The 56,653-nt window shown below is 63.8% G+C and carries 56 protein-coding genes and 1 pseudogene (2 of these 57 cut by a window edge); 36 read left to right on the top strand and 21 right to left on the bottom strand.

Annotated elements, in window-relative coordinates; genetic code table 11:
• The 4 genes from MB84_RS13035 to MB84_RS13020 form a co-directional block, all read right to left on the bottom strand.
• Positions 1–383 carry the start of a TonB-dependent receptor gene (locus tag MB84_RS13035; protein WP_052653640.1) on the bottom strand. It extends 2,053 nt beyond the left edge of the window, so the window shows 383 of its 2,436 coding nt (coding positions 1–383); its start codon is at positions 381–383; its stop codon lies beyond the left edge, outside the window.
• A 253-nt stretch (positions 384–636) separates the two neighbouring features.
• Complete coding sequence (locus MB84_RS13030) at positions 637–1,641, bottom strand: FecR domain-containing protein (RefSeq protein ID WP_046292084.1); 1,005 nt, start codon at positions 1,639–1,641, stop codon at positions 637–639.
• Positions 1,638–2,147 (bottom strand): sigma-70 family RNA polymerase sigma factor, encoded by a 510-nt coding sequence (locus MB84_RS13025; RefSeq protein WP_046292083.1) that lies wholly within the window; start codon positions 2,145–2,147, stop codon positions 1,638–1,640. Before MB84_RS13025 ends, MB84_RS13030 begins: the two co-directional genes overlap by 4 nt.
• A 154-nt stretch (positions 2,148–2,301) precedes the next feature.
• Entirely contained in the window at positions 2,302–3,219 is a 918-nt protein-coding gene (locus MB84_RS13020; protein WP_084009766.1) for a helix-turn-helix transcriptional regulator, read from the bottom strand.
• A 217-nt stretch (positions 3,220–3,436) separates the two neighbouring features.
• Here MB84_RS13020 and MB84_RS13015 point away from each other — a divergent pair, with 217 nt between their 5' ends.
• From MB84_RS13015 to MB84_RS12995, 5 genes are all read left to right on the top strand, one after another.
• Complete coding sequence (locus MB84_RS13015; protein ID WP_046293763.1) at positions 3,437–4,201, top strand: crotonase/enoyl-CoA hydratase family protein; 765 nt, start codon at positions 3,437–3,439, stop codon at positions 4,199–4,201.
• 28 nt (positions 4,202–4,229) lie between these two features.
• A complete protein-coding gene (locus tag MB84_RS13010) occupies positions 4,230–5,156 on the top strand; it encodes a 3-hydroxyacyl-CoA dehydrogenase NAD-binding domain-containing protein (RefSeq protein ID WP_084009765.1) in 927 nt (308 codons plus the stop codon).
• 54 nt (positions 5,157–5,210) lie between these two features.
• Complete coding sequence (locus tag MB84_RS13005) at positions 5,211–6,131, top strand: beta-keto acid cleavage family enzyme (protein WP_046292081.1); 921 nt, start codon at positions 5,211–5,213, stop codon at positions 6,129–6,131.
• Between the two features lie 64 nt (positions 6,132–6,195).
• Positions 6,196–7,377: an ABC transporter substrate-binding protein gene (locus MB84_RS13000; RefSeq protein ID WP_052653286.1), complete on the top strand. Its 1,182-nt coding sequence runs from the start codon at positions 6,196–6,198 to the stop codon at positions 7,375–7,377.
• Positions 7,362–9,251, top strand: coding sequence for a feruloyl-CoA synthase (locus MB84_RS12995; RefSeq protein ID WP_046292080.1), 1,890 nt, complete (start codon positions 7,362–7,364; stop codon positions 9,249–9,251). The genes MB84_RS13000 and MB84_RS12995 overlap by 16 nt, the downstream gene beginning before the upstream one ends.
• A gap of 110 nt (positions 9,252–9,361) precedes the next feature.
• Here the strand turns inward: MB84_RS12995 and MB84_RS12990 are convergent, their stop codons facing one another.
• A complete protein-coding gene (locus MB84_RS12990) occupies positions 9,362–10,624 on the bottom strand; it encodes an MFS transporter (protein WP_046292079.1) in 1,263 nt (420 codons plus the stop codon).
• Between the two features lie 210 nt (positions 10,625–10,834).
• Here MB84_RS12990 and MB84_RS12985 point away from each other — a divergent pair, with 210 nt between their 5' ends.
• Both MB84_RS12985 and MB84_RS12980 read left to right on the top strand, forming a co-directional pair.
• Entirely contained in the window at positions 10,835–11,512 is a 678-nt protein-coding gene (locus tag MB84_RS12985) for a cupin domain-containing protein (protein ID WP_157122715.1), read from the top strand.
• Between the two features lie 33 nt (positions 11,513–11,545).
• Positions 11,546–12,403: an IclR family transcriptional regulator gene (locus MB84_RS12980; protein WP_046292077.1), complete on the top strand. Its 858-nt coding sequence runs from the start codon at positions 11,546–11,548 to the stop codon at positions 12,401–12,403.
• A gap of 73 nt (positions 12,404–12,476) precedes the next feature.
• Here MB84_RS12980 and MB84_RS12975 read toward each other — a convergent pair whose 3' ends face one another.
• Positions 12,477–13,490 (bottom strand): NAD-dependent epimerase/dehydratase family protein, encoded by a 1,014-nt coding sequence (locus tag MB84_RS12975; RefSeq protein ID WP_046292076.1) that lies wholly within the window; start codon positions 13,488–13,490, stop codon positions 12,477–12,479.
• A 96-nt stretch (positions 13,491–13,586) separates the two neighbouring features.
• On the opposite strand from MB84_RS12975, the gene MB84_RS12970 reads away from it, so the two are divergent.
• From MB84_RS12970 to MB84_RS12930, 9 genes are all read left to right on the top strand, one after another.
• The gene (locus tag MB84_RS12970) at positions 13,587–14,477 is read left to right on the top strand and encodes a LysR family transcriptional regulator (RefSeq protein WP_046292075.1); all 891 of its coding nucleotides are present in this window, start codon (positions 13,587–13,589) and stop codon (positions 14,475–14,477) included.
• 104 nt (positions 14,478–14,581) lie between these two features.
• Entirely contained in the window at positions 14,582–15,325 is a 744-nt protein-coding gene (locus tag MB84_RS12965; RefSeq protein ID WP_245725359.1) for an alpha/beta hydrolase, read from the top strand.
• Between the two features lie 29 nt (positions 15,326–15,354).
• Positions 15,355–16,980: an AAA family ATPase gene (locus tag MB84_RS12960; RefSeq protein ID WP_046292074.1), complete on the top strand. Its 1,626-nt coding sequence runs from the start codon at positions 15,355–15,357 to the stop codon at positions 16,978–16,980.
• A gap of 139 nt (positions 16,981–17,119) precedes the next feature.
• Positions 17,120–18,277: a PAS domain-containing sensor histidine kinase gene (locus MB84_RS12955; protein WP_046292073.1), complete on the top strand. Its 1,158-nt coding sequence runs from the start codon at positions 17,120–17,122 to the stop codon at positions 18,275–18,277.
• Positions 18,268–18,912, top strand: a complete 645-nt coding sequence (locus MB84_RS12950; protein ID WP_046292072.1) for a response regulator — start codon at positions 18,268–18,270, stop codon at positions 18,910–18,912. The genes MB84_RS12955 and MB84_RS12950 overlap by 10 nt, the downstream gene beginning before the upstream one ends.
• A 262-nt stretch (positions 18,913–19,174) precedes the next feature.
• Positions 19,175–20,446, top strand: coding sequence for an amidohydrolase family protein (locus tag MB84_RS12945; protein ID WP_052653284.1), 1,272 nt, complete (start codon positions 19,175–19,177; stop codon positions 20,444–20,446).
• Between the two features lie 28 nt (positions 20,447–20,474).
• A complete protein-coding gene (locus MB84_RS12940) occupies positions 20,475–21,011 on the top strand; it encodes a DUF1097 domain-containing protein (RefSeq protein ID WP_046292071.1) in 537 nt (178 codons plus the stop codon).
• 364 nt (positions 21,012–21,375) lie between these two features.
• Positions 21,376–22,926, top strand: a complete 1,551-nt coding sequence (locus MB84_RS12935; RefSeq protein ID WP_425415912.1) for a gamma-glutamyltransferase family protein — start codon at positions 21,376–21,378, stop codon at positions 22,924–22,926.
• 129 nt (positions 22,927–23,055) lie between these two features.
• A complete protein-coding gene (locus MB84_RS12930) occupies positions 23,056–23,946 on the top strand; it encodes a LysR substrate-binding domain-containing protein (RefSeq protein ID WP_046292070.1) in 891 nt (296 codons plus the stop codon).
• A 48-nt stretch (positions 23,947–23,994) separates the two neighbouring features.
• Here MB84_RS12930 and MB84_RS12925 read toward each other — a convergent pair whose 3' ends face one another.
• The 5 genes from MB84_RS12925 to MB84_RS12905 form a co-directional block, all read right to left on the bottom strand.
• A complete protein-coding gene (locus MB84_RS12925; protein WP_046292069.1) occupies positions 23,995–24,834 on the bottom strand; it encodes a bifunctional allantoicase/(S)-ureidoglycine aminohydrolase in 840 nt (279 codons plus the stop codon).
• A 187-nt stretch (positions 24,835–25,021) separates the two neighbouring features.
• Positions 25,022–26,257, bottom strand: a complete 1,236-nt coding sequence (locus tag MB84_RS12920) for an amidohydrolase family protein (protein WP_046292068.1) — start codon at positions 26,255–26,257, stop codon at positions 25,022–25,024.
• Positions 26,258–26,499: 242 nt separating this feature from the next.
• Entirely contained in the window at positions 26,500–27,033 is a 534-nt protein-coding gene (locus MB84_RS12915) for an AidA/PixA family protein (RefSeq protein WP_052653282.1), read from the bottom strand.
• A 101-nt stretch (positions 27,034–27,134) separates the two neighbouring features.
• Positions 27,135–27,638: an inclusion body family protein gene (locus MB84_RS12910; RefSeq protein ID WP_046292067.1), complete on the bottom strand. Its 504-nt coding sequence runs from the start codon at positions 27,636–27,638 to the stop codon at positions 27,135–27,137.
• Between the two features lie 301 nt (positions 27,639–27,939).
• The gene (locus tag MB84_RS12905; RefSeq protein ID WP_046292066.1) at positions 27,940–28,593 is read right to left on the bottom strand and encodes a GntR family transcriptional regulator; all 654 of its coding nucleotides are present in this window, start codon (positions 28,591–28,593) and stop codon (positions 27,940–27,942) included.
• 262 nt (positions 28,594–28,855) lie between these two features.
• On the opposite strand from MB84_RS12905, the gene MB84_RS12900 reads away from it, so the two are divergent.
• The 3 genes from MB84_RS12900 to MB84_RS12890 all read left to right on the top strand — a co-directional run bounded on the left by MB84_RS12900 (position 28,856) and on the right by MB84_RS12890 (position 32,575).
• Positions 28,856–29,323, top strand: coding sequence for a VOC family protein (locus MB84_RS12900; RefSeq protein WP_224786775.1), 468 nt, complete (start codon positions 28,856–28,858; stop codon positions 29,321–29,323).
• A gap of 291 nt (positions 29,324–29,614) precedes the next feature.
• Positions 29,615–30,664 carry a porin gene (locus MB84_RS12895; RefSeq protein WP_046292065.1) on the top strand — a complete coding sequence of 350 codons (1,050 nt, stop codon included), beginning with the start codon at positions 29,615–29,617 and terminating at the stop codon, positions 30,662–30,664.
• A 105-nt stretch (positions 30,665–30,769) separates the two neighbouring features.
• Positions 30,770–32,575, top strand: coding sequence for an LVIVD repeat-containing protein (locus MB84_RS12890; RefSeq protein ID WP_084009762.1), 1,806 nt, complete (start codon positions 30,770–30,772; stop codon positions 32,573–32,575).
• Between the two features lie 148 nt (positions 32,576–32,723).
• On the opposite strand, the gene MB84_RS12885 is transcribed toward MB84_RS12890, so the two are convergent.
• Entirely contained in the window at positions 32,724–33,692 is a 969-nt protein-coding gene (locus MB84_RS12885; RefSeq protein ID WP_046292064.1) for a 2-hydroxyacid dehydrogenase, read from the bottom strand.
• A 135-nt stretch (positions 33,693–33,827) separates the two neighbouring features.
• Here MB84_RS12885 and MB84_RS12880 point away from each other — a divergent pair, with 135 nt between their 5' ends.
• The 9 genes from MB84_RS12880 (at position 33,828) to MB84_RS12840 (ending at position 42,886) form a co-directional block, all read left to right on the top strand.
• Positions 33,828–34,805 carry a fumarylacetoacetate hydrolase family protein gene (locus MB84_RS12880; protein ID WP_245725358.1) on the top strand — a complete coding sequence of 326 codons (978 nt, stop codon included), beginning with the start codon at positions 33,828–33,830 and terminating at the stop codon, positions 34,803–34,805.
• A 37-nt stretch (positions 34,806–34,842) separates the two neighbouring features.
• Positions 34,843–35,877, top strand: a complete 1,035-nt coding sequence (locus MB84_RS12875) for an ABC transporter substrate-binding protein (RefSeq protein WP_046292063.1) — start codon at positions 34,843–34,845, stop codon at positions 35,875–35,877.
• 62 nt (positions 35,878–35,939) lie between these two features.
• On the top strand, positions 35,940–36,497 hold the full coding sequence (locus MB84_RS12870; RefSeq protein WP_046293755.1) for a VOC family protein: 558 nt from the start codon (positions 35,940–35,942) through the stop codon (positions 36,495–36,497).
• Between the two features lie 29 nt (positions 36,498–36,526).
• On the top strand, positions 36,527–37,270 hold the full coding sequence (locus tag MB84_RS12865; protein WP_052653280.1) for an ABC transporter permease: 744 nt from the start codon (positions 36,527–36,529) through the stop codon (positions 37,268–37,270).
• Positions 37,267–38,127: an ABC transporter ATP-binding protein gene (locus MB84_RS12860; protein WP_046292062.1), complete on the top strand. Its 861-nt coding sequence runs from the start codon at positions 37,267–37,269 to the stop codon at positions 38,125–38,127. The genes MB84_RS12865 and MB84_RS12860 overlap by 4 nt, the downstream gene beginning before the upstream one ends.
• Positions 38,127–39,074: an alpha/beta hydrolase gene (locus MB84_RS12855; protein WP_046292061.1), complete on the top strand. Its 948-nt coding sequence runs from the start codon at positions 38,127–38,129 to the stop codon at positions 39,072–39,074. Before MB84_RS12860 ends, MB84_RS12855 begins: the two co-directional genes overlap by 1 nt.
• 86 nt (positions 39,075–39,160) lie before the next feature.
• Positions 39,161–40,066 carry a dihydrodipicolinate synthase family protein gene (locus MB84_RS12850; protein ID WP_046292060.1) on the top strand — a complete coding sequence of 302 codons (906 nt, stop codon included), beginning with the start codon at positions 39,161–39,163 and terminating at the stop codon, positions 40,064–40,066.
• A gap of 93 nt (positions 40,067–40,159) precedes the next feature.
• A complete protein-coding gene (locus MB84_RS12845; RefSeq protein WP_052653278.1) occupies positions 40,160–41,425 on the top strand; it encodes a porin in 1,266 nt (421 codons plus the stop codon).
• Between the two features lie 51 nt (positions 41,426–41,476).
• Positions 41,477–42,886, top strand: a complete 1,410-nt coding sequence (locus MB84_RS12840) for an amino acid permease (protein WP_046292059.1) — start codon at positions 41,477–41,479, stop codon at positions 42,884–42,886.
• Positions 42,887–42,902: 16 nt separating this feature from the next.
• Here the strand turns inward: MB84_RS12840 and MB84_RS12835 are convergent, their stop codons facing one another.
• Complete coding sequence (locus MB84_RS12835; RefSeq protein WP_046292058.1) at positions 42,903–44,393, bottom strand: MFS transporter; 1,491 nt, start codon at positions 44,391–44,393, stop codon at positions 42,903–42,905.
• A 105-nt stretch (positions 44,394–44,498) separates the two neighbouring features.
• The gene (locus MB84_RS12830) at positions 44,499–46,100 is read right to left on the bottom strand and encodes a hypothetical protein (protein ID WP_052653276.1); all 1,602 of its coding nucleotides are present in this window, start codon (positions 46,098–46,100) and stop codon (positions 44,499–44,501) included.
• Between the two features lie 222 nt (positions 46,101–46,322).
• On the opposite strand from MB84_RS12830, the gene MB84_RS12825 reads away from it, so the two are divergent.
• Positions 46,323–47,009, top strand: coding sequence for a class I SAM-dependent methyltransferase (locus tag MB84_RS12825; protein WP_046292057.1), 687 nt, complete (start codon positions 46,323–46,325; stop codon positions 47,007–47,009).
• Positions 47,010–47,022: 13 nt separating this feature from the next.
• Entirely contained in the window at positions 47,023–47,466 is a 444-nt protein-coding gene (locus tag MB84_RS12820) for an Rrf2 family transcriptional regulator (protein WP_065225784.1), read from the top strand.
• Positions 47,467–47,592: 126 nt separating this feature from the next.
• Here MB84_RS12820 and MB84_RS12815 read toward each other — a convergent pair whose 3' ends face one another.
• On the bottom strand, positions 47,593–48,123 hold the full coding sequence (locus tag MB84_RS12815) for a thioredoxin family protein (RefSeq protein WP_046292055.1): 531 nt from the start codon (positions 48,121–48,123) through the stop codon (positions 47,593–47,595).
• A gap of 229 nt (positions 48,124–48,352) precedes the next feature.
• Between MB84_RS12815 and MB84_RS12810 the strand changes: the two genes are divergently transcribed.
• From MB84_RS12810 to MB84_RS30525, 5 genes are all read left to right on the top strand, one after another.
• Positions 48,353–48,721, top strand: a complete 369-nt coding sequence (locus MB84_RS12810; RefSeq protein ID WP_046292054.1) for a GFA family protein — start codon at positions 48,353–48,355, stop codon at positions 48,719–48,721.
• Positions 48,718–48,909, top strand: a complete 192-nt coding sequence (locus MB84_RS12805; RefSeq protein WP_046292053.1) for a hypothetical protein — start codon at positions 48,718–48,720, stop codon at positions 48,907–48,909. Before MB84_RS12810 ends, MB84_RS12805 begins: the two co-directional genes overlap by 4 nt.
• Before the next feature lie 8 nt (positions 48,910–48,917).
• Positions 48,918–49,658, top strand: a complete 741-nt coding sequence (locus tag MB84_RS12800) for a response regulator (protein ID WP_046292052.1) — start codon at positions 48,918–48,920, stop codon at positions 49,656–49,658.
• Complete coding sequence (locus MB84_RS12795) at positions 49,655–50,992, top strand: ATP-binding protein (protein ID WP_046292051.1); 1,338 nt, start codon at positions 49,655–49,657, stop codon at positions 50,990–50,992. Before MB84_RS12800 ends, MB84_RS12795 begins: the two co-directional genes overlap by 4 nt.
• Before the next feature lie 189 nt (positions 50,993–51,181).
• Entirely contained in the window at positions 51,182–51,415 is a 234-nt protein-coding gene (locus MB84_RS30525; RefSeq protein WP_046292050.1) for a DUF4148 domain-containing protein, read from the top strand.
• A 122-nt stretch (positions 51,416–51,537) separates the two neighbouring features.
• Here MB84_RS30525 and MB84_RS12785 read toward each other — a convergent pair whose 3' ends face one another.
• Positions 51,538–52,509, bottom strand: coding sequence for an AraC family transcriptional regulator (locus tag MB84_RS12785; protein ID WP_046292049.1), 972 nt, complete (start codon positions 52,507–52,509; stop codon positions 51,538–51,540).
• A 94-nt stretch (positions 52,510–52,603) separates the two neighbouring features.
• Between MB84_RS12785 and MB84_RS12780 the strand changes: the two genes are divergently transcribed.
• Positions 52,604–53,437: an oxidoreductase gene (locus tag MB84_RS12780; protein WP_046292048.1), complete on the top strand. Its 834-nt coding sequence runs from the start codon at positions 52,604–52,606 to the stop codon at positions 53,435–53,437.
• A 107-nt stretch (positions 53,438–53,544) separates the two neighbouring features.
• Here the strand turns inward: MB84_RS12780 and MB84_RS12775 are convergent, their stop codons facing one another.
• The 5 genes and pseudogenes from MB84_RS12775 to MB84_RS12760 form a co-directional block, all read right to left on the bottom strand.
• Complete coding sequence (locus MB84_RS12775) at positions 53,545–53,832, bottom strand: YciI family protein (protein WP_046292047.1); 288 nt, start codon at positions 53,830–53,832, stop codon at positions 53,545–53,547.
• Between the two features lie 85 nt (positions 53,833–53,917).
• Positions 53,918–54,061, bottom strand: a pseudogene (locus MB84_RS30975) (DUF4440 domain-containing protein); the annotation flags it as partial.
• 42 nt (positions 54,062–54,103) lie between these two features.
• Complete coding sequence (locus tag MB84_RS12770) at positions 54,104–55,432, bottom strand: NAD(P)/FAD-dependent oxidoreductase (protein ID WP_046292046.1); 1,329 nt, start codon at positions 55,430–55,432, stop codon at positions 54,104–54,106.
• A 49-nt stretch (positions 55,433–55,481) separates the two neighbouring features.
• A complete protein-coding gene (locus tag MB84_RS12765; protein ID WP_046293751.1) occupies positions 55,482–56,249 on the bottom strand; it encodes an ABC transporter ATP-binding protein in 768 nt (255 codons plus the stop codon).
• A gap of 68 nt (positions 56,250–56,317) precedes the next feature.
• Positions 56,318–56,653, bottom strand: partial view of an ABC transporter permease gene (locus MB84_RS12760; protein WP_046292045.1) — the end only. Its footprint extends 432 nt past the window's final position; 336 of the gene's 768 nt are visible here — the last part of the coding sequence; its start codon lies beyond the right edge, outside the window; it ends in the stop codon at positions 56,318–56,320.

The following is a 56,653-nucleotide window of genomic DNA, read 5'->3' as shown; positions in this document are numbered from 1 at the left end:
AGCGCCGCGCCGGTGTCTTGCGAGGCGGCGCGCAGCGTGTAGACGCCCTGACTGCTGCGCATCGCCTGCAACTGATGCGGCGAAAGCAGTTGGTACAGCGCCTGCGTCAATGTGTAATCGCCGTGCAGGCCGGTGCTCTGACGCCCTCGCGTGAGCGACGCATCGACGACCAGCTCGATGCCTGCCGCGTTGGCAAAGCGGTTGAGCACGGCGTCGAGCGTGCCGGGGGAGATCTGCCACGCGCGGTGCGCATCGACGGCGTTTTGCGCGACGGGGGAGGATGTGGACGCGGGTGCAGCGCTGGCACGCTCGGCAACGCTTGCGGCTGCGAGGGCGATCAGCAGGGCGACAGCGGGACGAAGGGCCGCAGAAGAGGGTTTCAAGCGGGGTTTCAAGCGGGGCTTCAAGCGCGGCGTCGGGCGCAGAAATGCGGCGTCGGGAGTCAACACGTTCGTAAACACGGTGGTCAGGTCTGGAGAGCCAGAAGGTTCGGAAAGGGATGCCGGTGCGGTCATGCCGCACCGGCGCATACAGGTATTCCGAACGAGATCGGCAAACCCTCAACCGATTTGCAAAAAAACTGAAAAAAGTTAGCAGGCCGTTGTGAGGCGGGGCGTCAGCCGTGACATGCCATCGCTATCGCGCCTTGACGCTCACCCAGTACCGCGTGCGATAGACCGTCTCGACGGGCAGGCCGACGGCCAGACTCGCCAGCGCCCGGTCGGTGTCGGCGAGCGAGAACACGCCGCTCACCAGCAGGTCGGCGACGGCGGCATCGCAGCGCAGGACGCCGCGCCGATAGTGCGAGAGCGTCTCTACGAGATCGCCGAGGCGAATGCGCTCGACGATGAGTTGCGCGCGCGTCCATGCCGCAGCGTTTTCGTCGAACGGTTTCGACTCGGCCAACGGCGCGATGGCGCTGGACGAGAAGCTCGCCGCCTGCCCGGCGTCGAGCCGTTGCGTGCGCGCGCCGTGTGTGGGACGCACAAGCACGATGCCGTCGAAGACAGCGACCTGCGTGTGGGCACCGTCATCGCGTACGGTAAAGCGCGTGCCGATATCGCGAATCTCGCCTTGCCGGGTGGCGACGATCAGCGGCGCACCGCGGGTGTTGTTGGACGGACCGGTCTCGATGCAGATGCGACCGCGTCGCAACGCGATGCGTCGCTCGCCCGGCGAGAAGCGCACGTCGACCGACGAAGCCGTATCGAGCCACAACTGCGTGCCATCGGCCAACATGACGCGACGCATTTCGCCGACGCCAGTCGAATAGTCCGCCGTCACGGTGTCCCACATCGGCGAGCGACTTAGCGTGTAACCCGCGCCCGCCAACGTGATGACACCACCTAGCACGCGTAGCGCGCGTCGGCGTCCGGCATCGCTCACGCGTGGGGCCGGGCGGGCAGTCAGCGTGTCGAAGGCCACCCGTGGCGGCAGCTTGTCGAGCGCTTCGAACTTCTGTCCGATGATGCCCAGACGTTGCCACGCTCGCTCGTGATCGGGATGTGCGGCGCGCCAGCGCTCGCACGCGGCAATGTCCTCGGCGGTCACGGCTTCGGACCAGAGCCGGGCGAGCCAGAGGCTGGCACGCGCGACGACTTCCGGTGCGAGGGGCGTCACGGGGGCGCTCGGCAAGCTCATGCGTCGCTCCCGAACTGCACGGCATAGCACTCGCGCAACGCCTGCGCGATGTACTTTTCCACTGAAGACACCGAGACCTGCAACTGCGCGGCAATCTCCCGATAACCCAGCCCTTCGAGCTTGCACAGCAGAAATGCGGTGCGCGCTTTGGCAGGCAGACGCGAGAGCAGGGTATCGATTTCGACGAGCGCTTCGAGCACGAGGGCGCGTGTTTCAGGCGACGGGGCCACCGGCTCGGGCAGCGCGGCCAGCGTATCGAGATAAGCCGTCTCGATGTGACGCCGCCGGAACAAATCGATCACCAGACAGTTGGCGATGCGCGCCAGATAACGGCGGGAATCTTCGACGTGCGGCGCACGTCCGGTGCAGAGCACGCGCAGATAGGTGTCGTGCGCAAGATCGGCGGCGTCGAACGCATTGCCGAGCTTCTTACGTAACCAGCCGCGCAGCCAGCCGTGATGATCGCGGTAAAGCGCGCCCACCTCGCGCTGAAAATAACTTTCCATGATTCCCCGTGTTTGCATGACGCGTATTCCACGGGCGATGCCGCTCAAGAAAGGACGCTGTTCCGCAAATGATAATGATTCTTATTAATTCTAAGCGTGAATCATGGGGCGACGCAATAGGCGTGACATGCGTGGGCAGAACGTGCGACGGAATTCAGGCGGCGCGGGCGGGGGACAGACGGGACTTGAGGTCGGCAAGCGCTGCCTCGGGCGTGAGGTCGGACGTGTCGAGCGTGATGTCGGCCAGCCGGTACAGAGACTCGCGTGCGTCGAGCATGCGATGGATGTGATCGAGCGCCTCGTTGCGCAGGGCAACGGTGGCGATGCGCGCGTCGTTCTGCTGCATCACTCGCTGGAAGTGGACTTCCGGGCGGGCGCGCAGCCACACCGTACGGAATGCGCGCAGCACGCGCTCGAAGGTCGGCGCCTCCGAGACGATGCCGCCGCCGGTGGCCAGCACGACATGCTCATGCTCGCCGATGATTCGCTCGACGCATTGCCGTTCGATACGACGCATCGCGGCCTGCCCGTATAGGGTGATGACTTCGCCGATGGCAATGCCAGCTTCGCGTTCGACTTCCTTGTCGAGTTCGATGAAGGGCGCGTCGATGGCTTGCGCCAGTTGAGGGCCGAGCGTCGACTTGCCTGCCCCGCGCAGACCGATGAGTGCGATGCGCTGGCCCGTGCGTGCGGCGTCGGCCGCGACAGGCACGACGAGTTGGCGGCGCAGCCGCGAGAGCACCTCCGGCGATTGCTGACGCAGGTACTCGATCAGGATGAGCAGATCGCCGTCGTGAATGGAGCGTTCGGCGACCAGTGTTTCGACGCCCACGTTCAGCGCCTCGGCCAGCTTGTGCAGCACCGCCAGGGACACATTGCCGGTACCGGCTTCCACACGAGCGAGATACGGCAGCGAGACCCCCGACTGCGCGGCGAGCTGCTTGCGCGTCATGCCGCGCTGGGCGCGCAGCATGCGCACCTGCCGGGCGAGCGACGCCAGGCGCGACGTCACCCCGGCGTCGGTGTCTTCGGCCGGATCAAGCGGTGGCGTGGCGGCAGGCGGTGTCTTCATGAGCTGACGGGGTGTGGTGCGATTGCTGCTAAATATACTATGAGATAGCACGTGGGGCATGACTTGCGCTGTACGTCCGGCATCGATAGCACAATCGATGCATTAAATTGCCTATATTGGCAAAATGTCCCTGTTAACCCTGAATTGCATTGCACAAGCCGCGCAACAGCGAAAATATCTTATAAGATACTTTTCACGATTTGGAGCGATGCAGACCATGACCTATCCTCACCTGCGCGTGCGCGTGCGCGTCGAAGACGCCATCGCATTCGTTACTCTCGACCGCGCCGAGAAGCGCAATGCGCTTTGCGATGCGGCCATCGATTCGCTCGAAGCCGCCTTCCGCGATTTCGACGACAGTGTCAGAGCCGTTGTTCTGAGCGGTGCCGGTGAGCACTTCTGCGCTGGGCTGGATCTTGCGGAGAACAGCACGCGCGATCCCATCGACGTGCTGCGCGTCTCGCAGCGCTGGCACAAGGTCTTCCACGAGATTCAGTTTGGCGGACGTCCGGTGGTCGCCGTGTTGCAAGGCGCCGTCATTGGCGGCGGGCTGGAACTGGCGCTGGCGGCGCACGTGCGCGTGATCGAGCGCAACGCGTTCTTCCAACTGCCCGAGGGCAAGCGCGGGATCTTTGTCGGGGGCGGCGCCTCGGTGCGCGTGGCCCGCATTCTCGGTCCGGACCGGATGACGGAGATGATGCTGACGGGCCGCCGTTACGACGCCGTCGACGGCGAGCGTCTGGGCCTCGGACACTATCTGGCAGACGTCGGCGACGGACTCGCGCTGGCGACGCAACTGGCGCGCGACACGGCGGCGAACAGCCCGCTGTCGAATTGGGCGACGATACATGCGCTGTCGCGCATTCACGATATGTCGATGGCCGACGGCCTCTTCACCGAATCGGTGACCAGCGCACTCATGCTCGCCACGCCCGAAGCGCGCGAGCGTATGGAACGCTTTCTGGGCCGCGCGGCGCGCTAGCCGTCCGGTCATCCCCACGGAGACGAATGTGAAATACGACAACATCGAACAGGTTGCCGTCATCGGCACCGGTGTCATCGGCGCGAGCTGGGCGGCGTACTTTCTGGCGCGCGGTCTGCGCGTGAGCGCGTGGGACCCCGCGCCCGGCGCACATGAACGCCTGCGCGACGCCGTCGATGCGCACTGGCCCACGCTCATCCGCATCGGGCTGACGGCGGGCGCGACCCGCGAGCGCCTAGTCTTCCACGACACGCTCGACGCCGCGCTCGAAGGGGCCGACTTCGTGCAGGAGAGTGGTCCCGAGCGCGAAGACCTCAAGCAGGATCTGTTCCGCAAGATGGACGACGCGTTACCGCCGTCGGTGGTGATCGCGTCGAGTTCGTCGGGGTTGTTGATGAGTCGGGTGCAGTCCGTGTGTGCGCATCCCGAGCGCGTGGTGCTCGGCCACCCATTCAATCCGCCACACCTGATTCCGCTTGTCGAAGTGATCGGCGGCGAACAGTCGTCGCAAGCCGCCATCGACACCGCCATGCAGTTCTACCGCGCCATCGGCAAGCGCGCGATTCACGTGCGCAAGGAAGTGAAGGGGCATATCGCGAACCGTCTGCAAGCGGCGCTGTGGCGCGAGGCGATTCACTTGGTGGACACCGGCGTGGCCTCGGTTGCGGATATCGACGACGCCATCGCTTACGGCCCGGGTCTGCGCTGGGCGGCGCTGGGGCCGTTTCTGAATCTGCATCTGTCGGGCGGCGCGGGCGGCATCGCCCATCTGCTCGAACACCTTGGCCCGCCCATCGAGACGTGGTGGGGAGACCTGGGCGAGCCGGTCCTGACCGACGACCTCAAGGCGCGTATCACCGCGGGTGTTGAGGCCGAGCTGGCCGGTCGCGGCAATGCACGTCTCGAAGCACAGCGCGACGCCGTCATCCTCGGCATTCTTGCGAGCAAGCCCTGAACCCAGTCCAATCCGACGAACAAGCGAACGACCGATTCGAATAAGGAGACACGCATGAGCAAGCCCAAAGTCATCGTCACCATCGCGCCCACCGGCGGCATGGCATACAAATCGCAGAACCCCCATCTGCCCACGCAGCCCGACGAAATCGCGCGCGACGTCTACGACTGCTACAACGCTGGCGCGAGCGTCGTGGCGATTCACGCGCGGCGTCCGGGCGACGACGGTGCGACGTGCGATCCGGCGATCTATCGCGACATCAACCGCCGCATTCGCGACAAGTGCGACATCGTCATCAATAACTCGACGGGCGGCGGGGTTCACGGCGACATGGTCGGGCAGGCCGACAACGGCTATTGGGAAATCCTCTGGGAAGAACGTCTGAAAGGCATGGATGCCGGTGCCGAAATGTGCACGCTCGACGCCACGACCATCATCGCGAGCTTCGGTGGCAAGGAGCTGCTGATGCACACCTCGCCGGAGCGTTCGAAGCATCTTGCCATCGAGATGAAGAAGCGCGGCATCAAGCCGGAATGGGAAGTGTTCAGCCCCACGCATATCGTGCAGGACCTCGCCACGCTCACCGCCGCCGGATTCGACGACGAACCGTTCTTCGTCAACCTCGTGCTCGGCGTGCATCGCGGCTTCCGGAACGCCATGCCCTACACGCCGCGTGTGTTGCAGTCGATGGTCGATTTGTTGCCCAAGGGCAGCATCTTCTGCGTGAGCGGTATCGGTCCGGCGCAACTGCCGTCGGCGATGAATTCGCTGCTGCTCGGCGGCCATGTGCGGGTCGGTCTGGAAGACAACCTGTACTACGAACACGGTGTGCCCGCGACGAACCAGCAACTCACCGAGCGCGTGGTGCGACTCGTGCGCGAGATGGGTTACGAACCGGCTACGCCGACCGAAGCCCGCGAAATCATGGGTCTGCCGCGCAATCGCGAAGTGCTGCCGGAGTTCGCTGTGCGGTAAGGCGAAGGTGTGCGTCGCAAGCTGTCCGGCCCCTAGAACGAAAACATCCCAGGAGACAAGTCACATGGCGGCAAACAGGTTCACACGCAGTTTCGCGCTATCTCGCATCCTTTCGCTGTCGACGCTCGCCGGTGTAGCGATGCTTTGCGCGACCTCGCTGGCGAGCGCCCAACCGGCAGGCGTCACCATAGGCGTCACGCTCTCGACGACTGGTCCCGGCGCGTCGCTCGGCATCCCGGAGAAGCAGGCCATCGGCATGCTGCCGCCGACACTCGGCGGACTGCCTGCGCGGTACATCGTGCTCGACGACGCCACCGACCCGACCACCGCGACGAAGAACGCGCGCCGTCTTGCCACGGAGGACAAGGTCGACGCGATCATCGGGTCGTCGACCACGCCCGCGTGTCTGGCCGTCGCCGCCGTCGCCGCCGATACCCGCACACCGCAGCTCGGCCTGTGTCCGTTCGTGCCGAGCGCGACGCAGATGCGCTACGTTTTCTCGCTGCCGCAATCGGTCGCCGTCATGGCCGATGCGGTGCTCGACGACATGAAGGCGCACAAGGTGAAGACGCTGGGCTTCATCGGCTTTAGCGATTCCTACGGCGAAGCGTGGCTCAAGGACATTCAGGCGCGCGCCGCCGCCCGTCAGATTCAGGTCGCGCCGGTCGAGCGTTACGCGCGCAACGATCAGTCCGTGACTGCGCAGGTACTCAAGGTGATGTCGTCGAACGTGGACGCCGTCATCATCGCGGCGAGCGGCACGCCGGGGGCGTTGCCCATGAGCACGTTGCGCGAGCGCGGCTACAAGGGGCGCATCTATCAGACGCACGGTGTCGCCAACAACGACTTCCTGCGCGTCGCGGGCAAGAGTGCGGAGGGCGCGATTCTGCCGGTGGGCAACATTCTCGTCGCTGAGCAATTGTCGGCGAACCATCAGGGCAAGGCCGTCGCCACGGACTTCGCGAAGCGTTACGAAGCCCAGTACGGTGCGGGCTCGCGTAACTTGTTTGCCGGTTATGCGTACGACGCTTATCTGGTCCTGGACCGTGCCGTCGCGGTGGCGGCGAAGCAGGCGCAACCGGGCACACAGGCGTTTCGCGATGCACTCGTGGCCGCCGTCGAGCAGACGCGGGGTCTTGCGGCCACGCACGGCATGATCAATGTCAACGCACAGGACCACTCGGCTTATGGCGAAGACGGTCGCGTGCTCGTCACGGTGAAGGGCGGAAAGTGGACCATCGAGTAAACCCTGCGGCGGGCGCGCGCCGCCTTGCCTCGCCCGACATCGAACGCGAGGTGCGTGCGGACGGCAGCTTCGTGATTCGCTCGCGCACCGCACTCGGTGAGTTCGCGCGCAGTCCGGCCGACTGGCTCGTGCAATGGGCGTCGCGCACGCCGGAGGCGGTGTTCGTGGCCGAGCGGCGGCAGCCTGGCGATACAACGTCAGACGCGTGCGGCGCGTCCGGTGCAGGCCTCTGGCGTGAGCTCACGTACGGCGAAGGGCTCGCGATGGCACGCGGCATCGGGCAGGCGTTGCTCGATCTCGACGTGCCGCGCGAGCGTCCCGTGGTGATTCTGTCGGATAACAGCGTCAATCACGCACTGCTCGTGCTCGGTGCGATGATGGCGGGGCGACAGACGGCCATCGTGTCGTCCGCGTACTCGCGCATCGCCAAGGACATGAGCAAGCTGCACGGCATTCTCGCGCGGCTCGACCCGGCGCTCGTGTATGTCGAAGACGGCGATGCCTACGCGCGGGCACTGGAGGGGGCGCCGATCCGTTGCCCCATCGTCGCTACGCGTCATGGGCGTGCGGACTGGCTGCGCTTCGACACGCTTGCGACGACGTCGGCCTCGGCGACGCTGGATGCCGTCTTCGCACACGTGCGTCCCGAGGATACGGCGAAGCTGCTGCTGACCTCCGGCTCGACGGGTAAGCCGAAGATCGTCGTCAACACGCACCGCATGCTGGCCGCGAATCAGCAGATGATTGCGCAGTGCTGGCATTTCCTCGACGAGACGCCGCCAGTGGTCGTCGACTGGCTGCCGTGGAGTCACACGTTCGGCGCGAACCACAACTTCCACATGGCGTTGCGCAACGGTGGGGCGTTCTACATCGACGACGGTCGGCCTGTGCCCGAACTCGTGGGGCGTTCCGTCGAGGCGCTGCGCGACGTGTCGCCCACGCTGCACTTCAATGTCCCGAAGGGGTTCGAAGCGCTCGCCCCATTTCTCGAAGACGATGAGGCATTCGCCGAGCGTTTCTTCGGCCGTCTGCAAGTGCTGTTCTACGCGGCGGCGAGTTTGCCCCCGGCGGTATGGCAGCGCTTCGAGCGACTGGCGTCGCATCATTGCGAAACGCTGCCGTTCTTCACGTCCGCATGGGGTGCGACCGAGACATCGCCGCTGATCACGAGCGTTCACTTCCCGATTCCGGGCGCGGGCAATATCGGTCTGCCCGCGCCGGGTAACGAGCTGAAGTTCGTGCCCAATGGCGACAAGCTGGAGATGCGCGTGCGGGGGCCGTCGGTCTTTCGCAGCTATGCGGGCGATCCGGAGGCAACGGCGCAGGCGTTCGACGAAGAGGGCTTCTATCGCACAGGCGATGCGGGCCGTCTGTCCGATGTGAACGATCCGGGCGCGGGCGTGATTTTCGACGGCCGGGTGTCGGAGGACTTCAAGCTGACGAGCGGCACGTGGGTTTCCGTAGGTGCGCTGCGATTGCGTGCGGTGACTGCGTTGGCCCCGTATGCGTCGGATGTGGTGATCGCCGGGCACGATCGCGACGAAATCGGATTGCTAATCTTCCCGAGTCCCGCCATGCGGGCGAAGGCGGGCGCTACCCCGATGTCCGCAGACGATCACGCAGGCAAAACACTCGCGATGCACGACGATGTGCGCTCGCTCGTCGCACAGGCGCTCGCACAACTGGCGCATGACGCGGGGAGTTCGCAACGCGCGGCGCGTGCGGCCATCCTGGCATCGCCGCCGTCGCTGGAGCAAGGGGAGATCACAGACAAGGGATACGTGAATCAGCGGGCGGTGCTGACGCTGCGGGCCGACGACGTCACACGGCTTTACTCGGACTGCCCATCGGTCATTCGCTTACCGTCTACGTGAGGTCAGTGCGACAACTTGAGAGGTGGGGGAAGTGAGCGCGACGGCGCGCCGGTGGCGGGGAATGCCACCGGCGCGTCAGATCGCCGCAACCGAGTGTCTGCGCTCAACGATCAGGCGAGCGCTTCGCCGTGACTTTCCGGCAGGAAGAAGTAGACGATGAGGGCAGCCAGCAGGAAGAAGCCCGCCGTGGCGCCCAATGCGACGCTCACGTTCTCGCCGCGCGAGAGCAGGCCGACGGCGGCCGGGGCGAGGGCGCTCGCAGCGCGTCCCGTGTTGTAGATGAAGCCTTGTGCCGTCGCGCGCACTTGCGTCGGGAACATCTCGGCGAACGTCGGGGCGAAGCCGCTATAGAAGCCCGTGCCGAAGAACGCCACGACCGGACCGAACACCAGCAACAGCATCGGCTCGCGAATCGCGACATAAAGCGGCACAGTAATCGCCGACACGATGAAGAACAGCAGGAACGACTTGCGGCATCCGATGCGGTCTGCAATGTAGCCGAAGCACACGAACCCTGCCGCCGCGCCGATCTGCATGATGACGATCCACGTTGTCGAGCGCATCAGATCGAAGCCCGGGCCGCCCTGATCGACCGGCGTCGACAGATACGCCGGAATCCACGTGAACAACCCCCAGTAACCGCACATCGCCGCCGCCGTGAAGGCGAGGCCGACGATCGTGCTGCGCGCATACGGCCCGAACAGCATGCCGAGCGTCTGGCCGAGCGTGAGTCGCACGCGCTGCTCGCGCCAGATGGCAGGCTCTTCCACGTGACGACGCACCCAGAACGCCAGCACCGTCGGCACCAGCCCGAAGGCGAACACCCAGCGCCAGCCGAAGTGCGGCAGGATGACTGCGGCCACGATAGCGGCAACCGCATAACCCACCGCAAACGCGCTCTGCACCCATGCCATCACCTTGGCACGATGCTCGGCCGGCCATGTTTCGGTAATCAGCGCAGCGCCCGCCGACCACTCGCCGCCAATGCCCAGACCCAGCAGGAAACGGAAGATCAGGAGCGACGTCACCGAATCGGCGAAGCCGCACAGCGCGGTGCCGATGGAGTAACACAGGATCGAGAGAATCATCGACTTCGTGCGGCCGATGCGGTCGGCGAGGAAGCCGAAGAACAAGCCGCCGAAAGCGGTTGCCAGCAGCGTGAGCGAGGCGATGATGCCCGCGACGCCCTTGTCGAAATGCAGGTCGACGCTGATGTAGCGAATCACCATCGCGAACAGCATCAGATCCATGATGTCGAGCATCCAGCCGATATAGGCCGAACCAAATGCCCGCCATTGCGCAGGGCTCGCGCCGCGATACCACGGCCGACGTGCCGTGCCCGCCGCTTTCAGGGCGGTCGTGCCAGTGTCCATTCTTGTCTCCTTCATGGAACCATCCTAGTGTCAGACCTCTTGTATCGACCATCGATACGCATGGGAATGATTTCGTTTGAATGGTATCAGCACATTGAGAAAACATGTCTCGTGGTAAACCATAAATGGTACTTTTCGTATCGATGATCGATACTCAATGCCAGTGTTGTCTCGATGGTCGGGGCAAACGACTGGTTACAGGAGATCGAAGTGAAGCCGTTTCAATTGCGTCTGTACGAGGATGTCATCGCACCGAACCATCCGCCCGTGTATCTGCCGTCTGCGCGACGCGCGATTTATGTCGTGCGTGGCGACGTCGCCATCGAGTTCGACACGGGCGCGCAGCATCATCCGGCCGAGAGTGCCTGGCTGGGCGACGACAGCGTCGCGCTGATCGCCGGCGGTGAAGGGGCGACGCTGTGGCGTTGGGAACTGATGTCGGGCAACGAGCCGACGCCGGGCGAGATCGCGTCGGCACCGGGGGCGTCGTCGACGCTCAAGCTCGATGCGCCTGTCGAACTGGACCCGCGCCAACAGTGGCTCATGCGTTGCGACAAGGTACAATTCCCCCCCGGCGGCGTGGCGCATACGCACGTGCATCAGGGGCCCGGCGTGCGCTGCACGCTCGAAGGCGAGATCACGATCGAGACGTTGGGCGCGTCGCACACCCATGCGGCAGGGCAAGCCTGGCTCGAACTCGGCCATGCGCCGGTGCTGGCGCCGACGACCGAGGCACGCGATACGACGTTCATCCGCTGCTTCATCCTGCCGCGGGCGTGCCGTAATCGCAGCTCGATTCGGTACGTGCGCCCCGAGGACGCGAACAAGAACAAGCCGCAGCGCTATCACGTGTTCGGCGAGCGTTTCATCTCGCTCGACGCACAGTAATCGGCGCGCGACGACAGTGACAAAGGACACGCGGTGAAAGGATCGAAGGACACCCCGAACGACGTCATCCGCCGCCCGCGCACCGCCGCTGTGCCGAGTGCCGTCGGCGACGAACAGGGCGGCGACGAAATCAACACGTCGTCGACTTCGGTCATTTCATTGCGCATTCTGGAGTTGCTGGCCGAGCGCAATGCCGAGTGCGGCGTGACGCATCTGGCGGAAGCGCTCGGCGTGCCCAAGGCGCGGGTTCACCGGCATCTCACGGCACTGCGTCAGGAAGGGTATGTCGTGCAGAACCCGCGCACGAGCCGTTACCGGATCGGCTGGCGTCTCTTTCTGCTCGGACAAAAGCTCGTCAAACAGTTCGACGTGGTGGGGCTGGCACGCCCGGTCATGGAAGAATTGCGCGACGCCGTCGGACAGACCATCGTCATCAGTTCGTTCACCGAGACCGATGTGGTGGTGCTCGACGTGATGCGTGGCCGCAGTCCGCTGGAGATCCTGCTGCACCCCGGCACGCAGTTCAAACTGCACAGCGTGGCGCAGGGCAAGATTGCGCTGGCGTTCGGCGCAAAGGACCGGCGCGACGCCGTGCTCGAAGGCCCGCTCGACGCCTGTACGCCGCACACCATCACCGACGCGATGCGCCTGTCGCACGAACTCGCGCTGGTGCGCGAGCGTGGCTGGGCCGATGCGCCCGAAGAAGTGTTTCTCGGCGTGAACGCGCTGGCGGCGCCGATTGTGCAGGACGACGGAACGTTGTTCGGCACGCTCGCCATCGTCGGCTCGATTCACTATTTGCCTGCGCACCCCAATCCTCAGACGGTCGCAGCGCTCACCGATGCCGCACGGCGTATCTCGCGGCTGCTCGGGAGCGGACGCGGCAACTGAGCGCCGCGCTCAGGGTCGAGAGGCCCGGTGTCGCGCATGCAATGGCGCTCGCCTGCGCTAACACCTGCATAAATCAGGGGTATGAGAAGCCTTTGGCGGACGGTTTCCCAGGCAGGCGCCCAAGGCCTTCGAGCGTCGTGCCGATGGCGTCGTCGAGCGGTGTGTGCGGCTCCTCGCCGAGGGCGTCGACGAGACGCGCGTTGTCCATGCGAACGGGCTGCTTCCAGAGATAGCGCATCTCCTGCAACTCTCGCAGCGTCGTGACGAAGGGCGACGCCAGCGTCATCAGCCACCACGGGAAACGGCGCGTCTTGACCTTGACGCCGTGACGCGCCATCACGCGCGTGATCGCTGCGGCCATTTCCGTGCCGTCCGCATCCCAATGCCCGGCCATGTGAAAGTTGGCGAACGCGTCGAGCGTGTGGCGGCGTTCGATCAGCATGACCATCGCGCGGGCCACGTCCGGCAGATACGACCATTGATGGCCGACGCCGGGCGCGTTGGGGATCTGCACCACGCCCGTCGTCTGTCCCGGCTTCACCAGTCCCTGAGCGAACCAGCTATTGCGCGTGAGCGGGCCGAAGAAGTCACCGGCGCGCACAATGATCGTCTGCATGCCGTTACGACTGGCGTCGCGCAGACGGCCTTCCATCGTCGCGCGAATTCGGCCCTTGCGGGTCAGCGGCCGTTGGGGCGCGTCTTCATGCAGCACGGGAAACGTCTGGGGACCGTAGTTGTAGACGGTGCCCGGCAGGACGACGGTCGCACCGAAGCGTGTCGCAGCGGCAATGGTGTTGTCCAGCATGGGCAGCACCTGCGTGTTCCAGTTGCGATAGCCCGGCGGGTTGACTGCGTGCACGATCACGGCGCAATTGCGGGCAGCGGCGAGAACGTCGTCGGCGCGCATCGCATCGCCGTCGATCCATTCGATGCCGAGGTCCGTCCTCGAACCGGGTGCGCCGCCGCGGCGCAGGGCACGCACTTTCCAGCCCGCCGCGAGCAATTGCCGTGCGACCTCGCCGCCAATGCCGCCCGTAGCGCCTAGCACCAGGGCGCGGGATGTTGTCTGCTGAGTGGAATGGCTCATGATGAGACGCCTCGTTCGTTGTCGGTGAGGACATTCTCCGCGCGAAGCGATTAGAATAAAATTGCTTAAAACAATCTATCGGTTATACGTTTTTGTATGACATCGAATCTCAGCTGGGATCTCTACCGAACGTTTCTCGCGGTGCTGACGGAGGGTTCGCTCTCGGGCGCGGCGCGGGCGCTGGGTATCACACAACCGACGGCGGGACGGCACATCGCCGCATTGGAGCAAGCGCTGGGGCAAACGCTCTTCACGCGATCGCAAACGGGCTTGCTGCCGACGGATGCAGCGCAGTCGCTACGCGCGCACGCGCAGGCGATGCAGCACACGGCGCTGGCGTTCGAGCGTGCGGCGGCGAGTCATGGCGACGGGGTGAACGGGGTGGTGCGCATCTCGGCGAGCGAGGTCGTCGGGGTGGAAGTCTTGCCACCGATCCTGACAGCGTTGCGTCGCGCGCACCCGGATCTGACCATCGAGCTGGTGCCGACGAACCGCATTCAGGATTTGTTGCATCGTGAGGTGGACATCGCGGTGCGCATGGCGCCGCCGCAGCAGGAGGCGCTGATCGCCCGCCGTGTAGGCGTCATCGATGTCGGCCTGCACGCGCGCGACGACTATGTCGCCCGGTACGGCGCACCGACTTCGCTGGCGGACCTCGCGCATCACACGGTGATCGGCTTCGATAAGTTGACGCCGTTCCTGCGAGACGCGACGAAAGGCGTGCCAATGTGGGCACGGGAGACGTTCGCGTTCCGGGCCGACAGCGATCTGGCGCAACTCGCGATGATTCGCGCCGGATACGGAATAGGCGGGTGTCAGGTGCCGCTGGCCAGACGCGACCCGCGACTGGTGCGTCTGCTGCCGAGCGCTTTCCGCTTCCGACTACATACGTGGGTCACGATGCATGAAGACCTGCGCGCCAATCCGCGCTGCAAAGTCGCCTTCGACGCGCTTGTGGCCGGATTAACCACCTACATGGCCGGATAAGCTGCCGAGAAGCGGTCAGCACAGCAAATATGGGACGTGATCGGTGAATAGTGTGATATACAATATATCACTAACATCAACGATTACGGGACAATCATCGCGCCATGTTCGACCCTTCCTTGTTCGGACGCATGCCACCGGACGTCATCGCGTCCAGCGCCCCGAGCGCGCCAGCGTCGGCCTCTGCTTCGTCGCCATCTTCCGCGCCACCCTCCGATCTTTTGCCTGAACCGTTCTCATCCGGCCGCCATTCGCTGGGCCTGAGCGAGACACGCGACGCAGTCCTATACGTTCCCGCCGATCTGCCCACCGACAAGCCGGTGCCGCTGTTCGTGATGTTTCACGGCGCAGGCGGTTTTCCGGAGAAGGTGCTGCCGTTCATCGAACCGCACGCGGATCGGCACAAGTTTCTCGTGCTTGCGCCGCATTCGACCTTCCCAACGTGGGACATCGTGATCGGCGGCAGCGGCCCCGATCTGGAGCGTTTGCAAGCGGCGCTGCGAAGCGTTGCTGCGCGCTATCGCATCGATGCGCAGCGCGTGGCCTTCGCCGGATTCTCCGATGGCGCGAGTTATGCACTGTCGATTGGTGTGACGAACGGCGACATCGCGAGCCACGTCATCGCATTCTCCGGTGGTTTCATGTCGATCTTCGTGCAGGAAGGGCTGCCGAAAGTGTTTATCGCGCATGGGCTGATCGACGAGCAATTACCGATTGCCACGAGTGGCCGTCAAAACGCAAACAAGCTCAAAGCGGCGGGCTACGATGTGCAATACGTCGAATTCGACGGGCTGCACATCATCGAGCCGGGTGTCGTGGCGCGTGCCATCGACTTCTTCCTCGCCTGAACCGACACGCCATACGGGGAGTGCCGTCCATGGATTTCGAAATACCCGAATCACTGATTCATCCGCTGATGCAACTGATCGGCACCGACTCGCCGCTGGGCAAGCAACTGACGGCCTACGGCGTGTGTCGCGGCAATATGCTGGTATCGAGCGAATGGTTCGATGCGAAGTCGCTCAACACGCTCTACGTGCTGAGCAAGTCGCAGAACGAGCGTGCGTTGATGTTCCAGATGCTCGCACTCGATAACGTCTACAACGCGCCGCAAGCGCGCGTGATTCCCAGTTTGGACAAACTCGTGCCGGGGTTGGTCGCCTACCTGGCACGCGACGTGATCGACGGCTGGCTCTATCAGCGTCATCGCGACGGCGCGTTGTTGCCGTGGCTGGTGCGACGGCTGCGCTACGTCGAACCGGATCAGGGCTCGCCGTACGTCGTCGTCGACATGCTGGCGAACACCATGCAGTCCGCGAACCTGAGTCCGACGGAGCATCGCCCGCGCCGCTCGGGCATGACGACATCGCTCGTCTTCACACGCGACGACATTGCGAATCGAACCATTCCCGAATTGCTCGCGGAGTTCGGTTTCTACAAAGAGTGTGCGGAGTTCAAGACCGAATACGAACAGCATGCGCAGCGCTTCCTGCGCGTGCAGCGTGCGTTCGGTGCGCAGTTCGTGCTGAGCCGCGCCGCGTTCTCCGTCGATCCGAAAGGCGTGACGGAACTGATTCGTGTGGGCGACGGCGTGACGGCCAAGTGCGTCAACGACGAAGAGCGGCTGGAGCGCAACTTCGAGATGGCGTGCGATGCCGACTTCTGGCGCAACGCCGAGATCGGGCAGGCATTCGAGACGATTCCGCTGCACTGCTACGTGCATGTCTTCCATCTCGACTGGCACCGCAATCTCTGGGTCCATGTGCAGAACATGACCGAGTACGAATATCAGCCGAGTCTGCGCGACAAGCTGGTGTTGCCTGCCCACCATCACGATCTGATCGATATCCTGACGTCGAACATGGACGTGATGATGCCGGACTTCGTCCCGGGCAAATCGGGGGGCGCGACGATCCTGTGTCAGGGCGCGCCGGGCCTCGGCAAGACGCTGACTGCAGAGATCTATTCGGAAGTGGTCGGCAAGCCGTTGTATCGCGTGCACTCGGGGCAGTTGGGTACGACGGCGGCGTCCGTGGGCGCCATGCTCATGAGCATTTTGCGACGCGCCATGCGCTGGAACGCGATCCTGTTGCTCGACGAGGCCGACGTGTACATCCGGCGGCGCGACAACGACCTGGAGCACAACGCCATCGTCGCGGAGTTCCTTCGCTCGCTGGAGTACTTCCACGGGTTGTTGTTCATGACGACGAACCGCATCGGCGACGTGGACGACGCCATCCTCTCGCGCTGCATCGCCACGATCCACTACGAAGTGCCGTCGGCAGCGGATGCGCGCAGGCTCTGGCGCATGCAGGCAGAGCAGGTGGGCGCACATCTCGACGACGGGCTGATCGAGACGCTGGCCGCGCGATATCCGAAAGCGAGCGGGCGCGACATCAAGGAGTTGATGAAACTCGCGAGCCGCTATTGCAAGGTCAGAAACCTGCCCTACACGGAAGATGTGTTCCGTTTGTGTGGCCTGTTCCGTGGGTATGACGCATGACGATTGCCTGCTGTTCGTTTCAAGTTGCGGCATCCATCAGAAAAACGCATGAAGCCATGCCGCACGTCGATATGCGGGAAAACTAGAGGCGCGCCCGCGCACCGGTCTGGCTATATTGGTTGCGGACCGGTGCGGGCGTATGACTGTGCTGCACCGCGCCATTTCATCGGTACGGCAAGGAGACGCAGTGGAGACGCATGGCGAACTGCACCGGGCAATTCTGAACAACATCCCGGATCAGGCGTGGCTCAAGGACGCCGAGTCGCGCTATATCCTCGTCAACGACGCCTTCATGGCCGCATGCGGGCGCACCGAGGCCGACATCATTGGCAGCACGCCGGACAAGGTCTGGTCCTCCGAGTGGGGACGGGTGTACCTCGCCACCGACCGTGCTGTCGTCGCGAGTGGCGTACGTCGTCGCTACGAAGAGAGCCGCCCGGGTGCAGACGGCGCACCGCGCTGGTTCGACACGGTCAAGATGCCGGTGCGCGATGCACACGGACGCATCGTCGGCACCGTCGGCATCTCGCGCGATATCACCGACCGCAAGCGCTCCGAGATGGCGCTGCTCGATTCGCGCGCACAGCTGCGTCAACTCTCGGCGTATCTGCAAACGGTACGCGAAGCCGAACGCACGCGCCTGTCGCGCGAATTGCATGACGAACTCGGGCAGTGGCTGGGCGGTCTGCGTCTCGGCCTGAACTATCTGGAGACGCAACCGGACCTGCCTGCCGCAGATCAGTCGGCGCAGATTCAGATGCTCAAGGGACTGGTCGACGAGACCATCGACGCCGTGCATCGCATTGCGGCGGACCTGCGCCCGGCGGTGCTCGACGAACTTGGCCTGCACGCCGCGCTGGAATGGTTGACGGAATCGTTTGCGCAGCGTCACGGCCTGCCGTGCGAACTGGCGATGCCGGAAGCGGTGACCGCGTGTCTCGACAGCGAGTGCAGCACGGCCATCTTCCGCATCGTGCAGGAGTCGCTCACGAACGCGAGCCGTCACGGACAGCCGACGCAAGTCCGCGTGACGCTGGAATTGCGCGACGGTCACTGTCACGTGTGCATCAGCGACGACGGCCGAGGCATGAACCCGTTGCGCGCGGGGCATGGCCAGCGGCTTGGTCTCATGGGCATGCGCGAGCGGGCGCTGATGCTGGGCGGCGCCTTCGACATCGAAAGTGCGCCAGGGCAGGGCACGCGCGTCGTCGTGCGGATTCCGGCACGACCGACGACACTCGCCTCGCACGCCTCGACGATTCAGGCAACTCACGACGCGGGGTGGCCATGCGTGTGATGATTGCCGATGACCACGCGATCATTCGCGACGGTCTGAAAAAGATCATATCGATGGCCCCCGACATGGTCGTCGTGTCCGAGGCGGTGGACGGCGAAGACGTCCTGAAGCGGCTGCGCCTGACCCCCGTCGACGTTCTGTTGCTCGATATGTCGATGCCCGGCAAGAGCGGCATCGCGCTCATCGCCCAGATCAAGGCAAGCTATGCGTCGCTGCCGATTCTGGTGCTCAGCATGTATCGCGAGTCGCAATATGCCGTGCAGGCCATTCGTGCCGGCGCAGCGGGCTATCTGACGAAAAACGCCGAGTCCGAGCAACTGATGAGCGCCATCCGGCGCGTGGCGCGTGGCGGCACGGTCGTGTCGCCGCTTGTGGCCGACAAGCTCGTGCGTCAGTTGCAGCAACCAGCGCAGGCGCTGCCGCACACGCGTCTGACCGCGCGCGAGTTTCAGATTTTCCAGATGCTCGTCGAGGGCAATGGCATCAACGATATCGCCCGCTGCCTCTCGCTCTCGGCCAAGACCGTCAGCACGCACAAAGCCAACATCCTCACCAAGATGGACATTCCGTCGACGGCCGGGCTCGTGCACTACGCCATCGAGCATGGGCTGATCGTCGCCGGAACCGACGCCTGATCGGGTGTCCGCTTCAGTGGACCGGACGTTCTGTCCGGCCGCCTCCTTCCCCACGTTTTGATTGCTGCACCGCGTCTAGGGAAATTCTTAGACGAAAACCAGCAAATCCCGATGCCCCATATCGGGGCGCTCTTCTAATCTTGGTTCAAGCCTCTCTTGCACCTTTGCCACCCCGGCCGCCGCTGCACGTCGGCCAAGTCCAACAACCTCACTCTGCGACGTGATTCGCAAGTGCTTTTCGTGACGTAAGGAGACCCGCACCATGCATGTGGACCTGCTGATCAACAACGTGTGCGTACGCGACGACACGCCGCTCGTGGACATCGCCATCAAGGGCGGACGCATCGCCGCGATAGAGCCGGGCATCGACGCCACCGCCGACGAGCAGATCGACGCGCAGGGCAGGGCCGCGATTCCCGGCCTCGTCGAAGCTCATCTGCATCTCGACAAGGCGCTGTTGCACCGCCGCTTGCCCGCCCGCTTCGGCACGCTCGACGAGGCGATTCGCGTGACCGGCATTCTCAAGAGCAAGCAGGAGCGCGAAGACGTGCTCGACCGCTCGCGTCAAGTGCTCGACATGGCGGTCAGGAACGGGACGGTCGCCGTGCGTGCGCATCCCGACGTCGACCTGATTCAGGGCCTCATCGGCGTGGAAACGCTGCTCACGCTCAAGGACGAATACGACAGCCTGCTCGACCTTCAAATCGTGGCGTTCCCACAGGAAGGCATTCTCAAGTCGAAGGGCACCTACGAGCTGATGATCGACGCGCTGCGCATGGGTGCCGACGTCGTGGGCGGCTGCCCGTACAACGAGCTGAACTGGGAGGACACGAAGCGCCACATCGATATCGTGTTCGAGCTGGCACAGCGCTTCGATGCCCCCGTCGACATGCACGCGGACTTCGCGGACGACACCAGCGATCAGCGCTTCGCTGCGATCTCCTACATCGCGCAGCGGACCATCGACACGGGCTATCAGGGACGGGTGTCGCTCGGCCACGTGACGAGTCTGGGCGCGCTCGACAACGACGAACTCGCACCGGTGATCGAACAGATCCGGCTGGCGGGCATCAGCATCGTGACGTTGCCAGCGACGGATCTGTACCTCGGTGGACGCAAGGATGCGCAGAATCAGCGCCGTGGGCTGACCCCCGTGAAGGCGTTGCATAGCGCGGGCGTGAACGTCGCTTACTCGTCGAACAACGTGCGCAATGCGTTCACGCCGTTCGGCAAGGCGGACATGTTGCAGATCGGCAATCTGCTCGCGCACGTGGCGCAGTTCGGCGTGCCCGAGCATCAGCAGGCAATTCTGGACATGGGCACGCATAACGCCGCGCGCGCCATCGGGCTGTCGCACGACTACGGCATCGCCGTGGGCAAGCAGGCCGATCTGATCATTCTCGACACGTTCCGGGTGGCCGACGCGCTGCTCGATATCCCACCACGTCTGTGGGTCATCAAACGCGGCCGCATCACGGTCGTGACGCAGCATAGCTGCGAGATTCACCGGCATTCATGTTGTTGTGCGCAATGAAGTGCTTATAAAACTCAAGGAGACAATCATGAAGAAGCTGCCTGCGGAAGTCGTTGCCTCACTGCTTGCTGTCACCACCATCCCGATTGCGATGCTGCCGTTGCATCTGCCGCCATGGGCGATCTTCATCAGTTGGGCGGCCACGTTCGCGATGGGCGGCCCGACGCTGGTGAACCTCAAACGCATCTGGGCGACGCTACCGATCGGATCGTGCTTCGCGTTCCTGATCGTACTGGGCTTCAAACAGGCCGCGACGCAGTTCAGCGGCAACACGCTGGTGGTCGCGGAGATGGTGATTCTGTTCGCAGGCAACGGCTCGATGATGGCGCTGGCGCGCTTCTTCCCCGGCCTGAACTTCATCCCGGGCATGTTCTTCGGCTTCGCGACTTACTTCGCCACGCTATTCGGCGGCTTCGGCCCCGTTGCCCAGGACCCGCTGGCCGCACTGGCCGCCGCCGTCGCGATGAACGCGCTGGGTCCGGTCTACGCCTGGGTCAAGGAGCGCTACTCCGCTCCGGAGGTCTCGCATCAGCGCAACTGGAAGGGCTGGAAGGCGGAAGTCTGACGCCAACCCTTTGTCGATTTGTCGATTTGACGATTTCACGATGTAGGGGCGAAGCGCTGCCAGTGTCGGGTGCGCTTCGCCTTCCAATGACATCCCCAAGGGAGACGGCATGACGTTCGCACCAAAACTGGCCGATGGCCTCACTCCGACACCACTGCAATCACCACCGTCCAACAGCAGCGACGCGACCGGCATCAACGCGCGCCGCAACTTTCTGATGGGAACGGCGGCGCTCGCCGGCAGCGCCGTCCTGCCGCTCTCGGCAGTGGAGGCTGCCGAAGCTGTGGCAGCCGCGCCGTCGGTAACGGCGAAAGCGCAGACCAGCGCAAAGCCGGACGAACGTCTCGCCCAATCGACGCGCGGCATGGTGACCAGTCCGCATGCGCTGGCGAGCGAAGCGGGGCTGGAAGTGCTGCGCGCAGGCGGAAACGCTATCGAAGCGGCGATTGCCATCGGCGCGGTGCTGAGCGTGACGTATCCGCATTTCACCGGTCTGGGCGGCGACGCCTTCATGGTGATCGGCGATCGTGACGGCAACGTGCGCACGCTTTCAGGCATCGGACAGGCGGCCGCGCAAACACCCGAATACGGCAGTGCGATTCCTGTGCGCGGCCCCGGTGCCACGTTGACCACAGCCGCGACCGTCGCCATTTGGGACAAGGCATTCGAATTGAGTCGCACGCAGTGGGGTGGCCAGCAATCGTGGCCGTTGCTCTTTTCGCGTGCGACCGAGTATGCCGCGAACGGCTTTCCGGTCACGCCTTCGCAGCACTTCTGGCAGACGTTCCGGGCCAACGAGTTGTCGGGCTGGGAGGGCTTTTCGTCCACTTTCATGCCGAACGGACGCATCCCGCAAGCGGGCGAGCGCTTTCATCAGCCAGCGCTGGCGCGAAGTCTCGACAGCATCGCCACCCACGGCGGACGCGAATTCTATGAAGGCGATCTGGCCGGACGCATCGCCGCTGGTCTGAAGAAGGTCGGCTCGCCCTTGCGCGCGAGCGATCTGTCGCGTGCGCAGGCGCGTGAGGAAGTGCCATTGCGCGTGGCGTATCGGGACGGCGAACTGCTCGGGCTGCGTCCGCCGACACAAGGCGTGACGACGCTCGAGATCATGGGCATCCTCGATCGCTTCGATCTGAAGTCGATGCCGGAGGGCAGCGCGGACTACTATCACGTGCTGGTCGAAGCCGTGAAGCTGGCATTTCTCGACCGCAACCGCTACGTGGCCGATCCCGATTTCGTCGACGTGCCGGTGGATCGGTTGCTGTCCGGTGCGAATCTCGACGCCCATGCGCGCAGCATTCGCATGGACCGCGCGATGCCATGGCCGCACGTCTTCAAGACAGGCGACACCGTGTACATCGGCGCAGCGGACAACCAGGGCAACTGCGTGAGCATGCTGCAAACCGTCTACTTCGACTGGGGCAGCGGTGTGGTGCTGGGTGACACCGGCGTACTGTGGCACAACCGAGGTGCGTCGTTCAGCATGGACCCGGCAAGTCCCAATGTGCTGCGCGGCGGCAAGCGTCCGTTCCATACGCTCAATCCCGGCATGTACCTGAAGGGCGGTCGTCCGCAATTGCTTTACGGTACACAAGGCGCAGACGGGCAGCCGCAGACGTTGGCGGCGGTGCTTACCCGACTCATCGACTACGACATGGACCCGTTGACAGCATTGAAGCGCCCACGCTTCCTGCTGGGCAAGACGTTCTCGGATTCACGCGACAGCCTCAAGCTGGAGCAGGACGCGGGGGCGGGGGTGTTCACCGCGCTGGCGGCGCGAGGGCATGAGATGAGTCCGCTGCCGCCGCAAAGCCAACTGGCGGGGCATCCGGGCGCGATTCGTATCGGCCCGCAAGGGCAGATGAGCGGCGCGCACGATCCGCGCAGCGACGGACGGGCGCTGGGCGTCTAGCCAAACGCCACATGCACGACGCGGTGCCGGAAGCCATCCTGGCGCTGGCACCGCCGCAAACTCCAGTTGCCGGGCATTCGTCGCGCGTGATACAAGTTCAGCCATTCATTGCAAAAATAAATACGAGACATGGCTGGCAGTGCGAAAACGAATCGACCGTTGTTCGATCTGGACCTCTTGCGCTCGATCATCATGGTGGCCGATTGCGGCAGCTTCACGACGGCGGCCGCCCGTCTGCACTCGACGCAGTCCACCGTCAGTCAGAAGGTGAAGCGTCTGGAAGACATGGTCGGCCATAAGCTGCTCGACCGGGGCAATCGCGAGGTGCACGCCACCGACGCAGGCGAGTTGTTGCTCGGTTACGCGCGTCAGATGCTCGCGCTCAACGATCAGATGTTCGAAGCGCTCTCGGGGGCGGTCGTGGCGGTGACGGTACGCCTCGGGGTGCCGGAAGATTTCGCGACGGGCGCGACGACGCAGGTGCTCGCTCGCTTCAACCGTCAGTATCCGCAGGTCAAACTCGAAGTCACGAGCGGCCTGAGCCGCGATCTGCTGGGCAGTTACGATCACGGCGAACTCGATCTCGTGCTGGTCAAGCAACGCCGCAACAGTCGCGAGTCGGTGGCGAGCAGCCCGGAAAAGCTGGCGTGGATCGACAGCGCGAAGCATCCGTCGTTCGGCCTCGATCCCGTGCCGCTCGTGACGTTCCCCACGCGCGGGCTGTACCGCGACGACATGATCAACGCGCTCGAAGCGATGGGGCGCAACTGGCGCATCAGTTTCACCAGTTCGAGTCTGAGCGGCATTCAGGGCGCGGTGGCCGATGGCATGGGGATCAGTCTGGTGCCGCCACGCGCGGTGCTGCCGGGGCATGTGGTGCTCGGTCGCACGCAGGGGTTGCCTGTCGTCGATACGTTCGAGCTGGCGATCTTTCACCGACAGACGGCCGATCCGATGGTGGGCGCGCTCGCCAAGGTGCTTGTCGGGATGCTGGAATCGAAACCGCGTGCGTCGAAATGAGCGCGACGCACGCGGCTTAGCGACTATTTAACGACGACTGAATACCGCTTACTTCGGCTGAGCGCCCAGCGTCAGATTCATGTGACGGTTGACGTCTTTGTACAGCAGGTAGCGGAACGGGCCGGGGCCACCGGCATAGCAGGCCTGCGGGCAGAATGCGCGCAACCACATGAAGTCACCGGCTTCGACTTCCACCCAATCCTGATTCAGACGGTAGACGGCCTTGCCTTCGAGCACATACAGGCCGTGCTCCATCACGTGCGTTTCTGCGAACGGGATCACGCCGCCCGGCTGGAACGTGACGATATTGACGTGCATGTCGTGGCGCATGTCCTGAATGTCGACGAAGCGCGTCGTCACCCAGCGACCGTCGGTGCCCGGCATCGCGATCGGCTCGACGTCCTGTTCGTTCTTCACGAACGGTTCCGGATGCGGCAGACCTTCCACGGCCTGATAGTGCTTGCGGATCCAGTGGAAGCGCGCCGTACTCTGGCTGTTGTTGCGCAGTTGCCAGTCGGTCGCGGGCGGAATGAATGCGTAGCCGCCCGGCGTGAGCGTGTTCGCCTTGCCCTGAATCGTTACGGTGATTTCGCCTTCCACGACGAACAGCACGCCTTCGGCCTTGTCGTCCTGCTCGGGCTTCTCGCTACCGCCGCCCGCGCCCACTTCCATGATGTATTGCGCGAACGTCTCGGCGAAACCCGAGAGCGGACGTGCCAGCACCCACAGACGCGTGTTGTCCCAGAACGGGAGGTGGCTGGTCACGATGTCGCGCATCACACCCTTCGGGATGACGGCGTACGCTTCGGTGAACATAGCGCGGTCGGTGAGCAGTTCCGTTTGGCCCGGATGCCCGCCGTGCGGCGCGTAATACGTAGTCTTCGACATGCTTGTTGGCTCCTGATGATTCCGATGCGTCGTTCTGTTGCGTCGTTCTGATTTTTTCCCCATCGTCCTCCGCCGGGTTCCCGGGTCACGATCCACGCTTGGGGGCGCGCACGGATCGCTTCACCTCGGTGCGACGAACGTGAGCGACGCCGTCGCCTCGCGCAGGCGGCAGCGTCGCGCATGACAGTCAGGTCGGGGTGGCTCCTGCTGTGTCCTCGAGCAGGGCGGGGTCGAGCGCGAGTTGCGCCGGGCCGCCCCAGTAACGTCCGTGACGAATCACTGCACGCGCCGCCGGTGCGGCCGCTACAGCGGCGGCGGCGTTCGGTGCGTCGAAGACGACGAAGCTGGCTTCGTTGCCCGCGTGCAGTCCGTAGTCCGCTTTGCCGACCACGGTGGCAGCCGCCGTCGTCGCCATGTCCAGTGCGACGTGCAGGTCTTCGTCCGTATAGAAGCCGGAGCGATAGCCGATGAGCATCGCGCGTTGCAACATGTCGCCGTTGCCATACGGCCACCAGCTGTCCTGAATGTTGTCGTTACCCGTGAAGACACGCACACCCGCTTCGCGCAAGCGCAGAATCGGCGGGAAGGCGCGCTCGCCCGGGGCATTGGTCATGATCGAGACGTCGGCGTCGGCCAGCGCACGGGCGATGGTGTCGAGTGCTTCGGGGCCGATGTCGCCCAGTCCGTAGGCATGGCTGACGGACACGCGCCCCTGCAATCCGGCCGCCTGCGTGCGTGCCGCAATGCGATGCAACTGCGCGAGACCGATATCGCCGGGCTCATGCAGATGGATGTCGATCTTCGTGCCGTGCTTTTCGGCGATGCCGAAGATCACGCTCAGTTGCCCATGCGGATCGCCGTCGAGCGTGGTCGGGTCGATGCCCCCAACGACTTGCACACCGGCGCGAACGGCGTCCTCCAGAACCTCGGCCGTACCGGGGCACGTCATCACACCCGCTTGCGGGAAGGCGACGAGTTCGATATCCAGCCATTCCCGCCACTTTTCGCGCATGGCGAGGACTTCGTTCAGGTGTGTGAACCCAGTGCTGGCGTCGACGTCCACATGACAGCGCATGGCGACGGTGCCGAACGACACGGTTTGACGCATGAGGGCGTCGGCACGCTGGGCCATCGGCGCGGCGGCGGCGATTTCCTGCTTCTCGGCGGCAAGGCGCTCGCGTAAGGTCGCGGCCGGGCGGTGCGGGCGCCAGCGATCGCCAACGAAGCTCTTGTCGAGATGGATGTGACCGTCGACGAAACCGGGCAGCACGAGCTTGCCTTGCAGATCGACGATCTGAGCGCCGGTGGCGTCGGGGGTGTACGACTCGGGCGCGCCGACGTAGGTGAAACGTCCGTCGCGCACAGCGAGGGTGATGGGGTTGCCGTCGGCACCGACGGCGCCGACGAAAACGCGGTGAGTCATTGGGAACGCCTCTATGCTGCCCGGGGCCTCGCTGGCGCTGCCTCACAACGTGCCGTATGACCGTGTCGTGTGCAGGGGCGCAGCCGCGCTGCGGGGTCTCGTGGGGGGTGAAACTGCGGGGTAAGACTTACAAGATAGCGAACCGATCGGGTATCGACAAATTAAATATCAAAATGCATCCCATTCGATTTCTAAATAGTTTGGGCGTTGTAGCGATGCGTGAGGGCGGGCAGGCGGACGCCTCACGGCACGACGATTTGCAGCGACCACGTGAAGCGCCCGAGGACGTTGGCGTCGCGGTCGGTCACCGTGGCGTCGACATTGACGTCGGCCATCCCGCTGGCGATGACCTCCGTCTCCCAGTACGCATCCGGTGCCTCACGAGGAACCGGCTCGTCAAGCTTTCCCGACTGCGGCGCGTAGCGCGTGGCGTGGCTTTCGACGTGCAGGCTCGGCCGTCCCAACGTCGTTTCGTCCAGGAGCGCGAATTGCAGCAATGCCGCGTGTTCGCCGCGCATCGCGAGCGGCGTCCAACGCAGCTTCAGGCGGGTGCCGGGGCGCGCGTGGATGACCCACTTTGCGCCGTTGACGCCAGCCAATGCGTCGGCGTTCGGGGCCAGCGCGTAGTAAGCAGTGTCGGGGGCGGGCTGCGGTTTCTCGTCACCCCCGGAGGCGCGCTCGAGCAGCGTCACCGTATCGACGACAAGCAATACGTCGGTGCTGGCGGCACTGCGGGCTTCGTTCCCCGTATTGCCGCAGGGCTTCGCTTCGGACATGGAGACTCCCTGCTGTGGGCCGGGATGACCGCCACTCATTGCGCGTCTTAAGGTGCCAAGGGCGGACAACAAATGGCGGACCGGCATGATGACGTGAAGCCTCAATGGTTGCGAATGGTGATGAACGGATCCCACTGATAACAGCCGCAGACATTGCCGCTACGGTCGAGAATCATGAACTGGAAGTGATAGGTGACGCGACCGGTCTTGAGCGTTTCGCTCGACCAGAAATAGTTTGAGCAGGATTGCTTCTTCGGTTTGGTCGGGTCCGGCGGGTTCGGCACGGGAATCGTGACCTCGGCTTCGCGCGGCGAGGGCGGCGAGATCAGCTCATTGCCCTGATTGCCCACGAACTTGTAGAAGATGCACGACTGCTCGAAACCCAGCGAGAGCGGGCATTCGCGCCACCGAATGACATCGCCGACCGTCGCCGCGACGTCCAGTTCTCCGCCTGCTTGCCCGCTCACCACATTGCCCTGCGTCACGATCATGAAAACATGCTTGAAGTCGATGACCGGCGGATTCGCCATGCTCGAATTCCTGCCGTACCGGTCGACGATGGTCTTGGTGTCGATGCTGACCAGCACATCGGTGATTTGCGACATGTGAGTCTCCACGAAAGGCTGAGTTGAATGCCGTCGACGACAACGACGACGGCGCCGAAATGACGAAACGACTTAGCGTTTCCGTTGTGGAGGGTAGGCGCCGGTGGCGAATGTTCAACCTCGCAACGGATGAACACTATTAGTGACGTCTGCGTGCAAAGCGGCGCGGCGTCTCGATTGGCACTCGCGGACCCGGCGCGGTCCAATCGACGAATTGGAAGGGGACACACAAAAGAAAAGCCCATGCACGCGCAGGGCGGGCATGGGCTGGATGACACGATGCGCGCGCAACCGCGCCGGATCAGTCGTCCTTGCGACTCTGTTGCAGACGTTCGAGGACGTGGATGCTCAGGCGCGCCGTGTGGCTTCGCATCGCGTTATAGGCGGCTTCGGCATCGGCGGCCAGCACGGCCTCCACCACGCGCTCGTGTTCGTCGAACGACACCGTAAAGCGTTCTTCGACGTCGGACTGCGCCGCCCGGAACGGGGCCAGCCGTTCGCGGTGGCTGTCGATTAGGGCCATCAGCGTCTTGTTCTGCGTGCCCGCACTCAACAACTGATGGAACTCGCGGTTGAGCGCGAGATAACCGGCTTCGTCGCCCGCGTCCATGCACTGCTTGCTCTGGACGTGAATCATCTCCAGCTGTTTCTTCTGCATGGCGCTCATGCGCTGTGCACTCAGGCGGCAGCAAAGCGCGTCGAGTTCGCACATTGCTTCGAGCATGTCGGACAGGTCGTCGACGCTGATGCTCGCGACGACACCGCCCTTATGTGGCGTGAGTTCGATGAGGCCGCGCGCGTTCAACTCGCGCAACGCTTCACGAATAGGCGTGCGCGACGCCTTGAAGCGCTCGGCCAACACGACTTCTTCAAGTTTCTGGCCGGGGGGCAGGCGGCCGTCGATGATTTCGCCCGTCAATACGCGGCAGATCCGTGCGGCAATGGTTTCGGCCATGCTGATTTATCTCGCTCCGTAGATGCGTCGTTTTAGTCAGATTGTATACATGCGGATTATACGAGTATTTTTCCTCGTGTTCTCGCGGAAAAAGGGCGCAACGCCATAAGGGACGGGGGTTGGTCGATTTTCGGAACGATAGGAAGCTAGATATGCATTCAAAAATTCGTTTTTGAATGCAATGTGCTGAGATAGTATACATAAGCCAATCGCCGGTGATACCGGCGAGGCCTATCACCTCAATCCGAAGGAGACATTCATCATGGCCAAACTGCGTCACATTGCGCTTTCCGTACCGGACCCCTGGAAGGCGGCCGAATTCTATATGCAGGCCTTCGATTTCAAGAAGGTCGGGGAGACGGACTCCTCGCTCGCCCGGGGCGTCTACCTCTCTGACGGCGTCATCAACCTCGCGCTGCTCAACTATAAGAACGACGAAGCGGCGGGCGACCGTGGGCGCGAGTTCGTCGGCCTGCATCACATCGGCATCTGGGTGGAAGACGTGGCGGCCACGCGCGCGAAGATCGAAGCGGCCGGTGGACGCTATTACATGGGCGAAGTGCCGGTGAAGAGCAACATCTTCTACGAGGTCAAATTCTTCGACCCGAACGGCGTGATCTTCGACGTCACCGCGCACGGCTGGGGCGGCGCTTCGAAAGACGGCACCGGCAACGACAACGCGCCGAAGCTACGCCACGAAGGCCTTCAGGCCGACCGCAGCGGACTTTGATCCGCCCGCGACGCATCTCGATATTCCCCGCGGCAGTCACTCAAATCGCCGCCGGTCACCTCGCGCGCATTGCGCCCGGTGTGTCGGCGGCGATTCATCATCCAGAGCCCTAAGGGGTAACCCGCTATAAAAAAATAGCCCGTTTGTATAAGCAAATAGCAGTAGAAATTCAATTTCTTTGATATGTATAATTCGTCGAAAGATTGTATACATACAACGGGCGAGCGACAGACATCCCGGCAGTTCGACAGGGAGGCGTCGCAAATAAAACGAGAAACATCAGGAGACAGCATGAAGAAGCGAGTGTTGTGTGCATTGCTGCTGGGTGCAATGCAGGGCGGTGCGTACGCGCAGTCTTCCGGGGGTGTCACGCTCTCGGGGTTCATCGACCTGAACATGGAGCAACTGTGGGGGTCGGGCGCGAATGGCGGCAAGGTCACGAGAATGTCCAGCGGTGGGCTGAACAACTCTCGTTTCAACCTGAGCGGCTATGAAGAACTTGGCGGCGGCAATCGCGCGTTCTTTACGTACGAGCCGATGTTCTCAGCCAACAACGGCACACAATCGACGCAGGCACGCCAGTCGTTCGTGGGGATCAAGGGGCCGTGGGGCGATCTGACGCTGGGTCGCCAGTTCACGCCGTCGTACTGGATCGCGGGTTACGCCGATCCGAGCTGGGCGGCCGACTTCAGTATGGTCAACAACATGGAGTTCTTCTACGCATCGTATCGCGTCGACAACGCCATACAGTACAAGACGCCGACCTGGTATGGCCTGAACGCACGCTTCATGGCGACGACCGGTGTGGGCGACGGCACGCGCTCCGGCCGCTTCTACTCCGCTGCATTGGAATATCGCCACGGCGACCTTTTCCTCGGCGCGGTCAGCGAGCTGCAATACACCCGCGACATCTATTCGGCCAGCCAGATCCGTTCGTCGCGCGACAACTACTTCGCCGCGACGTACAAGTTCGGCAGCGTCGAACCGACGTTCATCTATCACACGTACAACGGCTACTACGCTTATCCCCCGTACGTCGCGTTCAATGTGCGCGGCTGGGATATTCAGGCGGGCGTGCGCTACGCGCTCACCGACCGTCATCGGTTCTACGCGAGCTTTGTCCACCGTCAGGACGACGACAACAAGGCGCTCTCCAACGCCAACGGCTTCGTGGTCGGCTACATGTACGGCTTGTCGAAGCGCACCACGCTTTATGCGACCTACGCTCGCGTGCAGCACAGCAACGACACGACCGTCCACTACCCGGTGACGTTCCAGGTCACGCCAACCGGCACGCAGAACCCGTCGGGTGTGCAGCTCGGTATTCGTCACGCGTTCTGACGCGGATGTCGTTCGCCATTCGCATTCCCGCTTTTCAGTAATACGCCGCCGGCGAGGGTCGTTCACAGCGTCGGCGAGAAGACTTTTGAGACGAAGGAGGAAGACATGTTTCGCATGCAGACACGCGGTGCAGCCCCCGCCATGTTGACAGCCACGGCAGTGCTCGCGGCGCTCACGATGGCGCTCACCGCGCACGCTTCTGCCCCGGAGGGCGCGCCGGTCGCGCAGCCGGCGCAGGTCGAGAATCCGTCCGGTACGCCCGGCACGCCGAACGTCAAGGACCCGTATCTGGCCGGATGGCTGCGTCTCACGCCGGACCGCGAACCGAAGCCGCTCAAGGCGGGTGTCGACTACGGTATGGATCCGGCCACCGGCAAGTTCATCTGGCCGAAGGCGTCGCCCGAAATTCACACGGGCCAGCGCTTTCCCGGCGAACTGACCACGTGGGACAAGAAGAGCTATACGAAGAACGTGAAGGTGCTGGCGTTCTATCCGGGCGTCGGTTCGCCGTTCCACGCGTGGAACAACATCGCCGACTTCAACGGCAAGCGATACCTCTACATTCATGACCGCGACTATCTGCGCATCCTGGATGTAACCGATCCGGCGAACGGTCGCGTCGTCTATTCGAAGGGCGGTGTGTGGGGGCCGAAGGGATCGAGCGAGAAGTTCGACGCCAACAACGTGCAGGACTACCTCGGTGGCGCCACCATCGTGTGGAACAAGAAGCTGGGCAAGCCGATTCTCGTCGCGTCGTTCGAAATCGGCCGCTATGGGCTGCTGCAGGACAAGTCGAAGCAGCCGGACAAGGTAGCGGCGCAACGTAATTACAACTCGCTCAAGGGCTTCAAGGTCTTCGTGATGGACGGCCCGTTGCCGTCCGACTGGAAGCTGATCGCCACGCGCACGACCGACTACAAGCGTCCGAATGCGCCCGTCGGTCAGCAGCAAGGCTCGGGTTCGCTCGACTCGCCGGAATTCTACGGCGGCAAGTACATGATTCTCTCGTCGGCGCCGGACGACAGCTACGCACTCACCGAGTACCCGAACTATCTCTACTCGCCGGGCTATCAGGTGTGGGACATGTCGGACCCCGCGAATCCGAAGTTCATCTCGCAGATCTCGGTGCCGGGCCAGATTCTCGGCAACGAAGCGCATGAACAGGCCTATCTGCAAAACCCGCGCGCAGGTAACCGGACGTCGTGGATGGGCTCGCGTATGCCGATCTTCCTGCCCAAGCCGCTGGAGCAGGGCGGCAAGGTGGGCTTCGGTGCGATGGGCGGACTCGGCCTGTGGTCGTTCGATCTGTCGGATCCGGCGCATCCGAAGGTGGTGGGCAACGTGAACACGGCACCGAGCTTCGCCGGCACGGAGTACGACAACGCTGACGTCAGCCAGTACGAGCGCACGGGTTACGTGCTCACCAGCGGCTACCCGATGAACCGCGACTGCTACGAGCCGTACAAGGACATCTTCGTCGTCGACGCGCGCGATCCCGCGAAGATGAAAGTGGCCGGCAAACTGCCCGAGCCGGAAGTGCCCGAAGGCGCGCCGTTCACCAGCTTCTGTCAGCGTGGCGGCAACTACGGTCCGAAGCGTTCGAACTCTATCGGGCAGCCGGGGACGTGGCGTCAGGGCATCGTGCCGTACTCGTTCTATAACGCGGGCGTGCAGATTTTCGATGTGAAGGATCCGACCAAGCCGCGCATCGCCGGTTACTTCGTGCCGGGCCTGGCCGACGAAACGGAACTGCCGGTCTACACGCTGGGTAAGGGCGTGTTCGCGATGTACACCGAGTACGACCGCAACATCATGTGGGCCTTCACCGAGAACGGCGCTTACGCGTTGTCGAGCCCGCTGCTCGGTGAGCCGGTGATGGGCGCGCCCGCCAAGCCGTACCCGGCACGCTAACGAACGATTCGACGTCAAGGGCGGCGTGACCGGAGGGATCGGTTTGTGCCGTCACCGCCGACTTCACAGGGCCTCCAAAGCGTGAAGTGTTGAAGCGGGCAACCTCCGATGGTCTCCCGGTTGCCCGCTTCTTTTTTTGCTTCCTTTTTTATTCCGACGCGCTGCGATGCCCCACGGCGTTGACGGCAGCAGGTAGCGACGTACCCGCCAGATGGGCGCGTACGTTGGCCAGCAGCAGGTCGATCTGTGCTTGCAGTGCCGCAGGAGAGCGGCCTGAGATGTGCGGCGTGAGTACCACGTTCTCAAGCATGCGCAGTGCGGACGGCACCTCGGGTTCGGTCTCGAAAACGTCGAGTGCGGCACCGGCAATCACGCCGTCGCAAAGCGCTTCGATCAGCGCCACGGTATCGACCACGCTACCTCGGGCCACATTGACGAGGAAGCCGTGGGCGCCCAGTCGTGCCAGCACGTCGGTATTCACGAGGTGATGCGTGGCCGGGCCACCGGGGCAGGCGAGCACGAGGAAGTCGCTCGCGTCGGCCAGTGCGCCGATGTCGTCGAAGTGCTGCCAGCGACAGTTCGTGCGAGCCGTGCGCGTGTGATAGCCGATGGACATGCCGAAGGCTTGCGCGCGCGTCGCGATGGCCCGACCGATGTTGCCGAGGCCGACGATGCCGAGTCGTGCGCCGCTCAGTGTGGGGCGCGGTGCGCGATGTTTTGCCCAGCCGCCAGCTTTCACGGCGCGGTCGAGCGTAACGAGTCCGCGTGCGCTTGCAAGCATCAGCGCGAGCGCGTGGTCTGCGACGGTCTCGCCGTTCGTGTTCGGCGCATGGGCCACGGCGATGCCGCGCTGCGTAGCGGCGTCGACGTCGATGTTTTCAAAGCCCGCGCCGAAGGCGCAGATGAGTTCGAGCTGGGGGAGCGCGTCCATTTGAGCTGCCGTGAGGCCAGTGGTGCCGTTGGTGAGCACGAGGCGCACGTGGGACGTTACGGAGTCGTCCGCGATGCAAAGCAGGGTTGCGTCGACGTCATGCAGACGCAGTCCGGCGGCAAGCAATTGCGCGCGGGCGAGCGGTTCGAGCGGGATGAGATTGAGCACCAGCGGCGTGTCGTTCATGGGCCTTAATCGTCTCGATGAGATGGATTGAAAAATAAAATACAAACTAGTTGCTATGTATACATATGCTATGTATTGTGTTTCAACATAGCAATCAAAAAGACAGCCGAGACGTGAAAACGCGTTCGGTTACCGATGGAAGACAAGGAGGAAGGTGTGACCTGGTTTGGATTGGCAACTTATGAATCGCTGGCGCCGGGCGCCGTGGCCGCTCGTCGTACGGCACTGGTGCAGCACGGCCGTCTGTATGACCTCGAAGCGGTGCTGCGTCACATGGGCGCGGGGGCGGAAGACGGTCTCGCGTCGGCGCAAGACCTGACGGCACTGCTCTCGGACTGGTACGTGCACGGCGAGGTCGTGTCGGCGGCAGTGCGTCGCGCACTGGACGCCGGTGTTCCGGCCAGGGTGGGTGCGCTGGCGACCGACAGCTACCGTCTGTGCGTGCCGTATCAGCCGGGCCGCATCTTTGCCACGGCGTCGAACTTCTACGAACACGCGGCGGAGATGGGCACCAAGCTCGCGCCGCGCAGCGAAAGCTCGCCTTACATGTTCATGAAGGCCGAGACGAGCGTGACGGCGACCGGCACCGACGTGGTGCTGCCGCCGCATGCCGAGCGCGTCGACTGGGAGGTCGAACTGGCCGTGGTGATCGGCCGTCCGGGCCGTCACGTGCCGGTCGAACAAGCCCATGAATGGATCGCGGGTTACACCGTCATCAACGACGTGAGCGCACGGGATTTGAACCGTCGCACCGACTATCCGTTCACGCACGACTGGTTTCGCGGCAAGAGTTTCGATACCTTCGCTCCTCTGGGGCCGTGGTTTGTGCCGCGCGACGTCATTCGCGATCCTCAGAACCTGCGTATGACGCTATCGGTCAACGGCGAGTCGATGCAGGACGACACGACGGCAGGAATGATCTTCAACATTGCGGAGCAGATCGCTTACCTGTCGGAAATCCTCACGCTCAAGCCCGGCGATCTGATCGCCACGGGCACGCCGACCGGCGTGGGCATGGGGCGCGGCGTGTATCTCAAGGCGGGTGACGTGATGGTGGCGGGTATCGAGGGCATCGGCACCATCGAGAACCGCGTGGTCGCACAACGCAAATAAGAAAGACCGCTCGTGTGGCGGTCAGGAGGAGGCAGCAATGCAGCAGTGGCAGTGGACCCGGCGCTGGTGGACGGCGCTCGCCTGCGTCGGCACGATCGGCACGGCAGGGATTGTCGGCGCAGGCGCGTTGTGGGCGACGCCGGTCGCCGCACAGGACAAGGTCAAGTTCAACCTCTCATGGCTGCCACAGGGCAGTACCGGCGGCGTGCTCGTCGCGATCAACAAGGGCTATTACCGCGAGGCGGGGCTGGACGTATCGGCCATCGTCGGTCACGGCGGGCAACGCACTGTCAATGAAGTCGACCAGGGCCTGTTCGAGTTCGGCTACGGCGACCCGATCAGCGTCATGCTCAATCGCGCACAGGGCGGCAAGACGCGGATGGTCGCCTCGATCAACGCGGTCTGGCCGGGCGCGATCTGCTATCTCGCGAAGCCCGGACGCCCCATCACCCGGCCCGCCGATCTGAAAGGCCTGTCGATGGGCGGTGGCGGCGCGTCGCCGTTGCAGAACATCGTGCCGGCGTGGCTCAAGGCGAACGGCTTGCCGCCCACGTCCGTCAAGCTGCTCCGCCTCGATCCGTCCACGATCAATCCCTCGTTCCTGCAAGGGCGCGTGGATCTGACCGAATGCTGGGAAGGCGCGAATCTGCCGGTGCTCAAGTCGCTGGCGTCGAAGCAGGGCCGAGAGATCGGCTCGCTGCGCTATCGCGATTTCGGGCTGGACATGGTCGGCAACGGCATCGTCACGACCGAAACGATGATCGCGCAGAAGCCGGACGTGGTGCGTCGCTTCGTGCAGGCGACCTACCGGGGCTATGCCTGGATGCGCGAGCACCCGGAAGAGTCCGCCGGTGTGATCGTTTCGCAATACCCGATGCTCGACAAGCAGGTCATGGTCGAACAGATTCGCCAGATCGGCACGCTCCAGACCGATAGCGAGACGAAGGGCCACAAGCCGGGCTGGCTGCCGGTGCCGCGTATGGAGTCCACCGCGAAGTTCGTGCGCGATGCCTTCAATCTCGCGCCCACGCTCAAAGCCACCGACATCTATACCAATCAGTTCGTCGAGTGATTCCCCGCGTTCGGGAATCCGATCGATAGCCGATGAGAACTGTTGCAATGCAAGGAGTGGAGATGACAAGCCCCAAACCCAAACTCAATCCGAAGCGTCTAGGCCATCTGGTGCTGGTCGTGCGCGATATTCAGAAGTCGGTGAAGTTCTATACCGAAGTGCCCGGCCTCACGGTCTCCGACTGGATCGACGACCAGATGGTGTTCCTGCGTGCGGGCAGCGATCACCACGATCTGGCGCTGTCGCAGATTCCGAAGCACTCGCCCGACATCGACGATCTGCCGCGCTATAGCCGCCCCGGCATGGAGCACTTCTCGTATCTGGTCGACAGCGTCGAGGAGATGGAGAAGGCCGTAGAAGTGCTGCGCGCACATGACGTCGAGATCGTGCGCGGCATCGGTCGCCACGGCCCCGGTGCGAATTACTTTCTCGTGTTCAAGGACCCGGACGGCAACAACGTCGAGGTTTACTGCGAGATGACGCAGATCGACGCCGAGCATCCGTACGAGGCGAAGGTGTGGGAGCGCAACATCGAGAGCTTCGACCGGTTCCGGTTCGAGCGTTTCGTCGTGCCGCCCCCGCCGGGGATGGTCAAGGAGAAGTCGGGCGGCAAGCCCTGAGGCCCCATCCATCCGGAGGAGACATTCGAATGAAACGCATCGCACAGACGATCGTATTCTGGGGCGTGTTGCTCGCCCTGTGGGAAATGGCCGTGACGTACTTCAAGGTGCAGTCGTACCTGATGCCGCCGCCGTCGGCCATCTTTCGCGCCGCGTGGGAAGTGCATCCGCAGATGCTGGCGGACACGTGGGTGACGACCGTCGAAGTGCTGACGGGGTTCGTCGCCGCCGTCGTCGGCGGGCTGGTGATCGGTGTGGTCATCAGCTATAGCGCCTTTGCGCGCCGCACGTTGTATCCGCTCGTCACCGCTTTGCAAAGCATGCCGAAGATCGCACTCGCCCCACTCATGATCGTGTGGTTCGGCTACGGCTTTGCCTCGAAGCTGGCGTCGACGTTCCTGTTCGCCTTCTTCCCTGTCGTGGTGGCGACGATGGGCGGTCTCGCGTCCGTGGCACGCAATCTCGACGAGCACTTCCGTGCGCTCGGCGCAAGCCCGTGGGACACCTTTTGGCGCCTGTATCTCCCGGCGGCGCTGCCCGCGTTCGCCGACGGTCTCAAGATCGCCATGCCGCTCGCGGTCATCGGCGCCATCGTCGGTGAGTTCATCGGGTCGGAAGAAGGGCTGGGGCATCTGATCGTGTTCGCCTCGGCTGCGGCACGCACCGACGTGATGTTCGCGGCGATTCTGATGGTCACGTTGCTGGCGGTGGTGCTCTATTGGGCCATCGAACGGCTGGCGCGGTTCGTCTGGTGGCGGGGGATCAACGTATGAGCAGCCTGACTAATTCGAAGGCGAATATCGTGACGCCCCTGCATTCGACGCGCGCGGCTGAAGTACCGTCCGCAGCTCGCCAGACGTCGGACGCCATGATCGAAGTGCGCCACATCGACAAGACCTTCCCGGCGAAGCACCGCAAGACTGCGCCGGTGAAGATCCTCGACGACGTATCGCTGCGCATCGCAGACCAGGAGTTCGTGTCGATTCTCGGCACCAGCGGCTGCGGCAAGAGTACGCTGCTGCGCATCGTGGCGGGCCTGGTGGCGCATGACGGCGGTGAAGTGCGCGTGGCGGGGCAGCGCGTGTCGCGTCCGGTGCCCGAAATCGGCGTCGTCTTCCAGACGAGCAACATGCTGCCGTGGCTCACGGTGCGTCAGAACCTGCTGCTCGGCACCAGCCTGCGCAAGATTCCGAAGGAGAAGAGCGAGCCGCGAGTGGCGGCGCTGCTGGAGATGCTGGGACTCGCGCAGTTCGCCGACCATCATCCGCACGAGTTGTCCGGCGGTATGCGTCAGCGCGCGTCCATCGGCCAGATTCTGGCGCTCGAACCCAAAGTGCTGCTCATGGAGGAGCCGTTCGGTGCGCTCGATGCGCTCACCCGCGACAACCTGAACGTCGAGCTGCTGCGCATCTGGCAGCAGCATCGGCAGACGGTATTGCTCGTCACGCACAGCATCGAGGAAGCGGTGTTCTTGTCGGACCGCGTGATCGTGATGTCGGCGCGCCCGGGCAAGGTCGAGCAGGAAGTGGTGATCGATCTGCCGCGTCCGCGCTCGCCGCAGACGATCAAGCAGCATCCGCGCTACGCCGGGTACATCGCGCAGCTTTCGCAGCTGATGGGAGTCTATTGATGGACGGACAGACGTCGGCCGTCGCCGAGTGGGAAGTCGCGCGCGCGCTCATGCGGGGCATCGGCCCCTCGTGGACCGACGACATCGCCTTCGGACGCCGCGCCGTGCTCGAGACCTACACGCCGTTGCTGGCGAAGGCGTCGACGCAAGGCTTCGCCGTCGTACGGGATCTGGCTTATGGCCCGCATGCGCGGCATCGGCTCGACGTCTACCGTCCGACTGTGCCGACCGGCGCGGCGCGCGCACCAGCGCCCGTTGTGGTCTTCGTGCACGGTGGCGGGTTCGTGCGCGGCGACATGAATGCCAACGCGCAGATCTACGGCAATGTGCCGCGCTACTTCGCGCGTCACGGGTGCGTGGCCGTCAACGTGGAGTATCGGCTCGCGCCGGAAGCCACGTTTCCGGGGGGCGCAGAGGATGTCGCGCTGGCGATGCGATGGATCCGCGAGCACGTCGCGCAATACGCGGGTGAGGGTGGGGCGGACTTGTCCCGCGTCCTGCTGATCGGGCATTCGGCGGGCGGCTCGCACGTCGCCAGCTATCTGTGCGATCCGCGGGTGCGTCCGGCGTCGCCTGAAGTGGCAGGGGCCGTGCTGATCAGCGCGCGGCTGCGTGCCGACGTCCTGCCGGACAATCCGAACGCCCCGGGTGTCATCGCCTACTACGGCGACGACGCAGCGCGTTACGAGGCGGACGCCCCGATGGCGCACGTCGATGCCATGCCGGTGCCGGTGATGACGGTTGTTGCCGAATTCGAGAATCCCCATCTCGATACGTACGCGCTCGAATTCTGTCATCGGCTGGCCAAGCGCGATGCGCACGCGCCGCGCTTCGTTCAGGTGCATGACCACAACCACACGTCGGTCGTTGCGCATCTCGACACGGGCGACGATTCGCTCGGTCGCGAAATTCTGCAATTCCTGCACGAAATCAACCCATCGCCCTGATGCGGTCCACGCCTGCCTGAATCGCTGAACGGGGACGTTCGGCGACGGCAGCGCCGCAACACTCTCCCTCTCTCTTAGGAACTGTCATGGTCGATCACGAATTGACCGGGGCGTTCGCGCCCGTCGTCACGCCGTTTCACGCGGATCTGACGCCGGATGCCCCCCGTTTTCTCGCGCATTGCGAATGGTTGCTCTCGCAAGGTGTCGGTCTCGCGCCGTTCGGCACGAACAGCGAAGCGAACTCGCTCGGACTCAGCGAACGTATGTCGTTGCTCGACTTGCTCGTCGACAACGGTCTCGACACGCGCCGCATGCTGCCCGGCACGGGTTGCTGCGCGTTGCCGGAAACGGTGGCGCTCACGCGTCATGCCGTCGAGCGCGGCTGCGCCGGTGTGCTGATGCTGCCGCCGTTCTTCTACAAGGGCATCTCCGACGACGGGCTTTACGGATACTACGCCCGCGTGATCGAGCAGGTGGCCGATGCGCGTCTGCGCCTGTACCTGTATCACATCCCGGCGTTGTCGGGCGTGCCGATCACACTGCCGGTGATCGAGCGGCTGATTCGCGACTTCCCGCAAACGGTCGTCGGCATCAAGGACAGCTCGGGCGACTGGAACCACCTGCACGCCATGCTCGACGCCTTCCCCGGCTTCGGCATCTTCCCGGCGTCCGAGTCGCTCGTGTCGCGCGCGTCGGCCAAAGGCGCGAAGGGGTGCATCTCGGCGACGGTCAACGTCAACCCGCAAGTCATCGGTCGGTTGTGCCGCGAGTGGGCGGGCGACGGGGGCGCTGCGCTTCAGGCGCAAGCGGACGCCGTGCGCAGCATCGTGCAGTCGTACCCCATGATTCCGGCGCTCAAGGCGGTGCTGGCGTCGCATCGCGACGACCCGGCGTGGTCGCGTGTGCGTCCGCCGCTCACCCGGTTGTCGGATGAACAACACGAGCGGCTGCTTGCGCAGTTGGCCGCTTGCGGTTTCACGTTGCCGGGTTAAGCGACCATGCGCGGCGCGTTGCGGTATCGGTTCTCACGCCGACGGGACACCCGTTGTGCAGCACGTTCGGGGTCTGTGCGCGTTGGCGTGCGCATGCCCGGTGCGATGCTGGCGATGGCCGTCGGACTCGGCGCTTGCGAGATGTCGCAGGCGCAGGTGCAGATCTATGGACATCTCACACCGATGACGGACTGGGTGAGCGTGAGCGGACGTCAGGTGCCGGCCTCCGCGCCGCGTCCGACGCAAGCGCCCGCAGGCGCGATCAATGTGCCGGAGATGACCGGCACGCGCATGCTTTCGAGCATTTCGTACTTCGGCATGCGAGGCAAGGAAGATCTCGGTGACGGTTATGCCGCGATCTGGCAGATCGAAACACCGGTCTCCATCGACGGGAAGGCCACGGGCTCCATCGGCGGGCGCAACTCGAACGTCGGGCTGAAGGGGCCGTTCGGCACGGCGTTTCTGGGCAACTGGGACACGCCGTATCAGTGGTCGACGCTGTCCGTCGGCTCGCCGGTGCGCAATCCCTACACGGGCGACCTCAGCACCCTCCTGAGCAACCCCGGCTTCAACGTGCCGAACACGACGACGCAGTCGGGGCGTGTGAACAACGCGGCGGATGCCACGTTCAACCGCCGTCAGGGCAACAGCCTTCAGTACTGGACACCCGAGTGGTACGGATTGCAGATGCGGTTCTCGTACTCGCTCTCCAACGGCAGCGCGACGACACCGGCAGGCAGCATTTCGCCCCAGGTTTTCGGTGCGGGGCTGGAGTACGTGAACGGTCCATTGCGCGTGCGTTACGCATACGAGATGCACAAGGACTACTTCGGTCTGGCGTGGCTCGGCGCACCGGCGAGTGCGAATCCGTCCAACGTCGGCTCACGTGCCAGGGGGTCTCGCGACGACGGGCACAAAGTGCTTGTCGTCTTCACGTACGCCAACACGAAGTGGGTGGCGGGCTGGGACCGGCTGACCTATCGCACGGACGACGGCACCAGCGGCAACCTCAACCACTACCGCCGCGACGCCGTCTACGCGATGGTCCAGCACTTCTTCGGCGGTGGCGGCCATTCCGTCTGGCTCGGCGGCGGCTATGCGATGAACGGGTCGTGCTCGCGCGTGGGCGGCGCGGTGTGTAGCACCGCCGACCTCGGCGCGACGCAGATGAACCTCGGCTACCGCTACGACTTCTCGAAACGCACCGACGTGTACCTCGCCTATTACCAGGTCATCAACCGGGCGTGGGGCAGCTATGGCTTCTCGCCACGTCCGAACTTCAGCGCCACCAATGGCGGCGCAGCGCCCCCCGGGGCGCACTACCGGGGCATCGGCTTCGGCATCGAACACACCTTTTAGTCATTTCAATAGCGCAATAGCGAAGTAACGCAAGGAATATAGGAGACGATCTTGAGTACGACACAACCGGGCTTCGACAGCATTGTCGAGCGAGAAAAGGGACTGCACCGCGGCCTGACCAGCGGGCAGTTATCGATGATTGCGATTGGTGGTGCAATCGGCACTGGCCTCTTTCTGGGCAGCGCGTTCGCCATCGGCTTTGCGGGGCCGAGCGTGCTGCTGAGCTACGCCATCGGTGGCGCGATTGCGCTGCTGCTCATGGGCTGCCTCGCGGAGATGACCGTGGCGCATCCCACGTCCGGCTCGTTCGGCGCGTACGCCGAGCACTATATCGGGCCACTGGCCGGATTTCTGGTGCGCTACGGCTACTGGTCGTCGATTGTCTTTGCCGTGGGCACGGAAGTCACGGCGATTGCCGTCTACATGAAGTACTGGTTTCCGGCCGTGCCGGGCTGGTACTGGATCGTCGGTTTCTCGGTCGGTCTCATCGCGATCAACGCGGCGAGCGTCAAGGTGTTCGGCGCGGTCGAGTACGCCTTCTCGATGCTCAAGATCGTGGCCATCGTCGCGTTTCTGATGCTCGGCGCGTACATCGTGTTCCGCGCCCCGGCGCAAAGCGGCATCGGGCTGGCGAACTACACGTCGCACGGCGGCTTCTTCCCGAAGGGGGCGTGGGGCATGTGGGTGGCAGTGATCGTGTCGATCTTCAGCTATCTGAGCATCGAGATGATTGCCGTGGCGGCGGGCGAGGCCCAGGACCCGCAGCGCGCCATCACGCGAGCCTTCCGCGCGACGATGTTCCGTCTGGTGTTCTTCTATCTGCTTACGCTGGCGCTCACGCTTGCCATCGTGCCGTGGAACGCAGCCGGTGAGGACGGTAGTCCGTTCGTGAAGGTGATGGCGGCGACGCATATCCCGGGCGCAGCGGGCGTGATCAATCTGGTGATTCTGGTCGCCGCGCTGTCCGCGATGAACAGTCAGCTCTACATCACCACGCGCATGATGTTCTCGCTCTCGCGAGCAGGGTATGCGCCGCGCCGCTTCGGCGAAGTCAGCCGCAATGGCGTGCCGGTCGCCGCGCTCATGCTCTCGACCATCGGCATTGCGCTGGCGGTGGCGCTCAACGTGCTCGCACCGCAGGCGTCGTTCACGCTGATGATGTCGGTCTCGATGTTCGGTGCGATGTTCACGTGGCTGATGATCTTCGTCACGCATCTGTTCTTCCGCCGTGCGCACGACGCGAAATCGCTGAGCTTTCGCATGTGGGGGTATCCGTACGCCAGTCTGGCGGGTGCGTTGCTGATGGTGGCGACGCTCGTCACGACCTACTTCACCGACGCGTTTCGTATGACGTTGGTCTACGGCGTGCCGTTCGTCATCGCACTGTCGGTGGTGTATGCACTCTGGTACCGCCAGCGTGGCGACGCCGCTGCCGTTCCTGCGCAGGGGCAAGGTAACTGAGGTTGAATGCCCGCCGTCAGGGGGGATCGCGCCGTGCCGTGGACAGCGGCGCGGCCACCGATTCCAGCGACCGACGTTCGGCCGCGACGCCCCAGCGCGCCGCGACACCGGCCGCCACGAGCATCAGCGCGGCCCCGATGGCGTAGCCGATGGCGACGTCCGCACGGTGCCCCGTATCGATGAGCCAGCCGAACAGCGCCGGACCGGCCACGCCGCCGAGCAGCGTGCCGATGGCGTAGAACACGGCGATGGCCAGCGCGCGGATCTCCAGCGGAAACGTCTCGCTCACCGTCAGATACGCGGAACTCGCGGCGGCCGAAGCAAAGAAGAAGATGACGGACCACGCTATCGTTTGCGTGGCCGTCGTCAGCCACCCTTGTGCGAACGCCCAGCCGCTTAGCGCGAGCAGTACGCCGGAGACGGCATACGTTGCGCTGATCATCACGCGTCTGCCGAGCACGTCGAACGCGCGGCCCAGCACGATGGGACCGAGCACGTTACCCGCCGCGAACGGCAGCAGATACCAGCCGACGCTTGCCGCAGGCACAGCGTAGAAATCCGTGAGCACCAGCGCATACGTAAAGAAGATCGCGTTATAGCAGAACGCCTGCGCCATCATCAGCGTAAGTCCGACGAGCGAGCGGCGGCGATACGTGTGGATGAGTGTGTGCCAGACCTCGCGTAGTGGCGTTGCGTGCCGGGCGTGCAGCTGCAGACGCGCAGGCGCGTGCGACGCAATCGCTTGTCCGCGCACGCGGATCGAGCGCTCGATTTCCTCGACAATCGCCTCGGCCTGCGCCGTGTGGCCGCGCAGGATCAGCCAGCGCGGGCTTTCCGGCACCCACATGCGCATCAGCAAGATGCCAACGCCGAGCGCCGCGCCGATGAAGAAACACGTCCGCCAGCCCCAGTCCGGCGGCAGCACGCCCGGTGCGAGCAGCACGAGCGAGCTCGCAGCGCCGAGCGCCGCACCGGCCCAGAAGGTGCCGTTGATGACGAGATCGGTCCAGCCACGAACCCGGGCGGGCGTGAATTCCTGAATCGTCGAATTGATGGCGGTGTATTCGCCGCCGATACCCGCCCCCGTCAGAAAACGGAACGCGACGAAGCTCGCGAAGCTCCACGACAAGCCAGTCGCGGCCGTCGCGGCAACATACAGCAGCAGGGTGACGAAGAAGAGCTTGCGGCGTCCCAGCCGGTCGGTGAGCCAGCCGAAGCCGAGCGCGCCGAGTACGGCCCCGGCAATGTAGGCGCTGCCCGCGATACCGATCTGTGCGTTGGTGAGGGCCAGGGCAGGGCTCGTCCTGAGCGCCCCGGCGACGGCGCCTGCGAGGGTGACTTCAAGGCCGTCGAGTAGCCACGTGACGCCCAGCGCGACGACGATCAGCGTATGAAAGCGCCCCCAAGGCAGGCGGTCGAGGCGCGCGGGTAGGTCGGTGTCGACCAGATGCGGTGCGGCGTCGAGGGAAGGTGGGTGGGTGTTTGTCTCGTCTTTCGTCTCTGACATCAGGCGCTCGAGAACTCCGGAAATCCCCGTGGTTCGTCAATATTTGCCTGTCATCATACTCCCGCGACGGTCGCGGACCGTCGCGGGATGGCGGGCACGTCGTGCTTACGACTTGCGGGTGCCGTCCAGACGAAGGGGATCGATCTCCAGCGCGGTGCGCTTGCGCACGGCGTCGGTCGTCTCGTCTTCGCCGATTTCGCCCGTGTTGCTGCCGGACGGTCGCGTCGCATCGCCGCGCATGATGGACTGGAGCAACGTCATCAGATCGGACGTGCTTGACGCCGACAGCGGCGTGGTGACGTCGCTCACCAGCTTGGCCATTTCATAGCGCTGCACCTGCGTCTTTTGGCTGGCCGAGCGGCTGACCTGAGCATGGTTGAGCAGGCCGTCGCGGTAACTCACGTCGACGTTGCTCGACGCCGAGTCCTGCACCTTCACGTATTCGTAGTTCTGCGACTTCGGATCGCTCGTCAGTTGCAACGGCACCCCGGCCCAGAGCGAGCGGTGATAGCTCGCCGTCAGGGTGGCCTGCGTTTGCTGCTCGATCTTGCGGTTAAGCGTATCGGTGCCGCCGATCTGGGTGCTTTGCGAGATCTGGTAATCGAAGCCGTCGACTTCCGACGGCCGCATCGGATTCGGCGACGTCTTCGTCTGCGAGAGCGAAGCGCTAAAGTCTGCCAGACCGCTTAACGTGGCCTTGTCCGCATGGCTAAGCGTGATGCGCGGCAGGGTGGGCGCGGCCGGGTAATGGCTGTTCAGACCCGTGAACGCGGCCTTGAACATGTTCATGAGCGATGCATCGCCGTTGCCACGCGCCTGCGCCGTGTCGAAGCGGCTGAGCCAGGCATCCAGTGCGGCGGCTTGCGCCTTCGCACTCCCGATGGCCTGAAGATGCTTCAGATCGACGTTCACGTCGAACTTGCCGCTCGCGCCGTCGACGTGCATCGACCGTTGCGTGGCGTCTGCATGGAACGCGAAGGTCTGCGGCGTAGTGCCGTTCGCATTGAGCGTGGCGTTCAGATCCACCGACGTGAGTACCGACGTGTCGAAGCCCGTCAGCGCGCTGAAGTCCACGAGGGGCGGTTGCTTGGCGAGTCCGTTCACGGCGCTCTGGAAAGCGTCTCCCAGCTTGCCCAACTGGTCTCGTTCCGCGTCGGTCAACGTGCCTTTCGTGACGGAGAACTCGACGGACAGGCCGTCGTCGCTGCTGCCCAGTTTGACATTGACCTGCGCGCCGCTTGCGGTCGTGACCGTCAGTGCGAACTGGTTGTCGGCGCTCGTTTGCAGCTTGAACTGTTGCAATGCCAGTTCGGCGTCGGTGGCGGGGGCGGCAGACGTTGAGCGCACCACGCTTTGCGAGAAGGACGTGGCCCCCGTCGCGATGGCCGACATCAACGTCGACCCGAGCTGATCGAGACGATTGCCCAGCCAGGAGGTCGACAGGTTGCCCGACATCAGCAGCGAGATGGCGTCCGAGGGCAATTGCCGCCAGTTCAGCGCGGCCCCGTTGGCGACCGGCTGAGTGTAGGTCGGCCAGTTGGCGAGGGGTGGGGTTTGCGTGAGCGTGACGCGCGTCGATTCGGCGACTGTCGAAGCACCCGAGCCGGCGGGAACCGCGCCGGACACCGCGCTCGGACTGGCGGCACGCGACGCAATGTCGCTCGTCGTCAGAGGAATCAGTTTCGTTGCTGTGTTGATAGACGTCATCGGGGGGCGTGTCGTCGAGAGGGTTCTGGTAAGGCTCCGTAAGGAAGGGGGCCAATCCTGTGCATTAACGACCAAAGGTCGCCAATATTTAGTGGCACCCATCAAATTGCACGGGGGCTCGATGGCCATTGCGATGCACGCTCGTCGAACACGGTGCTTGCATCGGCAGCTTCTCCCATGGCATGATGAAACATCAAAAGTTACATGAATATGGAGCTAGCCATGCACCAGGACACCATCGCGATGTTCGACCAGCACGCAGCGACGTACGACCAGACCTGGAGTGCGATGACGCCTTTGCGCGACGCGCTGCAACTGGTGCTCGACAACGTTTTCGCGCCGGTGCCGCCTGAGGCGAACGTCTTGTGTGTCGGTGCGGGGACGGGCGCGGAGATTCTGTATCTGGCCGAGCGCCATCCGGGTTGGAGGTTCACTGCGGTCGAGCCGTCGGGGCCGATGTTGGACGTGTTCCGCGGCAAAGCCGACGCGCAGGGCATTGCGTCGCGCTGTGTCTTCCATCAGGGTTTTCTCGACGCGCTGCCCGAGCGCGAGCCGTTCGACGCCGCGACGTCGATTCTCGTCTCCCAGTTCGTGACCGACCCGGCGGAGCGGCGGGCGTTCTTCCGCGGGATTGCCGACCGGCTGAAGCCGGGGGGCTACCTTGCAAGCGCGGATCTGGCGTGCGACATGACGTCCGAAGCAGGGCGACGGCTGCTGGACGTCTGGTTCGGGATGATGTCGGTGTCGCCCGAGGCGCGCGAGCGGGCGAAGGCCATCTATGGGACGCAGGTGGCTGTCGTGCCGCCGGAGGCGATGGACGACATCATCTGGGAAGGCGGCTTCGACGAACCGGTGCGCTTCTTTCAGAGCGGCCTGATTCACGCGTGGTTCGCGCGTCAGGCGCTGTGAACGAGGGGCGACGATGAGAAGCGACAGCCGACTCTCGCGCATGCTGCACGTGTTGCTGCACATGGCGCGACGCGACGCGCCGTTCACGTCCGAACAGCTCGCGCAGATGCTGCGCACCAATCCCGTTGTGGTCCGACGCACGATGGCGGGGTTACGCGACGCAGGATATGTCCGCTCGGACAAAGGGCACGGGGGCGGTTGGCGCATCGCCTGCGATTTGCACAAGGTGACACTGCTCGACATTCATCGCGCTGTCGGTGGTCCGAACATCTTCGCCATCGGCGTGCAAAGCGATAACCCCGAGTGCGCCGTCGAGCGCGCGGTGAACGCGGCGCTCGACGGGGCGTTGCGCGAGGCGGAGGCGATCCTGATCGCAAGGCTCGGTGCCGTGTCGCTCGCCGATCTGGCGCAGGACTTCGGTGCGCTGTGCTTACAGCACGAGGTGGCGGTGCATTAAGCGTTCGATGGGCCGTGCGAGACTGGAATCCGGACCTATTCGTCGGTTTTCAGACGTGGCGAGACGCGTCTGCGGTCTCGCCACTAAAGGGTTCAAACCGACGAAATGGGCGCTTTTTCGACCGACTTACGACGGTCGTGCCGCCAACTGCGCCTTGATGGCCGCTTCCGTCTTGTCGTAATCGCCCTCGCCGAAGTGGGTGTAGACGATCTTGCCCGACTTGTCGACGAGATAGAACGCGGGCCAGTAGAGGTTGTCGTAGGCCTTCCATGTGGCATAGCGATTGTCCTGTGCCACCGGGTACGTGATGCCTGCACGGCGTACGGCGTCCTGCACATTCTTGGTGTCGCGCTCATAGGCGTATTCCGGCGTGTGCACTCCGACCACGACCAGTCCCTGATCCTTGTACTTTTCGTACCACTGTTTCACGTACGGCGTGGTGTGGATGCAGTTGATGCATGAGTACGTCCAGAAATCGACCAGCACGACCTTGCCGCGCAGTTGCGACAGTGTGAGCGGCTGGCTGTTGATCCAGTTGTCGATGCCGGTGAACTCGGGCGCGGTGCCGCCGGAGATCGGTCGGGCTTGCGACGGTGCGTAAGCGGTAAGGCCGGTGAGGGCGAGGGCGACGAAGGCACTTCTGAGTAGCGTCAGCATGGCGGTTCTTCTCCTGTGAACAGTGCAACGGTTTTGGTGAGTCGGTCACCGTATTTCACTGTCCGCGCGTATCTGCCGTGTGTGCAAAAAGCCGCATTTCGGCAATGTCGTGTATCGCAGCGCAGCCCAGATACATTGAGATACAAACCGGGATAACGGGCGCGGGCGGTTGCGCTATAAAGCTCTCAACGACCGTGCCGCCGGCGCGGGCTTATCCGGGAGTCGATCCATGTCCGAAACGTTGCAAGGTTCCTGCCACTGTGGCGCCGTCCGATTTGAAGTCGTCACGCCAATCGAGCCGGCCGCGCGTTGTAATTGCAGCCTGTGCCGTCGCAAGGGGGCGCTGATGACGCCTGCGTTCCCGCAAGCCAATCTGCGCATTCTCTCCGGTGCGCACGACCTGACCTGCTATCAGTTCAATACGCGTGTGGCAAAGCACTACTTCTGCAAGCACTGCGGCATCTATCCGTTCCATGAGACACGCACCATGCCGGGCATGTTGCGCGCGAACATCGGTTGTCTTGATGGCGTCGATCCGTACGCGCTGGAAGCTTCCGTGGGCGACGGTCAAAAGCTCTCCGTGGTGGGGGACGCATGAGACGTCTGCTGAGTGTGCTGGCGTTTCTGGCGGGTGGCCTGACGACGGAAGCCGTCCACCCGCTGCAATGCGATCTGGCCCCGGCGAGCCGCCGCGTGCTGCCGGAGACGGAGCGGGCACGGCGTCGCAAAACGCCCGATGTGGCGGGCGCTGGCGGTGGCCGTGAACGTGGGGAGTCGTCGCTATAATCGTTCACATGGAAAAAATCGATCATGTGCTGATCGTCGACGACGATCGCGGGATTCGGGAGTTGCTCGCCGACTACCTCGAAAAGAACGGCATGCGTGTGAGCGTAGCCGCCAACGGACGTGAGATGCGCGCGGTGCTTGCCGACGGTGCACCCGATCTCATCGTGCTCGACCTGATGCTGCCCGGCGACGACGGCCTGGTGCTGTGCCGCGAGCTTCGGGCGGGCAAGTTCAGGGCGGTGCCGGTACTTATGCTCACGGCGCGCAGCGAAGAGACCGACCGCATCGTCGGCCTCGAAATGGGCGCAGACGATTACCTGGCCAAGCCGTTCCCCGTGCGTGAGTTGCTGGCGCGCATCAAGTCGGTGCTGCGTCGCACGCGCATGTTGCCGCCGGGTATGCAGGTCACGGAGACGGCCGAGATTCTCAGCTTCGGCGAATGGCAGCTCGACACGACAGCGCGCCACCTGCTCGATACCGACGGCACGCAGGTCGCGCTCAGCGGCGCGGAGTATCGCCTGCTGCGCGTACTGCTCGATCATCCGCAACGCGTGCTCACGCGCGACCAGTTGCTCAATCTCACGCAGGGCAGGCAGGCCGACGCCTTCGACCGGTCCATCGATCTGCTCATCAGCCGGTTGCGCCAGCGCTTGCGCGACGGCGCGCGTGAGCCTCGCTACATCAAGACGCTGCGCAACGAAGGCTATGTGTTCTGCTCGGCTGTCACCGTCGTCGCCGCGCCCGAATGACTCCCACCCTGACACAAGGCCCCGCTCCCGGGGCGTTCCAATGGCACTGGCCGCGCTCACTGTTCGCGCGGCTCGCGCTCATTCTCTTCGTGGGACTGGCGCTCGCGCAGGCCCTCTCGTTCTGGCTCACCATGACCGAGCGCAATCGCGTGACGTCGAACATGATGAGCGTGTATATCGAGAGCGAAGTCGCCAGTTCCGTCGCGTTGCTCGACCATCTGCCGGCCGCCGAGCGGGCGCAGTGGTTACCGCGTCTGGCGCGTCGCAGCTATCGGTTCGAACTCGGCACCGGTGCGGCAGGTGGCAAGCCCGATGCGGGCGCGGCCGCACAGGTCGCGCGCGTCATCGAGGATGCCATCGGTGTGTCGTATCCCGTGACGGTCAATAGCGTGCCTGGCGACCCGGATCGGCTTCAGGCGCACTTGCGCCTGCGCGACGGCTCGCCGCTGACCATCGATGTCTTCCCCACGCCGACCTTGCCGCTTTCGGGCTGGCTGCCTGCGATGCTGGTTCTGCAACTGGTGCTGATCGCCGGGTGCTGCTGGCTGGCGGTGCGTGTCGCGACGCGTCCGCTCAATGCGCTGGCGAAGGCTGCCGATACGTTGGGGCCGGATTTGCGGGCGGAACGTCTGAGCGAAGACGGCCCGTCGGAAGTGGCGCGCGCCGCGCGGGCGTTCAATGCCATGCAGGATCGTATCGGCGGCTACATGACCGAGCGCATGCAGATTCTCGCGGCCATCTCCCACGACCTGCAGACGCCGATCACGCGCATGCGTCTGCGCGTGGACACGATGGAGGACGAAAGCTCGGCGGTGCGTCTGCAACAGGATCTGAAGGAGATGGAGTCGCTGGTCAAGGAAGGCGTGACGTATGCCCGAACGCTGCACGGGGCGTCCGAAGCGCCTTGCAAGGTGGATCTCGATTCGTTGCTGGATAGTCTTGTCTGCGATTACGTGGACGCGGGGCCGCCCGTCACGCTGACGGGGCAGGTGGGACAACCGATCGTGACGCGTCCACAGGCGTTGCGCCGCATTGTGGGCAACCTGGTGGACAACGCACTCAAGTACGGCAGCGAGGCGCGTCTCGACGTGATGCGGCGTGCCGGACGGATCGATGTGATCGTGACCGATCGCGGTCCGGGCATTCCGGAAGACATGCTAGAAGCGGTCTTCGCGCCGTTCGTGCGCGTGGAGACGTCGCGCAACCGTCACACCGGCGGCACGGGGCTGGGGCTGGCAATTGCACGTCAGTTGGCGCAGGCGATGGACGCGACGCTCACGTTGCGCAATCGCGAGGGCGGCGGGTTGGAGGCGCGGCTGTCGCTCAAGGCATAAGCCGGAACGACGGAATCGATGGTCGCTTTGTATCGGAGTTTGTCTGGGCGCGTCGCAGGTACTTACGATTGCACTGGGCGCTATATTGGACAAATCCCGGATACCTCCGGAGGGTCTAATGGTTTCAACGGCGGGGCAACAGAAACGCACCGCGCGTTACCTAACCTTTACATCCTCTGGAGTTACACCATGAAAGCCCTTCTGATCGCTGTTTCGCTCGCTACCCTCGGCACCGCTGGCGTCGCTTACGCCGCAGGCACCGATGAAATCCTGACCAGCACCGGCAACTCGTTGTCCGCTGCTGACTGGACGCCGGACAACGGTCCGACGCTCACCACGGCGCAAGTGCAGGCGCAATTGAAGAGCGCCGAAGCGTCGGGCCAGATCGACCACCTGAACATGACGCTGTACAAGGGTGCATGAAGCGCATCGACAGGCGATGCGGGGCGCAAACGCCCGGCATTGCCGCAGACGTGTCCAAGCGGGTTGGGTTCAGCATCAAGCAGACCTCAGCCCGTTTTGCTTTAGGGGGCGTTGTCGCAGCCTCAGTGAGACGACACATAGATCCCATCGGCGAACGCTTCGGGAAGCGCAAAGCGCTCGCGCATGCGTCTCGTTTCGGCGGCGGGTGTCAGACCGAATAGCCGCTTGAACTCCCGGCTGAATTGAGATGGACTCGTGTAACCGACGGCATGGCTTGCCGCCTCGGCCGTCAGGTCCTGACGCACCATCAACAGCCTTGCCTGACGCAGACGTGTCGACTTCACGTATTGCATCGGCGAGACCTGCGTAATCGTCTTGAAATGACTGTGGAAGCTAGGCACGCTCATGCCTGCCTCGTCTGCAAGCTGGCCCACATCGAGCGGCTGGGCATAAGCGGCATGAATCAACCGCAGCGACCGGCCGATCCGGGCGAACTGTCCCCGCATCGATAGCGCCTCGCGCATCGCGCCGCCTTGCGCCCCGGTGAGTACCCGGAAGTAGAGCTCACGCAGCAGACCGTGCCCGAGGACGGCGGCTTCGAGGGGATCGCTCATCGCTTCGAGAAAGCGGAGTACGGACGTTTGCATCCGTTCGTCCATTGGCGTGGACATCATGCTTTGCGGTGCAGCCTGATGCACGGCTACGCCTTCGCGGTCGATCTGCGACGCCAGTTCTGCGGCCAGCGTGAAATCCAGATGCAGATAGAGCGCCAGCAGCGGCCGCTCGCGCGTCGCGTCCGTCTCCATGCTGAAAGGGACGGGGACGGAGACCGCCAGATAGTGGTCTTCGTCGTACTCGTACAACTGCTCACCGAAATATCCCCGCTTGCGCCCCTGACACACGATGACGATACCCGGGTCGTACAGGACCGGTGTGCGCGACAGCGCCCGGTCCGAGCGCAGGATACGGACGCTGGGCAACGCTGTCAGGTTGTAGCCCTCGGCGGGCGCGAGGTCTCGTAACAGCGCAATCGTGCGCGAGCGCACGTCTGTGCCCGCCGCTGGCAGTTTATGCGCAGATATCTTCGACTTCATAGTTTTAGGCAAGAAAATCAGCGAATTTCGACTTAAACGTCGATTTCAACGAGACTAGTATGCACCCATCGATTAACGTTTGGGAGCGGCAACGATGTCATCAGGAAAGATCTTGCTCATTACGGGCGTGAGTAGCGGCTTCGGTCGTGCGCTGGCACAGGAAGCGCTGGCGGCGGGACACAAAGTCGTTGGGACGGTGCGCAACGCGCAGGCGAAGCGTGACTTCGAATCGCTGTCGCCGTCATCGGCGTTCGGTCGTCTGCTCGATGTCACCGACTTCGACGCCATCGACGCTGTGGTGGCGGAGATCGAGGCCAACGTCGGCCCCGTCGATGTGCTGATCAACAACGCCGGTTACGGGCACGAGGGCATCATGGAGGAATCGCCGCTATCCGAGATGCGCCGACAGTTCGACGTGAACGTCTTCGGCGCGGTGGCGATGATGAAGGCGGTGCTGCCGTTCATGCGCGAGCGTCGGCGCGGGCACATTCTGAACGTTACGTCGATGGGCGGGCACATCACGATGCCGGGCATCACTTATTACTGCGGCAGTAAGTTCGCGCTGGAAGGGATTTCGTCGAGTCTCGGCAAAGAGGTCAAGCCGTTCGGCATTGCCGTGACGGCCGTTGCTCCGGGCTCGTTCCGAACGGACTGGGCGGGACGTTCGATGGCGCGCACGCCGCGCTCGATCCCGGACTACGACGCCAGTTTCGATCCGGTGCGGCGCGCCCGCGAGGAGAAGAGCGGAAAGCAGCTTGGCGACCCGGTGAAGGCCGCTCGCGCCATGCTCGCAGCCATCGACTCGGCACATCCGCCCGCGCACCTGTTGCTCGGTAGCGATGCGCTCAAACTCGTCCGGGAAAATCTGACGGCGTTGGAATACGAGTTCAGCCAATGGGAGACGCTCACGCGCTCAACGGATGGTTGAAGTGGAATCGATGCGGATGAAGCGCAAAGAGCGGGTTGCTAATCGGCCCGCGCGATGCGAAAACACCTTAGGGTGTCGCAAAAGCGCGGGTCGGCGATCGACGTTGCTCAGAGCAGGTCGGCGATCTGCGGATGGAATTTGACCGGATCGAAGACGGTGACGCGATAGTCGGCGAGACCGTGAATGCGGAACGGGTCTTGCTCGATGAGCGCGTCGAGTTCGTCACGCGACACCTTGCCGGAGACGATGAAGACGCCGCCGTTACGCGGCTCTTTCGGTCCGGAGGCGATGAAGATTCCGCGCTCGTACTGTGTGGAGAGGAACGCGCGATGCGCCTGCAACTGCGCATCGATGGCGTTCAGCGGTTGAATGTAGGTCAGTTCGACGATGTACATCAGGGTAGTCCCATCAGGAAAACGCGGCGATTGCCGCTTGAACGGCAGTTTAGCAATTCACCTGTCGACGCGTGCGGCACGTCGATCAATGGGCGCTGACCGGTGTTTCGTGCAGATGCCGCCAAACGATAGGTCCGTCTGTCTCGCGTTCGAACACCGCGGTTGAGCGACGCACCGTCGTATGGCCTTCACCATCGGTTTGTGTTTCGCGGTACGCCACCACGCCGCCTGTCGCTGCGAATGCGGGGGCGCTGGGAAATGCGGCGTGGGCTCATCGCTCCAGCCCGGCACGGTGCTTCTGATATTGGATAGCGGAGACGATGGCCACGCGCCGGATCGGTTCGGGCGGCAGCCACGTCGGCCGCTCGAAGCCTAGCGCGTCCGCCAACTCGGGCGACTGCTGGCCGCAGGCCATCTCGCCGAGCAGCTTGCCGAACATGCTGCCCTTGAGCACGCCCGCGCCGTTACAGCCGAGCGAGGCGAACAGGCCTTGCCGGACCTCACCGAAGTACAGCGCGCCGTTGCGGGTGAGCGCCGTCACACCGCCCCACACGTGCTCGAACTTGTGCGAGGCCATCTGCGGATAGCGGCGCTGATAGGCGTCGGTGAGCATGGCGTTGACGTCGCCTAGCGGACGCTCCTTCTCGTACGAGTAGGCGCTGCGCACGACGAACCGGCCGCCGAGCGTTTTGCGCAACGTCGTCCCCAAACGGTTCGCGGGGATCACGCCCCATTCGGCCGCCGGACCGAGCTTGGCCAGTTCGTCGGCGGAAAGCACGGGCGTCATCGCCGCATACGTGTAGATCGTGAAGACGCGATCGCGCGCGAGCCCCAGCTTGCTGGCAAAGCCGTTGTTGGCGACGATGACCTGGCCGGCGCGCAGTTGCGTGGTCGCTGTCGTCACCGTGAAAGGACCCGTGCCGTCGAGCGACACGACGGGCTCGTTTTCCCACAGACGAACATTCGCCGGCAGGCTGTCGGCGAGTCCGCGTACGAGGGCGGCCGGTTGCACGAAGACGTTGTTGTCCGAGTGGTAGCCGTAGCCGTAGTAGTCGGTGCCGATCTCGCGGCGCAGGGCGTCGCGCGACAACTCACGGTAAGGCACCCCCCACTCGCGGTACTGCGCGAGCGTGTCGCGCAGGCGTTGCTCGCCGTCGGGCGTAGCGGCTGCATGGTACTTGCCGACCGGGTTCCATCCGCAATCGATGCCGTACGTCGTCACCAGTTCGTGCAACCATTTCAGACCGAGGTCGTACAGGCGGATCTGCTTGCGGGCGACCTCGACCGGGCTACCGTGGCCGCCCATGCCGGTGTTATGGGGCAGGTTGATGAGAAAGCCCGAGTTACGTCCTGCAGAACCATTGCCGACGGTGGTGGCGTCGATCACGAGCACCGTGGCGTCCGGGCGGAGTTCCGCTACGCGACGTGCCGCCGCCAGCCCGGTGAAGCCCGCACCGATGACGATGACGTCGAAGCTGCGCGCGACCGGCGCTTGCGTGTGGGGCACGCGAGACGGCAGCAGTGCGTTCCAGCCTGCGCCCGCCTGATAGGCGGGGAAAGTACCCCGCGAAGCGCGGGAGGAAGTGACTTGATTGGACATGACGAGTGAATTGCGGGGGCTTGCGAAACGTTGCTGAGGTAGTGAAGCGTTATGCCGCCTGACTCTCCAGGCTGCGCATGACTTCGGTTTGCACCGTGTTCCAGATTTGCGATTTGAGTTCGTTGTAGCGCGGCGAGAGTTGCACTTGTGCGTCGCGAGGCATCGGGAGATCGTTCGTCAGATCGCAGGCCACGCGACCCGGGCGAGCGCTCATGATCACCATGCGCGTCGAGAGCATCAGCGCTTCGTCGATGGAGTGCGTGATGAAGACGATGGTCTTGCCGCTCTTCTGATAGATCTGGAGCAGTTCTTCCTGCAACACCTGACGCGTCATGGCGTCGAGCGCTGCGAACGGTTCGTCGAGCAGAATCACGTCCGGATCGTTCGCGAGCACACGTGCAATCGACACGCGCTGACGCATGCCGCCAGAGAGCGCCTTCGGGTAGCGGTCCTCAAAACCTTTGAGGCCGACCATGTCGATATAGCGTCGTGCGGTCGCATAGCGCGTGGTCTTGTCGATGCCTTTCATCTTCAGGCCGAACGCCACGTTATCGAGCACGCTCAGCCAGGGGAACAGCGCGTACTGCTGGAAGACCATGCCGCAATGCGGGTCGATGCCCCTCACTTCGCGGCCGTTCACACGGATACGGCCCGTCGTTGGCGCGTCGAAACCGGTGATCAGATTGAGCAGAGTCGACTTGCCGCAGCCGGACGCGCCGAGCAGCACCACGAACTCGCCGCGGGCGATGTTCATGTCGACGCGCTCCAGCGCCTGAAAGTCGCCGTACCGCTTCGATACGCCTTCGATGGCGATCATCGTGTCGGACGGCGTGCCGTTGCCATGATCTGCGGCGCGAGCGCCAGCGAGGGAATCGATGCGATCGTTCATGCTTGCCACCTCAACACCTTGCGCTCGATAGCGCGAAATACGATATCCGTCACGAGCACCGTGACGCTGATCATCACCATGCCGAGCACCACGACTTCCGTCTGGAAGAACTCCTTGCCGTTCATGATGAGAAAGCCCAGTCCTTCGCGTGCGGCGACCAGTTCGGCCGAGATCACACACGTCCACGAGAGGCCCAGAATGATCTTCATCCCGGAGAGGATCTGCGGCAGGCTCGCGGGCAGGATCACCTCGCGCATGACTTGCCAGTTGCTCGCGCCGAGGTTCTTCGCGGCGCGCACCAGCAGCGGATCGACGCTCCGCGTGGCTTCGAT

The sequence above is a fragment of the Pandoraea oxalativorans genome (assembly GCF_000972785.3).
Taxonomy (GTDB): Bacteria; Pseudomonadota; Gammaproteobacteria; order Burkholderiales; family Burkholderiaceae; genus Pandoraea; species Pandoraea oxalativorans.
This window is presented reverse-complemented; position numbering and strand designations above follow the sequence as displayed.

Bases quoted from the DNA above. Each gene is read 5' to 3' on its own strand.
- MB84_RS13030 (WP_046292084.1), bottom strand. From the start codon at position 1,641: ATGAGCTTGCCGAGCGCCCCCGTGACGCCCCTCGCACCGGAAGTCGTC.
- MB84_RS13025 (WP_046292083.1), bottom strand. From the start codon at position 2,147: ATGGAAAGTTATTTTCAGCGCGAGGTGGGCGCGCTTTACCGCGATCAT.
- MB84_RS13020 (WP_084009766.1), bottom strand. From the start codon at position 3,219: ATGAAGACACCGCCTGCCGCCACGCCACCGCTTGATCCGGCCGAAGAC.
- MB84_RS13015 (WP_046293763.1), top strand. From the start codon at position 3,437: ATGACCTATCCTCACCTGCGCGTGCGCGTGCGCGTCGAAGACGCCATC.
- MB84_RS13005 (WP_046292081.1), top strand. From the start codon at position 5,211: ATGAGCAAGCCCAAAGTCATCGTCACCATCGCGCCCACCGGCGGCATG.
- MB84_RS13000 (WP_052653286.1), top strand. From the start codon at position 6,196: ATGGCGGCAAACAGGTTCACACGCAGTTTCGCGCTATCTCGCATCCTT.
- MB84_RS12990 (WP_046292079.1), bottom strand. From the start codon at position 10,624: ATGGACACTGGCACGACCGCCCTGAAAGCGGCGGGCACGGCACGTCGG.
- MB84_RS12975 (WP_046292076.1), bottom strand. From the start codon at position 13,490: ATGAGCCATTCCACTCAGCAGACAACATCCCGCGCCCTGGTGCTAGGC.
- MB84_RS12970 (WP_046292075.1), top strand. From the start codon at position 13,587: ATGACATCGAATCTCAGCTGGGATCTCTACCGAACGTTTCTCGCGGTG.
- MB84_RS12965 (WP_245725359.1), top strand. From the start codon at position 14,582: ATGTTCGACCCTTCCTTGTTCGGACGCATGCCACCGGACGTCATCGCG.
- MB84_RS12960 (WP_046292074.1), top strand. From the start codon at position 15,355: ATGGATTTCGAAATACCCGAATCACTGATTCATCCGCTGATGCAACTG.
- MB84_RS12955 (WP_046292073.1), top strand. From the start codon at position 17,120: ATGACTGTGCTGCACCGCGCCATTTCATCGGTACGGCAAGGAGACGCA.
- MB84_RS12950 (WP_046292072.1), top strand. From the start codon at position 18,268: ATGCGTGTGATGATTGCCGATGACCACGCGATCATTCGCGACGGTCTG.
- MB84_RS12945 (WP_052653284.1), top strand. From the start codon at position 19,175: ATGCATGTGGACCTGCTGATCAACAACGTGTGCGTACGCGACGACACG.
- MB84_RS12940 (WP_046292071.1), top strand. From the start codon at position 20,475: ATGAAGAAGCTGCCTGCGGAAGTCGTTGCCTCACTGCTTGCTGTCACC.
- MB84_RS12935 (WP_425415912.1), top strand. From the start codon at position 21,376: ATGGTGACCAGTCCGCATGCGCTGGCGAGCGAAGCGGGGCTGGAAGTG.
- MB84_RS12930 (WP_046292070.1), top strand. From the start codon at position 23,056: ATGGCTGGCAGTGCGAAAACGAATCGACCGTTGTTCGATCTGGACCTC.
- MB84_RS12925 (WP_046292069.1), bottom strand. From the start codon at position 24,834: ATGTCGAAGACTACGTATTACGCGCCGCACGGCGGGCATCCGGGCCAA.
- MB84_RS12920 (WP_046292068.1), bottom strand. From the start codon at position 26,257: ATGACTCACCGCGTTTTCGTCGGCGCCGTCGGTGCCGACGGCAACCCC.
- MB84_RS12915 (WP_052653282.1), bottom strand. From the start codon at position 27,033: ATGTCCGAAGCGAAGCCCTGCGGCAATACGGGGAACGAAGCCCGCAGT.
- MB84_RS12910 (WP_046292067.1), bottom strand. From the start codon at position 27,638: ATGTCGCAAATCACCGATGTGCTGGTCAGCATCGACACCAAGACCATC.
- MB84_RS12905 (WP_046292066.1), bottom strand. From the start codon at position 28,593: ATGGCCGAAACCATTGCCGCACGGATCTGCCGCGTATTGACGGGCGAA.
- MB84_RS12900 (WP_224786775.1), top strand. From the start codon at position 28,856: ATGGCCAAACTGCGTCACATTGCGCTTTCCGTACCGGACCCCTGGAAG.
- MB84_RS12895 (WP_046292065.1), top strand. From the start codon at position 29,615: ATGAAGAAGCGAGTGTTGTGTGCATTGCTGCTGGGTGCAATGCAGGGC.
- MB84_RS12890 (WP_084009762.1), top strand. From the start codon at position 30,770: ATGTTTCGCATGCAGACACGCGGTGCAGCCCCCGCCATGTTGACAGCC.
- MB84_RS12885 (WP_046292064.1), bottom strand. From the start codon at position 33,692: ATGAACGACACGCCGCTGGTGCTCAATCTCATCCCGCTCGAACCGCTC.
- MB84_RS12880 (WP_245725358.1), top strand. From the start codon at position 33,828: ATGGAAGACAAGGAGGAAGGTGTGACCTGGTTTGGATTGGCAACTTAT.
- MB84_RS12875 (WP_046292063.1), top strand. From the start codon at position 34,843: ATGCAGCAGTGGCAGTGGACCCGGCGCTGGTGGACGGCGCTCGCCTGC.
- MB84_RS12870 (WP_046293755.1), top strand. From the start codon at position 35,940: ATGACAAGCCCCAAACCCAAACTCAATCCGAAGCGTCTAGGCCATCTG.
- MB84_RS12865 (WP_052653280.1), top strand. From the start codon at position 36,527: ATGAAACGCATCGCACAGACGATCGTATTCTGGGGCGTGTTGCTCGCC.
- MB84_RS12860 (WP_046292062.1), top strand. From the start codon at position 37,267: ATGAGCAGCCTGACTAATTCGAAGGCGAATATCGTGACGCCCCTGCAT.
- MB84_RS12855 (WP_046292061.1), top strand. From the start codon at position 38,127: ATGGACGGACAGACGTCGGCCGTCGCCGAGTGGGAAGTCGCGCGCGCG.
- MB84_RS12850 (WP_046292060.1), top strand. From the start codon at position 39,161: ATGGTCGATCACGAATTGACCGGGGCGTTCGCGCCCGTCGTCACGCCG.
- MB84_RS12845 (WP_052653278.1), top strand. From the start codon at position 40,160: ATGCCCGGTGCGATGCTGGCGATGGCCGTCGGACTCGGCGCTTGCGAG.
- MB84_RS12835 (WP_046292058.1), bottom strand. From the start codon at position 44,393: ATGTCAGAGACGAAAGACGAGACAAACACCCACCCACCTTCCCTCGAC.
- MB84_RS12830 (WP_052653276.1), bottom strand. From the start codon at position 46,100: ATGACGTCTATCAACACAGCAACGAAACTGATTCCTCTGACGACGAGC.
- MB84_RS12825 (WP_046292057.1), top strand. From the start codon at position 46,323: ATGCACCAGGACACCATCGCGATGTTCGACCAGCACGCAGCGACGTAC.
- MB84_RS12820 (WP_065225784.1), top strand. From the start codon at position 47,023: ATGAGAAGCGACAGCCGACTCTCGCGCATGCTGCACGTGTTGCTGCAC.
- MB84_RS12815 (WP_046292055.1), bottom strand. From the start codon at position 48,123: ATGCTGACGCTACTCAGAAGTGCCTTCGTCGCCCTCGCCCTCACCGGC.
- MB84_RS12810 (WP_046292054.1), top strand. From the start codon at position 48,353: ATGTCCGAAACGTTGCAAGGTTCCTGCCACTGTGGCGCCGTCCGATTT.
- MB84_RS12805 (WP_046292053.1), top strand. From the start codon at position 48,718: ATGAGACGTCTGCTGAGTGTGCTGGCGTTTCTGGCGGGTGGCCTGACG.
- MB84_RS12800 (WP_046292052.1), top strand. From the start codon at position 48,918: ATGGAAAAAATCGATCATGTGCTGATCGTCGACGACGATCGCGGGATT.
- MB84_RS12795 (WP_046292051.1), top strand. From the start codon at position 49,655: ATGACTCCCACCCTGACACAAGGCCCCGCTCCCGGGGCGTTCCAATGG.
- MB84_RS30525 (WP_046292050.1), top strand. From the start codon at position 51,182: ATGAAAGCCCTTCTGATCGCTGTTTCGCTCGCTACCCTCGGCACCGCT.
- MB84_RS12785 (WP_046292049.1), bottom strand. From the start codon at position 52,509: ATGAAGTCGAAGATATCTGCGCATAAACTGCCAGCGGCGGGCACAGAC.
- MB84_RS12780 (WP_046292048.1), top strand. From the start codon at position 52,604: ATGTCATCAGGAAAGATCTTGCTCATTACGGGCGTGAGTAGCGGCTTC.
- MB84_RS12775 (WP_046292047.1), bottom strand. From the start codon at position 53,832: ATGTACATCGTCGAACTGACCTACATTCAACCGCTGAACGCCATCGAT.
- MB84_RS12770 (WP_046292046.1), bottom strand. From the start codon at position 55,432: ATGTCCAATCAAGTCACTTCCTCCCGCGCTTCGCGGGGTACTTTCCCC.
- MB84_RS12765 (WP_046293751.1), bottom strand. From the start codon at position 56,249: ATGATCGCCATCGAAGGCGTATCGAAGCGGTACGGCGACTTTCAGGCG.